This window comes from Bordetella sputigena, from assembly GCF_965137885.1.
Taxonomy (GTDB): Bacteria; Pseudomonadota; Gammaproteobacteria; order Burkholderiales; family Burkholderiaceae_B; genus Bordetella_C; species Bordetella_C sputigena.
Genome location: NZ_CBCSCA010000001.1, coordinates 505,189 through 561,934, shown reverse-complemented (window position 1 = coordinate 561,934; position 56,746 = coordinate 505,189). Strand labels below are relative to the sequence as shown.

Annotated in this window: 51 protein-coding genes and 1 pseudogene (2 of these 52 running past the window's edge); 21 read left to right on the top strand and 31 right to left on the bottom strand. The window is 66.1% G+C overall.

What is annotated here, in order from left to right:
* A protein-coding gene (locus ACNA0R_RS02645; RefSeq protein WP_415824328.1) for a LysR family transcriptional regulator crosses the window boundary here: on the bottom strand, nucleotides 1–132 show its beginning. The gene continues 759 nt to the left of window position 1, outside the view; only the first 132 of its 891 coding nucleotides appear in the window; it begins with the start codon at nucleotides 130–132; its stop codon lies beyond the left edge, outside the window.
* A gap of 115 nt (nucleotides 133–247) precedes the next feature.
* Between ACNA0R_RS02645 and ACNA0R_RS02640 the strand changes: the two genes are divergently transcribed.
* The 4 genes and pseudogenes from ACNA0R_RS02640 (at nucleotide 248) to ACNA0R_RS02625 (ending at nucleotide 3,378) form a co-directional block, all read left to right on the top strand.
* On the top strand, nucleotides 248–679 hold the full coding sequence (locus ACNA0R_RS02640) for a VOC family protein (protein WP_415824327.1): 432 nt from the start codon (nucleotides 248–250) through the stop codon (nucleotides 677–679).
* A 12-nt stretch (nucleotides 680–691) separates the two neighbouring features.
* A pseudogene (gene pxpB, locus ACNA0R_RS02635) lies at nucleotides 692–1,453 on the top strand (5-oxoprolinase subunit PxpB); the annotation flags it as partial.
* A gap of 86 nt (nucleotides 1,454–1,539) precedes the next feature.
* Entirely contained in the window at nucleotides 1,540–2,586 is a 1,047-nt protein-coding gene (locus ACNA0R_RS02630) for a 5-oxoprolinase subunit C family protein (protein ID WP_415824326.1), read from the top strand.
* A 12-nt stretch (nucleotides 2,587–2,598) separates the two neighbouring features.
* On the top strand, nucleotides 2,599–3,378 hold the full coding sequence (locus ACNA0R_RS02625) for a LamB/YcsF family protein (RefSeq protein WP_415824325.1): 780 nt from the start codon (nucleotides 2,599–2,601) through the stop codon (nucleotides 3,376–3,378).
* A 40-nt stretch (nucleotides 3,379–3,418) separates the two neighbouring features.
* On the opposite strand, the gene ACNA0R_RS02620 is transcribed toward ACNA0R_RS02625, so the two are convergent.
* The 3 genes from ACNA0R_RS02620 to ACNA0R_RS02610 form a co-directional block, all read right to left on the bottom strand.
* On the bottom strand, nucleotides 3,419–4,135 hold the full coding sequence (locus ACNA0R_RS02620) for a GntR family transcriptional regulator (protein ID WP_415824324.1): 717 nt from the start codon (nucleotides 4,133–4,135) through the stop codon (nucleotides 3,419–3,421).
* A gap of 113 nt (nucleotides 4,136–4,248) precedes the next feature.
* The gene (locus ACNA0R_RS02615; protein WP_415824323.1) at nucleotides 4,249–8,211 is read right to left on the bottom strand and encodes a DUF3683 domain-containing protein; all 3,963 of its coding nucleotides are present in this window, start codon (nucleotides 8,209–8,211) and stop codon (nucleotides 4,249–4,251) included.
* A gap of 128 nt (nucleotides 8,212–8,339) precedes the next feature.
* Nucleotides 8,340–8,870, bottom strand: coding sequence for a YqaA family protein (locus ACNA0R_RS02610; RefSeq protein WP_415824322.1), 531 nt, complete (start codon nucleotides 8,868–8,870; stop codon nucleotides 8,340–8,342).
* Between the two features lie 71 nt (nucleotides 8,871–8,941).
* On the opposite strand from ACNA0R_RS02610, the gene ilvA reads away from it, so the two are divergent.
* From ilvA to ACNA0R_RS02580, 6 genes are all read left to right on the top strand, one after another.
* The gene (ilvA, locus tag ACNA0R_RS02605; protein ID WP_415824321.1) at nucleotides 8,942–10,450 is read left to right on the top strand and encodes a threonine ammonia-lyase, biosynthetic; all 1,509 of its coding nucleotides are present in this window, start codon (nucleotides 8,942–8,944) and stop codon (nucleotides 10,448–10,450) included.
* A gap of 84 nt (nucleotides 10,451–10,534) precedes the next feature.
* Nucleotides 10,535–11,431 carry a LysR family transcriptional regulator gene (locus ACNA0R_RS02600; RefSeq protein WP_415824320.1) on the top strand — a complete coding sequence of 299 codons (897 nt, stop codon included), beginning with the start codon at nucleotides 10,535–10,537 and terminating at the stop codon, nucleotides 11,429–11,431.
* Nucleotides 11,432–11,647: 216 nt separating this feature from the next.
* Nucleotides 11,648–12,034 (top strand): cupin domain-containing protein, encoded by a 387-nt coding sequence (locus ACNA0R_RS02595; protein WP_415824319.1) that lies wholly within the window; start codon nucleotides 11,648–11,650, stop codon nucleotides 12,032–12,034.
* A 109-nt stretch (nucleotides 12,035–12,143) separates the two neighbouring features.
* Nucleotides 12,144–13,148 (top strand): Bug family tripartite tricarboxylate transporter substrate binding protein, encoded by a 1,005-nt coding sequence (locus ACNA0R_RS02590; protein WP_415824318.1) that lies wholly within the window; start codon nucleotides 12,144–12,146, stop codon nucleotides 13,146–13,148.
* The gene (locus ACNA0R_RS02585; protein ID WP_415824317.1) at nucleotides 13,145–14,386 is read left to right on the top strand and encodes a CaiB/BaiF CoA transferase family protein; all 1,242 of its coding nucleotides are present in this window, start codon (nucleotides 13,145–13,147) and stop codon (nucleotides 14,384–14,386) included. Before ACNA0R_RS02590 ends, ACNA0R_RS02585 begins: the two co-directional genes overlap by 4 nt.
* Nucleotides 14,386–15,552 carry an acyl-CoA dehydrogenase family protein gene (locus ACNA0R_RS02580; protein WP_415824316.1) on the top strand — a complete coding sequence of 389 codons (1,167 nt, stop codon included), beginning with the start codon at nucleotides 14,386–14,388 and terminating at the stop codon, nucleotides 15,550–15,552. Before ACNA0R_RS02585 ends, ACNA0R_RS02580 begins: the two co-directional genes overlap by 1 nt.
* 1 nt (nucleotide 15,553) lies before the next feature.
* Here the strand turns inward: ACNA0R_RS02580 and ACNA0R_RS02575 are convergent, their stop codons facing one another.
* The 3 genes from ACNA0R_RS02575 to ACNA0R_RS02565 are packed head-to-tail and all read right to left on the bottom strand — an operon-like array spanning nucleotide 15,554 to nucleotide 17,917.
* Nucleotides 15,554–16,294 (bottom strand): IclR family transcriptional regulator, encoded by a 741-nt coding sequence (locus ACNA0R_RS02575; protein ID WP_415824315.1) that lies wholly within the window; start codon nucleotides 16,292–16,294, stop codon nucleotides 15,554–15,556.
* A 27-nt stretch (nucleotides 16,295–16,321) separates the two neighbouring features.
* The gene (locus tag ACNA0R_RS02570) at nucleotides 16,322–16,873 is read right to left on the bottom strand and encodes an adenine phosphoribosyltransferase (RefSeq protein ID WP_415824314.1); all 552 of its coding nucleotides are present in this window, start codon (nucleotides 16,871–16,873) and stop codon (nucleotides 16,322–16,324) included.
* Between the two features lie 54 nt (nucleotides 16,874–16,927).
* The gene (locus tag ACNA0R_RS02565) at nucleotides 16,928–17,917 is read right to left on the bottom strand and encodes a LysR family transcriptional regulator (RefSeq protein WP_415824313.1); all 990 of its coding nucleotides are present in this window, start codon (nucleotides 17,915–17,917) and stop codon (nucleotides 16,928–16,930) included.
* A gap of 291 nt (nucleotides 17,918–18,208) precedes the next feature.
* Here ACNA0R_RS02565 and ACNA0R_RS02560 point away from each other — a divergent pair, with 291 nt between their 5' ends.
* The 7 genes from ACNA0R_RS02560 to ACNA0R_RS02530 all read left to right on the top strand — a co-directional run bounded on the left by ACNA0R_RS02560 (nucleotide 18,209) and on the right by ACNA0R_RS02530 (nucleotide 25,514).
* Nucleotides 18,209–19,222, top strand: a complete 1,014-nt coding sequence (locus ACNA0R_RS02560) for a M14 family metallopeptidase (protein WP_415824312.1) — start codon at nucleotides 18,209–18,211, stop codon at nucleotides 19,220–19,222.
* A gap of 160 nt (nucleotides 19,223–19,382) precedes the next feature.
* Nucleotides 19,383–20,360 (top strand): ABC transporter permease, encoded by a 978-nt coding sequence (locus ACNA0R_RS02555; protein WP_415824311.1) that lies wholly within the window; start codon nucleotides 19,383–19,385, stop codon nucleotides 20,358–20,360.
* Between the two features lie 51 nt (nucleotides 20,361–20,411).
* A complete protein-coding gene (locus ACNA0R_RS02550; RefSeq protein WP_415824310.1) occupies nucleotides 20,412–21,329 on the top strand; it encodes an ABC transporter permease in 918 nt (305 codons plus the stop codon).
* On the top strand, nucleotides 21,326–22,324 hold the full coding sequence (locus ACNA0R_RS02545; protein ID WP_415824309.1) for an ABC transporter ATP-binding protein: 999 nt from the start codon (nucleotides 21,326–21,328) through the stop codon (nucleotides 22,322–22,324). The genes ACNA0R_RS02550 and ACNA0R_RS02545 overlap by 4 nt, the downstream gene beginning before the upstream one ends.
* The gene (locus ACNA0R_RS02540; RefSeq protein WP_415824308.1) at nucleotides 22,321–23,331 is read left to right on the top strand and encodes an ABC transporter ATP-binding protein; all 1,011 of its coding nucleotides are present in this window, start codon (nucleotides 22,321–22,323) and stop codon (nucleotides 23,329–23,331) included. Before ACNA0R_RS02545 ends, ACNA0R_RS02540 begins: the two co-directional genes overlap by 4 nt.
* A gap of 44 nt (nucleotides 23,332–23,375) precedes the next feature.
* Nucleotides 23,376–24,272 carry an alpha/beta hydrolase gene (locus ACNA0R_RS02535; RefSeq protein WP_415824307.1) on the top strand — a complete coding sequence of 299 codons (897 nt, stop codon included), beginning with the start codon at nucleotides 23,376–23,378 and terminating at the stop codon, nucleotides 24,270–24,272.
* Nucleotides 24,273–24,365: 93 nt separating this feature from the next.
* Complete coding sequence (locus ACNA0R_RS02530) at nucleotides 24,366–25,514, top strand: M20 family metallopeptidase (protein ID WP_415824306.1); 1,149 nt, start codon at nucleotides 24,366–24,368, stop codon at nucleotides 25,512–25,514.
* Nucleotides 25,515–25,680: 166 nt separating this feature from the next.
* Here ACNA0R_RS02530 and ACNA0R_RS02525 read toward each other — a convergent pair whose 3' ends face one another.
* From ACNA0R_RS02525 to ACNA0R_RS02420, 22 genes are all read right to left on the bottom strand, one after another.
* The gene (locus tag ACNA0R_RS02525; protein ID WP_415824305.1) at nucleotides 25,681–27,192 is read right to left on the bottom strand and encodes a carboxylesterase/lipase family protein; all 1,512 of its coding nucleotides are present in this window, start codon (nucleotides 27,190–27,192) and stop codon (nucleotides 25,681–25,683) included.
* Between the two features lie 26 nt (nucleotides 27,193–27,218).
* Nucleotides 27,219–28,001, bottom strand: a complete 783-nt coding sequence (locus ACNA0R_RS02520) for an ABC transporter permease (protein WP_415824304.1) — start codon at nucleotides 27,999–28,001, stop codon at nucleotides 27,219–27,221.
* Nucleotides 27,991–28,782 carry an ABC transporter permease gene (locus tag ACNA0R_RS02515; protein ID WP_415824303.1) on the bottom strand — a complete coding sequence of 264 codons (792 nt, stop codon included), beginning with the start codon at nucleotides 28,780–28,782 and terminating at the stop codon, nucleotides 27,991–27,993. The genes ACNA0R_RS02520 and ACNA0R_RS02515 overlap by 11 nt, the downstream gene beginning before the upstream one ends.
* 11 nt (nucleotides 28,783–28,793) lie before the next feature.
* Entirely contained in the window at nucleotides 28,794–29,786 is a 993-nt protein-coding gene (locus ACNA0R_RS02510; protein ID WP_415824302.1) for an ABC transporter substrate-binding protein, read from the bottom strand.
* A gap of 10 nt (nucleotides 29,787–29,796) precedes the next feature.
* A complete protein-coding gene (locus ACNA0R_RS02505) occupies nucleotides 29,797–30,633 on the bottom strand; it encodes an ABC transporter ATP-binding protein (RefSeq protein ID WP_415824301.1) in 837 nt (278 codons plus the stop codon).
* A gap of 205 nt (nucleotides 30,634–30,838) precedes the next feature.
* A complete protein-coding gene (locus ACNA0R_RS02500) occupies nucleotides 30,839–32,038 on the bottom strand; it encodes a DUF5621 domain-containing protein (protein ID WP_415824300.1) in 1,200 nt (399 codons plus the stop codon).
* Nucleotides 32,039–32,293: 255 nt separating this feature from the next.
* Nucleotides 32,294–34,393: a UvrD-helicase domain-containing protein gene (locus ACNA0R_RS02495; RefSeq protein ID WP_415824299.1), complete on the bottom strand. Its 2,100-nt coding sequence runs from the start codon at nucleotides 34,391–34,393 to the stop codon at nucleotides 32,294–32,296.
* A gap of 6 nt (nucleotides 34,394–34,399) precedes the next feature.
* On the bottom strand, nucleotides 34,400–36,529 hold the full coding sequence (locus tag ACNA0R_RS02490) for a primosomal protein N' (RefSeq protein WP_415824298.1): 2,130 nt from the start codon (nucleotides 36,527–36,529) through the stop codon (nucleotides 34,400–34,402).
* Nucleotides 36,530–36,931: 402 nt separating this feature from the next.
* Entirely contained in the window at nucleotides 36,932–38,008 is a 1,077-nt protein-coding gene (hemE, locus tag ACNA0R_RS02485; protein WP_415824297.1) for a uroporphyrinogen decarboxylase, read from the bottom strand.
* Nucleotides 38,009–38,057: 49 nt separating this feature from the next.
* Entirely contained in the window at nucleotides 38,058–39,008 is a 951-nt protein-coding gene (locus tag ACNA0R_RS02480) for a hypothetical protein (protein ID WP_415824295.1), read from the bottom strand.
* Nucleotides 39,009–39,142: 134 nt separating this feature from the next.
* Nucleotides 39,143–40,312 carry a PepSY-associated TM helix domain-containing protein gene (locus tag ACNA0R_RS02475; protein WP_415824294.1) on the bottom strand — a complete coding sequence of 390 codons (1,170 nt, stop codon included), beginning with the start codon at nucleotides 40,310–40,312 and terminating at the stop codon, nucleotides 39,143–39,145.
* A 290-nt stretch (nucleotides 40,313–40,602) separates the two neighbouring features.
* Nucleotides 40,603–41,028, bottom strand: coding sequence for a F0F1 ATP synthase subunit epsilon (locus ACNA0R_RS02470; protein ID WP_415824293.1), 426 nt, complete (start codon nucleotides 41,026–41,028; stop codon nucleotides 40,603–40,605).
* A 9-nt stretch (nucleotides 41,029–41,037) separates the two neighbouring features.
* Nucleotides 41,038–42,438 (bottom strand): F0F1 ATP synthase subunit beta, encoded by a 1,401-nt coding sequence (atpD, locus tag ACNA0R_RS02465; protein ID WP_415824292.1) that lies wholly within the window; start codon nucleotides 42,436–42,438, stop codon nucleotides 41,038–41,040.
* Nucleotides 42,439–42,514: 76 nt separating this feature from the next.
* Nucleotides 42,515–43,414, bottom strand: a complete 900-nt coding sequence (atpG, locus tag ACNA0R_RS02460) for a F0F1 ATP synthase subunit gamma (protein WP_415824291.1) — start codon at nucleotides 43,412–43,414, stop codon at nucleotides 42,515–42,517.
* Between the two features lie 106 nt (nucleotides 43,415–43,520).
* Complete coding sequence (gene atpA, locus ACNA0R_RS02455; protein WP_415824290.1) at nucleotides 43,521–45,062, bottom strand: F0F1 ATP synthase subunit alpha; 1,542 nt, start codon at nucleotides 45,060–45,062, stop codon at nucleotides 43,521–43,523.
* Nucleotides 45,063–45,103: 41 nt separating this feature from the next.
* Nucleotides 45,104–45,643, bottom strand: coding sequence for a F0F1 ATP synthase subunit delta (locus ACNA0R_RS02450; RefSeq protein ID WP_415824289.1), 540 nt, complete (start codon nucleotides 45,641–45,643; stop codon nucleotides 45,104–45,106).
* 12 nt (nucleotides 45,644–45,655) lie between these two features.
* Complete coding sequence (locus ACNA0R_RS02445; RefSeq protein WP_415824288.1) at nucleotides 45,656–46,126, bottom strand: F0F1 ATP synthase subunit B; 471 nt, start codon at nucleotides 46,124–46,126, stop codon at nucleotides 45,656–45,658.
* A 187-nt stretch (nucleotides 46,127–46,313) separates the two neighbouring features.
* Nucleotides 46,314–46,556: a F0F1 ATP synthase subunit C gene (atpE, locus tag ACNA0R_RS02440; protein ID WP_003815363.1), complete on the bottom strand. Its 243-nt coding sequence runs from the start codon at nucleotides 46,554–46,556 to the stop codon at nucleotides 46,314–46,316.
* 109 nt (nucleotides 46,557–46,665) lie between these two features.
* Nucleotides 46,666–47,547, bottom strand: a complete 882-nt coding sequence (gene atpB / locus ACNA0R_RS02435) for a F0F1 ATP synthase subunit A (protein WP_094849320.1) — start codon at nucleotides 47,545–47,547, stop codon at nucleotides 46,666–46,668.
* A gap of 65 nt (nucleotides 47,548–47,612) precedes the next feature.
* Complete coding sequence (locus tag ACNA0R_RS02430; protein ID WP_415824286.1) at nucleotides 47,613–48,074, bottom strand: ATP synthase subunit I; 462 nt, start codon at nucleotides 48,072–48,074, stop codon at nucleotides 47,613–47,615.
* A gap of 216 nt (nucleotides 48,075–48,290) precedes the next feature.
* Nucleotides 48,291–49,847, bottom strand: a complete 1,557-nt coding sequence (locus ACNA0R_RS02425) for a DUF1254 domain-containing protein (protein ID WP_415824285.1) — start codon at nucleotides 49,845–49,847, stop codon at nucleotides 48,291–48,293.
* Nucleotides 49,848–50,010: 163 nt separating this feature from the next.
* A complete protein-coding gene (locus ACNA0R_RS02420; RefSeq protein ID WP_415824284.1) occupies nucleotides 50,011–50,787 on the bottom strand; it encodes an enoyl-CoA hydratase in 777 nt (258 codons plus the stop codon).
* 128 nt (nucleotides 50,788–50,915) lie between these two features.
* On the opposite strand from ACNA0R_RS02420, the gene ACNA0R_RS02415 reads away from it, so the two are divergent.
* On the top strand, nucleotides 50,916–52,682 hold the full coding sequence (locus ACNA0R_RS02415; RefSeq protein WP_415824283.1) for a M61 family metallopeptidase: 1,767 nt from the start codon (nucleotides 50,916–50,918) through the stop codon (nucleotides 52,680–52,682).
* Nucleotides 52,682–53,809, top strand: coding sequence for a tRNA 2-selenouridine(34) synthase MnmH (gene mnmH, locus ACNA0R_RS02410; RefSeq protein WP_415824282.1), 1,128 nt, complete (start codon nucleotides 52,682–52,684; stop codon nucleotides 53,807–53,809). The genes ACNA0R_RS02415 and mnmH overlap by 1 nt, the downstream gene beginning before the upstream one ends.
* A 78-nt stretch (nucleotides 53,810–53,887) precedes the next feature.
* On the opposite strand, the gene ACNA0R_RS02405 is transcribed toward mnmH, so the two are convergent.
* On the bottom strand, nucleotides 53,888–54,787 hold the full coding sequence (locus ACNA0R_RS02405) for an NAD(P)/FAD-dependent oxidoreductase (RefSeq protein WP_415824281.1): 900 nt from the start codon (nucleotides 54,785–54,787) through the stop codon (nucleotides 53,888–53,890).
* 165 nt (nucleotides 54,788–54,952) lie between these two features.
* Between ACNA0R_RS02405 and folB the strand changes: the two genes are divergently transcribed.
* Both folB and ttcA read left to right on the top strand, forming a co-directional pair.
* A complete protein-coding gene (gene folB / locus ACNA0R_RS02400) occupies nucleotides 54,953–55,312 on the top strand; it encodes a dihydroneopterin aldolase (RefSeq protein WP_415824280.1) in 360 nt (119 codons plus the stop codon).
* 69 nt (nucleotides 55,313–55,381) lie between these two features.
* Nucleotides 55,382–56,386 carry a tRNA 2-thiocytidine(32) synthetase TtcA gene (gene ttcA, locus ACNA0R_RS02395; protein ID WP_415824279.1) on the top strand — a complete coding sequence of 335 codons (1,005 nt, stop codon included), beginning with the start codon at nucleotides 55,382–55,384 and terminating at the stop codon, nucleotides 56,384–56,386.
* 17 nt (nucleotides 56,387–56,403) lie between these two features.
* Here the strand turns inward: ttcA and ACNA0R_RS02390 are convergent, their stop codons facing one another.
* Nucleotides 56,404–56,746, bottom strand: the 3' portion of a protein-coding gene (locus tag ACNA0R_RS02390) for a UbiX family flavin prenyltransferase (protein ID WP_415824468.1). Its footprint extends 221 nt past the window's final position; only the last 343 of its 564 coding nucleotides appear in the window; the start codon falls outside the window, past its right edge — the gene reads right to left on this strand; it ends in the stop codon at nucleotides 56,404–56,406.

Here is a 56,746-nt window from a genome sequence, read left to right as displayed (position 1 = left end):
CACGCCCAGGAATTCCTCCAGCCGGCGGATCTGCGCGCTGACCGCCGACTGGGTCAGGCCCAGTTTCCGGCCGGCGCCGGTGAAGGTGCCGTCGCGGGCAACGGCGACGAAGGTCTGGAATTCGGTCAGCATGGCGCTATGCGAGCATTCATAAAATTGTGGCTTAGTCTCAAAAAATATCGTTTTTCAATCAAAAAAACAATTCATAAACTAGCGGTTCGTTTTCACTACCTCTGGAGTCGTCCGTATGAGTGCGCAAGCCGCCATGCCCCCTTTTCATCTGGCCTTCCCGGTTCGGGACATCGCCGAAGCGCGCCGCTTCTATGGCGAGCTGCTGGGCTGTCCGGAAGGGCGCAGCGCGCCGGAATGGGTGGACTTCAATTTCTATGGGCACCAGATCGTCGCCCACCTGGCGCCGGACGAATGCGGCCACAAGCAGACCAGCGCGGTCGACGACCACGACGTGCCGGTGCGCCATTTCGGCGCCGTGCTGTCCATGGAGCAATGGCAGGCCATGGCCGACAAGCTGACCGCGGTCGGCACCAAGTTCGTGATCGAGCCGTATATCCGCTTCAAGGGCGAGGTCGGCGAACAGGCCACGATGTTCTTCCTGGATCCGTCCGGCAATGCGCTGGAATTCAAGGCCTTCAAGAACATGGATTCGCTGTTCGCCAAGTAGGCGCGGCGGGACGTGAGCGCAGCGCCTGAACGGCCGGCGCCCTGGCATATCCATGCGCAGGGCGATCGCTGTCTGCTGATCGTTTTGGGCGACGCCATCGATGCGGCGGTCGGGCGGCGCTGCCTGGCCGTCGCGCGTTTGTTGCGCGATGCCGCCCTGCCGGGCGTCACCGACGTCGTGCCGTCCTTCGTGGCCGTGGCGGTGCATTACGCGCCGCTGCCTGGGCGGGAAGGCGGTGGCCATGGCAGCCCCATCCAGGGCGGCACGATCCAGGCCGGCCCGACCTTCGCCACGCTGGCTGAGCGTATCGAGCAACTGCTGGCCCGCGGCATTCCCGATGCCGACAGCGCCGCGCGCGATATCGACATCCCGGTCTGCTACGGCGGGGAACATGGTCCCGATCTGCAGGACGTCGCGCATGCCGCCGGCATCACGGCGGATGAAGTCGTCGCCTTGCACTCGCGGCCGGGCAGCATGGTGTTCATGCTGGGCTTCGCGCCCGGCCACCCTTACATCGGCGTACACGACGCCCGGCTGGACCTGCCGCGGCGCGCATCGCCGCGCACCGCCGTGCCGCAGGGCTCGGTCGCCATCGCCAACCGGCAAACCGTCATCTACCCCAGCCGCCTGCCCGGCGGATGGAACATCATCGGCGCCACGCCCTTGAAACTGTTCGATCCGGCGCGCGAACCCGCCTCCCTGCTGCAACCCGGCGATCGCGTCCGCTTCGTGCCTATCGACGCGGCCACGTTCGCGCGCATGCGGCTGGAACAGGAGGAAGTCGCGCGGCGCCCGGAAGGCGCACCCTTCCCCGCGCCCGGCCCGGGTGCCGCGAGCGCGGATTCTGGCCGGGGAAGCCAGTGACCATCTCCGTACTGAAACCGGGCCTGCTGTCGTCCTTCCAGGACCTGGGCCGACTGGGCTATCAGCACCAGGGCATCCCGGCGGCGGGCGCCATGGATCCGCGTGCGCACCGGCTGGCCAGCCTGCTGGCGGGCAACGACCCGGCGCGCACGGCCTCGCTGGAAATCACTTTGCGTGGACCGACGCTGCGCTTCGACCGCGCCGCCTGCTTCGCGCTGGGCGGAGCGTCGCTGGGCGCCACGCTGAACGGCAAACCCTTGCCGACCAACCGCCCGCTGCTGGCCCGCGCCGGCGACACCCTGGCCTTCGAAGCGCCACCCGGCGCGCCGGCACAAGCACTACCGGCCGGGGCGTCGCCAGGCCTGCGCGCCTATCTGGCGGTCCACGGCGGCTTCGCCCTGCCCCGCATCATGGGCAGCGAAAGCACCTATCTGCGCAGCGGTTTCGGCGGCTATGAAGGCCGCGCCCTGGCCAAGGGCGATACGGTAGGGCTGCGCGCAGGCCTGCGCACCGACCGATTGGACGAGCTGGAAGACGCCCTGTGGGAAACACGGCTGTACCTGCCGTCGACACTGGCCGCACAGGCCCGCGGCACGGTGCGGGCGATGCCCGGACGGCAATGGCGCGACTTCACCGAGGCCGCGCGCGACGCCTTCGCCGGCGATGCTTTCCTGGTGACGCCGCAGTCCGAGCGCATGGGCTACCGGCTCAGCGGCCCGGCGCTGGCCATGGCCGCGCCGCGCCAGATGCTGTCGGAGGCCACCTGCTTCGGCACGGTACAAGTGCCGGCCGACGGCGCGCCCATCGTATTGATGGCCGACCGCCAGACCACCGGCGGCTATCCGAAGATCGCCCAGGTCGCCAGCGTCGATCTGCCGCTCTTGGCACAGACGGCGCCAGGTAGCACCATACGCTTTGAAATGATTTCCCTGGAGGACGCGCAGCGGCTGGATGGCGAGCGGGAAACCGCCTTCGACCGCCTGGCCGCGGCATTGGCGCCTCTGCGCGCGCTGTATGCGCGCCACACTGCCGAATTGAACTGACGGAGCACCGCCATGGGTTTATCCATCGATCTGAATTGCGACATGGGCGAAAGCTACGGCGCCTGGAAAATGGGCAACGACGAAGACGTACTGGAGTACGTGTCGTCGGCCAACATCGCCTGTGGCTTCCATGGCGGCGACCCGGGCACGATGCGCCGCACCGTGGCGGCCGCCCTGGCGCGCGGCGTGGCGCTGGGCGCCCATCCCAGCCTGCCCGACCTGGCCGGCTTCGGCCGCCGCGTCATGCAGGTCAGTCCGTCAGAGGCTTATGACTTCATGGTCTGTCAGATCGGCGCGCTGGCCGGCGTGGCCGCTTCCCAGGGCGCGCGGCTGCATCACGTGAAGGTACACGGCGCGCTGTACAACATGGCGGCCAAGGATCGGGCGCTGGCGGACGCGCTCTGCCGCGCGATACGCGACGTGGACACGAACCTGGTGCTTTATGGCCTGGCGGGCACCGAGCACATCCGCGCGGCGGAGGCGCTCGGCGTGCCGGTGGCACAGGAAGTCTTCGCCGACCGCTCCTACCAGGACGACGGCTCGCTGACGCCGCGCAGCCATGCCGGCGCGATGATCACCGAGGTCGACAAGGCGATCGACCAGGTGCTGCGCATGGTGCAGGAAGGCAAGGTCCGCGCCGTCAGCGGCAAGGATGTGCCGGTGCGGGCGGACACCCTGTGCATACACGGCGATCAGCCCAACGCGGTGGTGTTCGCCAGCGGGATACGCCGGGCGCTGGAAAAAGCCGGCATCGCGGTAAAGACGGTGGCTTCGCCGCGCAAGCAGGCCTGAGCCGGCCGCGCCTGAGCCGGCCGCGCCCAGGCCGGCGGACTCAGGCGGACGATTCCGCCGCGCCGCGCGTATCCACTTCGTCGGCATAAGCCCGCAACACCAGCGGCAGTATCCATTCGGCGCATTCGCGCCGTAACGCCGCGGCGCGGGCAAAATCCCGCTGCGCCAGCGCATCCAGCACGTGGCCCACATAGCAGGCGGACGCGCTGACATCGTAAAACCCGCGGCGGAACAGGTTGTAGCGCAACGGTTCGCAGCGCTCGTTCAAGCGATGCACGGCTTCGCGCAGCGGCTGATTGTCGATGAAATCGACGATCGCCAGAAAGGCGCCGCGCACCGTGGACAGATAGCTGAGCACGGCGCGGTCCGGGTCGCTGCCTTGCAGCCTTTCAAGCGCTTCGCGCAGCCGCGTCAGCAAGGGCCGCAGGTCCTCGCGGTCGGCCAGCTCCTTGATCGCGTAGGCTTCCAGCTCAGCCCGCAGCAGGTAAAGCTGGCGGATTTCCCGTTCGCTGTACAACACCACGCGAAAGCCACGCCGCTGGGCATGCGTCGCGAGCCCGCTCAATTCGAGCAACCGCAACGCCTCGCGGATGGGACTGCGGCTGGTGCCGAAACGCCGTTCAAGCTCCTGTTCACGCAGCGGTTGGCCGGGCGCCAGGGTCCCGTCGATGATCATCTGACGGAGTTGCTCGTACAGCATGTACGGGATGGTGGCTGGCGCCTTGACGTCCATATCTGGTTCCTGAAAGGCGATCATGTGGCATGCTTGTGGCATATAACACAATGATACAACCGGATAGGAAACGACACGAAAGTGGAGTCATTATTCAAAAACGCCGCGGCCCGCGCCGCGGCGTCCCGACCCCGCTGCTACACCAGGACCCGCTCGATGCCGCCGGCGTTGGCCTGCTTCACATAGTTCTGCATCCAGTCCGCGCCCAGGATATGGCGCGCCATTTCCACGACGATGTAGTCCGCCTCCATCGCGGTATCGCCCTTGTAGCGCGATAGGCCTTGCAGGCAGGACGGGCACGAGGTCAGTACCTTGATGTCGCCGTCGTAGCCATCGGCCCTGACCGCCGTGTTGCCCTTGCGCAATTCCTCTTCCTTGCGGAAGCGGACCTGGGTGGAGACATCCGGCCGCGTGACGGCCAAGGTGCCGGACTCGCCGCAGCAGCGCTCGGTCTTGATGGTGGCATCGCCGACCAGCGACTTCACCGTCTTCATCGGATCCTGCAGCTTCATCGGGGTGTGGCAGGGGTCGTGGTACATGTAGCGCACGCCCTGCACGCCATCCAGCTTGATGCCTTTTTCGAGCAGATATTCGTGGATATCCACCAGCCGGCAGCCGGGGAATATCTTGTCGAATTCATAGCCGGCCAACTGGTCGTAGCAGGTGCCGCAGCTGACCACGACCGTCTTGATATCCAGGTAGTTCAGCGTGTTGGCGACGCGGTGGAACAGCACGCGGTTGTCCGTAATGATCTGTTCCGCCTTGTCGTTCATGCCGTTGCCGCGCTGCGGATAGCCGCAGCACAGATAACCCGGCGGCAGCACCGTCTGCACGCCCGCATGCCACAGCATGGCCTGGGTGGCCAGGCCCACCTGCGAGAACAGGCGTTCCGAACCGCAGCCTGGGAAATAGAACACGGCTTCGGTATCCGCCGACGTCGAACGCGGGTCGCGGATGATCGGAACGTAGTTGGCGTCCTCGATATCCAGCAGCTTGCGCGCGGTCTGCTTGGGCAGGCCGCCGGGCATTTTCTTGTTGATGAAGTGCACCACCTGCTCGTGCATCGGCGCCTTGCCCACGGTCGCGGGCGGATGGCGGGTCTGCTTGCGCGCCAGGCCCGCCAGCAGTTCGTTGGCCGCGCGCTGGACCTTGTATCCGACGCCCACCATGGCCTTGCGCGTGGCGTTGATGGTGGCCGGATCCTTGGCGTTCAGGAAGAACATCGCCGCCGCCGTGCCGGGATTGAAGGACTTGCGGCCCATGCGGCGCAGCAACGCGCGCATATTCATCGACACATCGCCGAAGTCGATGTCAACCGGACAGGGGTTGTAGCACTTGTGGCAAACGGTGCAATGGTCGGCCACGTCCTCGAATTCTTCCCAGTGCTTCAGGCTGACGCCACGGCGGGTCTGCTCTTCGTACAGGAAGGCTTCCACCAGCAGCGAAGTCGCCAGGATCTTGTTGCGCGGCGAATACAGCAGATTGGCGCGCGGCACGTGGGTGGCGCACACCGGCTTGCATTTGCCGCAGCGCAGACAATCCTTGATCGACGACGAAATGGCGCCGATATCGCTCTGCTGCATAATCAGCGATTCGTGGCCCATCAGGTTGAAGCTGGGCGTCCACGCATGCGTCAGGTCGGCGCCGGGCATCAGTTTGCCCGCGTTGAAGCGGCCATGCGGATCGACGCGGCGCTTGTAGTCCTGGAAGGGCTGCAGCTCTTCCTGCGTCAGGAACTCATACTTGGTCAGGCCGATGCCATGCTCGCCGGAAATCACGCCATCCAGCTCGCGGGCAATCCGCATGATGCGCGCCACCGCTTCGTGCGCTTCGCCCAGCATGCCGTAATCGTCGGAATTGACGGGGATATTGGTATGCACGTTGCCGTCGCCGGCATGCATGTGCAGCGCCACGAACACGCGGCTCTTCAGCACCCGCGCATGGATGGCGCGCATTTCGTCCAGCACTTTCTTGCAGGCCGAGCCGGAGAAAATACCCTGCAGCTGCGCCAGGACTTCGGTCTTCCAGGAAACGCGCACAGTGCGGTCCTGTACGACGTCGAACACGCGCGCGCCGGGCTGCGCGGCGATGCGGTCGGCCAGCGTGGATTGCATGTGGCTCATGCCCAGGCCGGCCAGGTCCGGCAGCGCGTGGGTCAAGGGCTTGTCCAGTTCGTTCAGCAGATACTGCCAGCGCGAGCGCGTCACGGCGAGCAGCTCTTGCGCCTGGCGCGTGCGTTCGGCCAGCACCTCGGCGCGGATTTCGGCGTCCTCCGCGTCTTCCGCCTTGCCCAGTGGCAGCGGTTGATCCAGAAAGGCTTGCAGCTCGTCCAGCAGCCGCAGCTTGTTGCGCGTGGACAGCTCGATATTGATGCGCTCGATATGGTCGGTGTATTCGCCCATGCGGCCGAGCGGAATCACCACGTCTTCGTTGATCTTGAAGGCGTTGGTATGGCGCGCGATGGCGGCGGTGCGCGAGCGGTCGGCCCAGAATTTCTTGCGCGCTTCCGCGCTGACGGCCACGAAGCCTTCGCCATGGCGGGTGTTGGCCAGGCGCACGACCTCGCTGGCGGCGGTGGCGACGGCGGATTCGTCATCGCCGACGATGTCGCCGATCAGCACCATCTTGGGCAATACGCCGCGCTTGCTCTTGGTGGCATAGCCGACGGCGCGCAGATAGCGCTCGTCCAGGTGCTCCAGGCCCGCCAGGATGGCGCCGCGTGCCTTGCCCTCGTTGTCCAGGTAGTGCTTGACCTCGATGATCGACGGAATCGCGTCGCGCGCCTGGCCGAAGAACTCCATGCACACCGTGCGCGTGTGCGCCGGCATGCGATGCAGCACCCAGCGCGCGGAGGTGATCAGGCCGTCGCAGCCTTCCTTCTGCACGCCGGGCAGGCCCGCCAGGAATTTGTCGGTGACGTCCTTGCCCAGGCCTTCCTTGCGGAAGCGGCGGCCTTCGATTTCCAGGATTTCGCTGCGCAGCGGCGTTTCGCCGGGCTTGCCGCGGCCGTCGAACCACTGCAGTTCGAAGCGCGCGACATCGACATCGTGGATCTTGCCGCGGTTGTGCTCCAGGCGGGTGACTTCCAGCCAGTTGCCCTCGGCATCCACCATGCGCCACCAGGCCAGGTTGTCCAGCGCGGTGCCCCAGAGCACGGCCTTCTTGCCGCCGGCGTTCATGGCGATGTTGCCGCCCACACAGGACGCTTCCGCCGACGTGGGGTCGACAGCGAACACATAGCCCGCCTGGGCCGCCGCGTCGGCCACCCGCTTGGTGACGACGCCGGCGCCGGTGAATACCGTGGCCACGGGCTCGGCGACGCCGGGCAGCTCGGTCAGTTCGACCTTGCCCAGCGTTTCGAATTTTTCGGTGTTGATGACGGCCGACTTCCAGGTCAACGGGATCGCGCCCCCGGTATAGCCGGTGCCGCCCCCGCGCGGGATGATGGTCAGCCCCAGTTCGAAACAGCCGCGCACCAGCGCCGCGATCTCGTCCTCGCTGTCCGGCGTCAGGACCACGAAGGGGTACTCGACGCGCCAGTCGGTGGCGTCGGTGACATGGGAAACGCGCGACAGGCCGTCGAACTTGATATTGTCGCGCGCGGTGACGCGGCCCAGCACCTTCTGGGTCTGGCGACGCAACTGCGCGGTCTGGTCGAACTGCGCCTCGAAGCTGGCGACGGCGGCGCGGGCGCGTTCGATCAGCTGCAGGACCTTCTCGTCGCGGTACAGGTCATGGCCTTCCTGGAAGTCGACGCGGCCGGGCTCGCGGCGCTTGTCGATCTCCCCCAGGCGGTGATGCAGCGCCTCGATGAGCAGCCGGCGGCGCTTGGGATTGTCCAGCAGGTCGTCCTGCAGATAGGGATTGCGGCGCACCACCCAGATATCGCCCAGCACCTCGTACAACATGCGCGCGGAGCGGCCCGTGCGCCGTTCGCCGCGCAGATCGGTCAGCAGTTGCCAGGCGTCCTCGCCCAACAACCGGCCCACGACTTCGCGGTCGGAAAACGATGTGTAGTTGTAGGGGATCTCACGCAGGCGGGTGCCTGGTGCCGGCGGAACCGCCGCGTTCAGTAGCTGGCTGGCGAGGGGGGCGTTCATGGAAGCGAAGGGTTGCCCTTAAAAAAATATTTTACGCCATGGGAGGGAACCGCTCGGGAATAACCCCAGGAAGGGTTGGAGCGACGCATGGCTGACGCGGGACTGAAACAGGCCCCGGCACGGCGGTTTCAAGCGTGCGGAAACATCCAGATCAGGCTGCCCGTCATGACGAGATAGCGCAGGAATTTACCGATCGCCATATAGATCGCGCAAGGCCAGAAGGCCAGGCGCAGCCAGCCCGCCACGGCGCACAGCGGGTCACCGACCGCCGGCACCCAGGACAGCAGCAGGGCCGGCGGCCCCATGCGATGCAGCCAGTCCTGGGCCTTGCGGTGCCAGCGCCCGTGACCGGCGTGGGTGCGCGCCTCGTGGGCGCGATGCGGGTGTTTTTCCTTCCAGCGTTCGGCGGCGCGCCAGGCGCCCCAACCCATGGCGTAGCTGATCGCACCGCCCACGGTGTTGCCGGCGGTGGCGACCAGGACGGCCGGCCAGAACATGTCGGGCATGAGTTTGACGTAGCCGAACACCGCGGGCTCGGAGCCCAGGGGCAGCAGCGTCGCGGAAACCAGGCTGACGATGAAAATGGCGCTCAGGCCCACGTTGGGCAGGGCCAGCGCGGCCAAAAGCCAATTCACGGCGGACGTCAGGGCGGCTTCCATGCCGCGCAGTGTAGCCGGCCGCGGCGTCCGTGGTAATCTGCCCGACGCTTTCAATCCCGCGCCCGCTGTCCATGTCCACCGACTATCTGAAACGCATCCTGACTTCGAAAGTCTACGACGTCGCCGTCGAGTCTCCGCTGGAACCAGCCACCCTGCTGTCCCAGCGAATTTCGAACACGGTGCTGCTCAAGCGCGAGGACACGCAGCCGGTCTTCAGCTTCAAGCTGCGCGGCGCGTACAACAAGATGGCCAATATGGCCCCCGCGGCGCTGGCGCGCGGCGTCATCGCCGCGTCGGCCGGCAACCACGCCCAGGGCGTCGCCCTGTCGGCGCGCCGGCTGGGCTGCCGCGCCGTCATCGTCATGCCGACGACCACGCCCGACGTCAAGGTGGACGCGGTCCGCCGCCTGGGCGGCGAAGTCGTCCTGGCGGGCGAAAGCTTTTCCGATGCCTACACCCACGCCAAGGAACTGGAAAAGAAGGAAAAGCTGACCTTCGTCCATCCCTTCGACGATCCGGACGTCATCGCCGGCCAGGGCACGGTGGGCATGGAAATCCTCCGCCAGCACCCCGGCCAGCTCGATGCGGTGTTCGTCGCCATCGGCGGCGGTGGCCTGATCGCCGGCGTCGGCGCCTATATCAAGCAATTGCGCCCCGACGTGAAAATCATCGGCGTACAGACCGAAGACTCCGACGCCATGCTGCGCAGCGTGCGCGCCGGCCGCCGCGTGGTGCTGAATGACGTCGGGCTGTTTTCCGACGGCACGGCCGTCAAGCAGGTCGGGGCCGAAACCTTCAAGCTGGTGCGCAAGTACGTCGACGACTTCGTCGTCGTCGATACGGACGCCATCTGCGCGGCGATCAAGGACGTGTTCCAGGATACGCGCAGCGTACTGGAGCCGGCCGGCGCCATGGCCGTGGCCGGCGCCAAGCAGTACCTGGCCCAGCAGAAATGGAAGAACAAGACCGTGGCGGCGATCGCCTGCGGCGCCAACATGAACTTCGATCGGCTGCGCTTCGTCGCCGAACGCGCCGAAGTGGGCGAAATGCGCGAGGCGGTCTTCGTGGTCTCCATGCCGGAGCAGCGCGGCAGCTTCCGCAAGTTCTGCGAACTGGTGGGCAACCGCAGCGTCACGGAATTCAATTACCGCATTTCCGACGCCGTACGCGCGCACGTCTTCGTGGGTGTGCAGGTGACCTCGCCCGCCGAGCCGGAAAAGCTGGCCGCCAATTTCCGCCGTCACGGCTTCGACACGCTGGACCTGACGCACGACGAAATGGCCAAGACCCACTTGCGCCATATGGTGGGCGGCCGTTCGGCGCTGGCGCACGACGAATTGCTGTATCGCTTCGAGTTCCCCGAACGCCCCGGCGCGCTGATGCGTTTCCTGAGCGCTATGAATCCCAGCTGGAACATCAGCCTGTTCCACTATCGCAACCAGGGCGCCGACTACGGACGCATCCTGGTCGGCATCCAGGTGCCGCCGTCGGATAAAAAGCAGTTCAAGCAATTCATCGCCGAACTGGCGTATCCGTGCTGGAACGAGACTGAAAATCCGGCATATAAACTGATACTGTGACCCGGGCGCAGGCGTGGCGGGCCGGCCTGGTAAAGGGGGCCGGCAAGCGCGCGGATCGCGGGACATAACAGCGGAAGACGCCGGATGGACATCCAGCTCAACGACATCGCCTTGTTCGTCGAAGTGGCCAAGCGCAAGAACTTCAGCCATGCGGCTGAAGCGCTGGGCATTCCGTCGGCCACGCTGTCCAAGCGGGTCACCGAGCTGGAGCACCGCATCGGCATGCAATTGCTGACCCGCACCACGCGCCGGATCGACCTGACGGAAGCCGGCGCGCTGTATTTCGAGCGCTGCCGCCACATCATCGAAGAAGCCCGCGTCGCCCACGAACAGCTGCAGGATATGGCGGCCCTGCCCCGCGGCCGCCTGCGCGTTTCCATGGTTCCCAGCCTGGCCGCGCTGGTGCTGCCCGTGGTGATGCGCGAGTTCACCGACCAGTATCCCGACATCGAATGCGAGTTCGACGTGACGGAACGCCAGCTCGATCCGATCAGCAATCCCTACGACCTGGTGCTGCGCATGGGGCAGCAGCCGGATTCCAGCCTGATTTCGCGCCAACTGATGCTGATGGACCATCGGCTGTATGCGTCGCGCGCGTATCTGGAGCGCCACGGGCACCCGCTGACGCCGGCTGACCTGAGCCATCACGATTGCCTGCGCTTTCCGGGCGGCGACGGCAACGCATCGCAGTGGATGCTGCATTCCGGCAACCGCGTCGAACGCGTATCGGTGTTCGGCCGGCTGATCGCCAACAACGTCGGCATGCTGGGGCGGCTGGCGGCGCGCGACATGGGCATCGTGCCGCTGCCCGTTTTCGATGCCATGGAGAAGGCCATCTCCCAAATCGGGCTGGTGCGGGTACTCCCGGACTGGAGCCTGACGCCCATGCCGCTGTTCGCCCTGCTGCCATCGCGCACCGTGCCGGCGAAAACGCGCGCCTTCCTGGATTTCATCCAGCCGCGCCTGCACGACCGGCGCTGATTCCCCTCCTGTCTTGCGCTGGCCGCCACCCGGCTCCGGGCGGAGGTCGGCTTGCGCCCTTCCGCAGCCGTCCACGGCCCCGGCGGGCGCCCCCGCCGGGACGATCGTCCGAGCGGGCGCCCCCGCCGTCGCGGCCCCTCCACCGATTTGGTCCTTGACTCCGTTTTTCATGGTTGTGAAAATAGATTCACGTACAGAAAAACGGAGACAAGCAATATGACCGCAGCAACGCCCTCCTGGCTGGTCCGCGAGGCCGAGGTGCCCGGCTATCATCCCGCCAACCACCTGGGAACGACCAACCGGCGCCTGATCGGCCCGCAAAACGTCGGCGCCCGCAGTGTCGAGGTGATCCTGGGCGTCATCGAAAAAGGCAAGGGCGCCCTGCCCCATGCCCATCCCGGCATCGAGCAGGTCTGCTATCTGTTGTCCGGTACGGCGCGCGCCGAGGTGGACGGCGTGGCCGCGGATATGCAGGCCGGCGATTGCTGCTACTTCCCCCCCGACATTCCCCATGTTTTCACCGTCACCAGTGACGAGCCCGCCCGTTTGCTGGTGATCTACACCCCGCCCTACGAAGAGAACCCGGACCGCGTGATCCGCTGACGGCGGCAGCCATGCCCAAGCCGCCCATCGCGCGCCTGACACGTGCGATCCGGCGAACGAGTCCGGCGAAGAAACCCGGCATACAAAACAGAACCAGGAGACAAGCACCATGACGCACCTATCCTTCATCGCGCCCCTGGCGCGACGCGCCACGGCCACCGCGGCCGCCGCCCTATGCCTGGCCGGGGCCAGCCTGCTCGCCCCGGGCCAGGCCGCGGCCGCCTATCCGGACAAGCCCATCACGCTGGTGGTCCCCTTCCCGGCCGGATCCGGCACCGATGCCGTCGGCCGCATCTTCGCCACCGAACTGGGCCGCATCCTGAACGGCCAGGTCGTGGTGGAGAACAAGCCCGGCGGCAACGCCACGATCGCGGCCTCCTATGTGGCGCGCGCCAAGCCGGACGGATACACGCTATTCGTCACCACCAATACCTCCCATTCGGCCGCGCCTTACCTGATGAAAAACGTCCCTTACGATCCGGTCAAGGACTTCACGCCGATCGCGCGCGGCGGCAACCTGCCCTTCATCCTGGTGGTCAACCCCAAGCTGCCGGTCAAATCGGTGCGGGAACTGGTCGCCTACGCCAAGGCTCATCCCGGCAAGCTGACCTACGCCAGCGGCAACAGCACGGGCATCGTCGCGGGCGCCACCCTGGCCAGCCGCGCCGGCATCGACATCGTGCACATTCCCTACAAGGGCACGCCGCAGGCCATCACGGACGTGGTGGGCGGCCAGGTGGACATGATGTTCACCGACGTGGCGTCCGGCCTGCCCTTCGTGCAGTCGGGCAAGATGCGCGCGCTGGCCGTATCGACCGCGGCCCGCAGCAGCGTGGTGCCCGACATCCCATCGATGGAAGACTCCGGCATCCCGGACTTCGACATCAATTCCTGGAACGGCTATTTCGGCCCGGCCGGCATGCCGCCCGACGTGGTGCATACGTTGAACGCGGCCATCAATAAGATCGTCGCCGATCCCCAGGTGCGCAAGCAGCTGGCCGGGCTGGGCTTCGATGCCTTCAGCGGCACGCCGGAGGACTTTTCCGCCTTCGTGGCCCAGCAGTTGAAGCTATGGGGCAAATTGATCAAGGACGCGGGGATCCAGCAGGAATGACGAAAGACGCAGCAGCCGCACCCGGGAAGCACGCCGCCGCCGGCCCGCTGGCCGGGGTGCGCATCCTGGACCTGACCGCGGTGGTGATGGGACCGTATGCCACGCAGGTGCTGGCCGACCTGGGCGCGGACGTCATCAAGGTGGAATCCCCGGCCGGCGACAACATGCGCGCGGTCGGCCCGATGCGCAATCCCGGCATGGGCCATCTCTACCTGCACCTGAACCGCAACAAGCGGTCGATCGTGCTGGACCTGAAGCAGCCGGCCGCGCGCGATGCCTGCCTGGCGCTGGCCGCCGATTGCGACGCGGTGCTGTACAACATCCGGCCCCAGGCCATGGCCCGGCTGGGGCTGGACTATGCCGCCTTCGCGGCGCGCCAGCCGCGCATCGTCTACGCCGGCGCCTACGGCTATGCGGAGGGCGGCCCTTATGCCGGCCGCCCGGCCTACGACGACCTGATCCAGGGGCAGACCGGCATTGCCGACCTGTACCGCCGCCAGAGCCAGGACGAGCCGCGCTATGCGCCGCTGACACTGGCGGACCGCGCCGTCGGCCTGCACGTGGCGATCGCGCTGCTGGCCGCGGTGGTGCACGCGCGCGCCTCCGGGCAGGGACAAAGCGTGGAGGTCCCCATGTTCGAAGGCATGGCGCATATGGTGCTGGGCGACCACCTGGGCGGCTGGACTTTCGATCCGCCGCTGGGCGACACCGGCTATGCGCGCCTGCTGGCGCCGCACCGCAAACCCTACGCCACGCGCGACGGCCACGTCTGCCTGCTGATCTACAACGACAAGCACTGGCGCAATTTCTTCGATGCCATCGGCCAGCCGGAAATGGCGGCGGACCCGCGTTTCGCCACCCATACCGCGCGCGCCGCGCATATCGGCGAAGTCTATGCCTACGTCGCCCAGGTCATGCTGACCCGCGATACCCAGGACTGGCTGGCCCTGCTGGCCGCCGCCGACATACCGGCTTCGCGGCTGTACGGCATCGAAGACCTGGTGGCCGACCCGCACCTGCGGGCCACCGGCTTCATCCGCGCCATCGACCATCCCACCGAAGGGCGCCTGCGCACACCCGCGCCGCTGGGCCGCTTCGACCGCACGCCGACGGAACTGCGCCGGCCGGCCCCCCGACTGGGCGAACACAGCATCGAAGTCCTGCGCGAAGCGGGCTTCGCCGAATCGGCCATCCAGGCCTTGCTGGACGCCCAGGCCACCCACGACGGAACACGCTGATGGACTTTAGCTTCACGCCCGATCAACTGGCCATCCGCGACGCGGTCGAACAGGTCTGCGCGCGCTATCCCGACGACTACTGGCTGGAGCGCGACCGCGACGGCGGTTTCCCGCATGATTTCCATGCGGACCTGGCGCGCGACGGCTGGCTGGGCATCGCCATGCCGCCGGAATACGGCGGGGCCGGACTGGGGATGACCGAAGCCGCGCTGATGATGCAGACCATCGCCGCATCCGGCGCGGGCTTCGCCGGCGCGTCGGCCGTGCACATGAACATCTTCGGCCTGAATCCGGTGGTCGTATTCGGCGATGATGCGCAGCGCGCCCGCTGGCTGCCGGAGCTGATCGCCGGCCGCCACAAAGCCTGTTTCGCCGTCACCGAACCCGACGCGGGCCTGGACACCACGCGGCTGAAAACGCGCGCCGTGCGCGAAGGCGACCACTACGTGGTGCACGGACGCAAGATCTGGATCTCCACCGCCCAGGTCGCGCACAAGATGCTGCTGCTGGCGCGCACCACGCCCCTGTCGGAGGTCGCGAAACCCACGCAGGGGCTATCGCTGTTCTACACCGACCTGGACCGTGAACGCGTGGAAGTGCGAGAGATCGACAAGATGGGGCGCAAGGCGGTCGACTCCAACATGCTGTTCATCGACGGCCTGCGCATCCCCGTGGCCGACCGCATCGGCGAGGAAGGCCGCGGCTTCGAATACATCCTGCACGGCCTGAACCCGGAACGCATCCTGATCGCCGCCGAAGCCGTGGGCATCGGCCGCGCGGCCTTGTCGCGCGCGGTCCGCTATGCCAACGAACGGACGGTGTTCGGCCGTCCCATCGGCCAGAACCAGGGCGTGCAGCATCCGCTGGCGCAGGCCTGGATGCAGCTGGAAGCCGCCGATCTGATGGTATTCAAGGCCGCGTCACTGTATGACGCCGGGCAGCCCTGCGCGCCGTATGCCAACTCCGCCAAATACCTGGCCGCGGAAGCCGGCCACAACGCCTGCCAGACCGCGGTGCTGACGCTGGGCGGCATGGGCTACGCCAAGGAATACCACGTCGAACGCCTGCTGCGCGAAAGCTATATCCCGCGCATCGCGCCGGTCAGCCCGCAGCTGATCCTGTGCTTTATCGCGGAAAAAGTGCTGGGACTGCCGAAGTCCTACTGAATCAGATGGCGCTCTGCTCCAGCGCCGCGCAGGCGGCGCGCAGGATCCGCGCGTAGGCGTCCTGGTTGGGCTCGATGCGATACACCGGCGCGCCCACGGAAATGGCGTAGTGTTCGCCGCCCAGCGCCAGCGGCCAGGCGATCGCGCCGACCTCCGCCAGCGATTCGCCCAGGTTGCGAAACCAGCCGCGCTGCCGCGATGCGGCGATTTCCGCCAGGACTGCTTCCGGGTCCACCAGCGTCCTGTCGTTGTAGCGGGTCAAGGGCCCGCGCCGCAGCAGCTCCAGCTGTTTGGCCGGCGGCAGCGTGGACAACAAGGCCTTGCCCAGCGAATTGGCATGCAGCTCGCGGAATTCTCCGGCGACGGGCGCGTAGCGGATGGTGTGGGGGGAATCCAGCACCTCCAGGTAGACCACGCGATGCTCGGGCGTGAGCTTGGCGAACACCACGGTTTCCTGCGTGGCCTCGCGCAGCTCCAGCAGGCTGGGATACACGCGATCGCGCACCGGATCGTTGCGGGCGATCTGCTGCGCCATGGCCAGCAGCCGGCTGGTCGGGTAGTACCCGTTGCGGCGGCCGACCTCGTACAGATAGCCCAATTCCGCCAAGGTGCGGATCAGCGCCAGGCAGCTGGAAACCGGTACCTGCAGCAGGCGCGCCAGCTCCGAAAGCGCCAGCGGGCGCTTTTCGCGGGCAAAGACTTCGATGATTTCGATGACCCGCAGGGCCGTCTTGACGCTCATTGCGCTGCCGCCCGCCGCCAATGAGCCCTAGGCCGCTTCGTTCTCGAACCGGCAGACGGAGTACAGCGGCGTGCCCGTTTCCGCCACCGCCGCCGCGCCGTTCAGGAAAGGCAGGTCGATGATGGTGGCCGCCTCGACCACGTTGGCGCCCAACCGCTGCAACAGCTTGATCGCGGCGATCATGGTGCCGCCCGTGGCGATCAGGTCGTCGACCAGCAGCACGCGCTGGCCGGGGCGCACCGCGTCGGCATGCATCTCCACCGTCGCGTTGGCGTACTCCATCGCATAGGACTCCGCCACCGTGCGATACGGCAGCTTGCCCTGCTTGCGCACCGGCACGAAGCCCAGATTGAGTTCATAGGCCAGCACGCTGCCGATGATGAAGCCGCGCGCGTCGACGCCGGCCACCAGGTCCAGCCGCTGCCGCATATAGCGGTAGACGAACAGATCGATCAGGACGCGAAAGGTGCGCGGGTCCTGCAGCACCGGCGTGATGTCCCGGAACACCACTCCTGGCCTGGGCCAGTCCGGCACGCTGCGTATGGTGCGCCGGACGAGTTCGGCGTAGTCGGTTTGCATGATGGCGTCCGCCCTGGGGAGTGTGGGCCAAAACTATAACCCGCGCGGGGGGGTTCAAGCCAACGCCGGGCTCTTGCGCACGGACGATCCCAGCCGCCGGCGCGGCTTGCCGAGCGCGCGCGCCGGGCCCCGCGGTTCGGCCCCGATGTCGTCGATGCCGGCCAGCGATGCGGCGATATGGTTGATGAACTCCTCTACCATGCCAGGCAGCAGCCGGCCTTCCATGGTCTGCACCTGCAGGCGGCGCGCCGCCATTTCCGGATGCGCCAGCGGCCGTGCCACCAGGCCGCCGCGCTGCAGCGCCGATACGGCGGGCAGGTAAGGCCCGAGCATCACCCGATCCGAGTTGCGCACGAAGGACATCAAGGCCGCCGACAGGTTGCTGGTGAAGGTGGGTTCGAAGCGCAAGCCGTTCTGGCGCCAGCAGCGCTCCAGCAGCTTGCGCGAGGACGAGGCGGAATCGGCGCTGGCCAGCGGATACGGCAGCAGTTGATGCGGGGCGACGCGCGCCTGGCGCGCCAGCGGATGGGCGCGGCACATCACCGCATACACGGGCGCCGGCACGGAATGGCGCGTCACGGTCCCGACGCTTGGCTCGGCGCCGAAAGTCACGGCCAGATCGGCGTGGCCTTCCGCGACGCGGCGCACTGCATCGGCTTGCGGACAGACGTGCAGGCTGAACCGCGCGTGCGGGTGGCGCGCGCAGAAGGCCGACATCAATTCCGGCAGGAAATGATGGGATGGGCCGTCCGATGCAACGACACGAATGGTGCCGCTGGGCGCGCCCTTCAGGTCGCTGATATCCTGCAGCACGGCGTCCGCTTCCAGCAGCGTGCGGCGCGCGTGAACCAGCAGCAGCTCGCCGGCTTCGCTCAGCACCATGCCGCGCGCGACGCGCTTGAACAGCGGCGCGCCGACCTCGGCTTCCAGCTTGGCGATCTGCCGGCTGATGGCCGAGACGGCGACGTACAGACGCTCCGAGGCGGCGCTCAGGCTGCCCGCGGCGGCGACTTCGGCAAAATACTTCAGGGCGACACCGTGCATGGCCCCCTCCGAGGCAATGGGAGATTTGCCTTTTCGGCAATACAAGGACGAAATATTCTAATAGCCCTCGGCGGCGCACGCCCCTTAGAATCCTTACAAAAAGCCGGCAGGATAGCGGGCGCAAGCCGTGCCGGCGGGCTGCGGATACGCGGCCCGCGTTACTTCATCGTTACTCCTCACCGGCTGATTGCGTCGCCCGCTTCTGCTTTGCTCTGGATCATGGCATCACAGAATCCTCCATCCGATCCGCCGTCCGACTCCGGAAGGCGCCGCCCGCCCCTCGTATTCCCCATGCTGCCGAACCTGAACCGCGCGCCTGGCGCGTCGCTGCCCGACAAGGCGGCCCTGCCCGTCCGCCCCTTCGAACTGCCCTGCCCCGACCTGAATGTGGAGCGCGCGGGCAACACGGGAACCGAAGGCATCTGGCATTTCGAGTCGGGCCTGCCTGGCCCCAGCGTCATGCTGACCGCGCTGATACATGGCAACGAATTGTGCGGCGCCTGGGCCCTGAAGGCCGTGCTGGCGCATGGCGTGCGGCCGCGCCTAGGGGCCTTGACGCTGGCGTTCTGCAATCTGGCCGCCTTCGACCGCTTCGACGCGCGCAACTATGCCGCGTCCCGCTACGTCGACGAAGACCTGAACCGCGTCTGGAGCGACGACAAGCTGGCGGACGACAGCACGCAGGAACGGCGCCGCGCGGCCGTCATCCTGCCCTGGCTGAAGAAAGCGGACTGGCTGCTGGATATCCATTCCATGAGCAATTCCGTGGTGCCGCTGCAGTTGGCCGGCATGCAGCAGCGCAATATCGACCTGGCGCTGACCCTGGGCAATCCGGCCAAGATCATCTCCGATGCCGGCCACGCGGCCGGCGTGCGCATGCGCGACTACGGCCGGTTCGGCGAAGAGGGCGACAACGGCACACGTTCCCTGCTGATCGAATGCGGCTTCCATGGCGCGCTGGCCGCGCGCGAGGTCGCGATAGACCAGACCGCGCGCTTCCTGGTGGCATCCGGCATCGTCGAATCCACCGACCTGCCGGGCGCCTGGTTCGCCCCCACGGCGCCCAGCCAGGAGGCCTTGCGCGTCACCCACGCCATCGCCGCGAAAAGCGCCGACTTCCGGTTCGCGCAGCCCTGGAAAGGCCTGGAAAAACTGGCCAAGGCAGGCACCGTCATCGGCTGGTCGGAAGGCGAACCGGTGGTCACGCCCTACGACGACTGCGTGCTGATCATGCCTTCGCTCGCCAATGTGCGCGCCGGTGTTACGGTGGTTCGCCTCGCCAGGCCGCTTGCGCAACAAAGCTGACGGCCGCCGCGCAGTGCTTTCCGGGATCCCCGGCATGCTCCCCGATGCCTGCGATCCCGTTACCACGCTTTACCCGGCTACCCCGCGCGCGCCGGCCGCAGTAAAGTAGCGGCCAAGCGCTTGCGCGACATCCAAAAGACATCATCCGGGGAATTGCCGCGTGGCATTGTTCATCCTGCGCCGGCTCATCCAGAGCCTGTTCGTACTCATCGCCGTATCCATCGTTGTTTTCTTCGCCGTCTATGCGATCGGCGATCCGATCGAACTCCTGGTCAGTCCCGAAGCCAGCCTGGCCGACCGCCAGCAGATGATCGCGCGCCTGGGCCTGGACCTGCCGGTGTGGCAGCAGTACGCCGGTTTCGTATGGCGTGCCCTGCACGGCGACATGGGCACCTCTTTCGTGCAGGGTGTCCCGGCGATTTCGCTGATCCTGCAGCGGCTGCCCGCCACCTTCGAGCTGGTGGTGGCCGCCATGCTGCTGACCTGTCTGATCGGCATTCCGCTGGGCCTGCTGGCCGGACTGCGCCGCGATACGGCGCTGGGGCGGGGCATCCTGGCCACGTCGGTGCTGGGCTTTTCCCTGCCGGCCTTCTGGCTGGGCATGATGCTGATATTGATGTTCGCGGTATGGCTGGGATGGCTGCCCGCTTCCGGCCGCGGCGAAACGGTCAGCGTGTTCGGCATTCCGTTTTCCTTTCTGACGCGCGATGGGCTCGCCCACATGGCGATGCCCGCCCTCAATCTGGCGCTGGCCAATGTGGCGCTGGTGCTGCGCATGACCGCCTCGGGCGTCGCCGAAGCGGAAAGCCAGGAATACGTGAAGTTCGCGCGCGCCAAGGGCATACGGCCGGCCCGCATCGTCGGCCGCCACATCCTGCGCAACATCCTGATCCCGGTGGTGACCGTGGTGGGCATGGAGTTCGGCCACCTGATCGCCTATTCGACCATCACCGAAACCGTTTTCGCCTGGCCGGGCATGGGCAAGCTGCTGATCGATAGCGTGTACCAGCTGGATCGGCCGGTGGTGGTGGCCTACGTCATGTTCGTAACCTTTCTGTTCGTGCTGATTAATCTGGTCGTCGACATCCTGTACGCCGCGCTCGATCCGCGCGTACAGCTGGCCGCGCCGGCGCATTGACCTTTAACCCGCACCTGCACCCCATACTCGCACCGACACATTCCGCCCGCCATGCCCGATTCCGTTTCCACCGGCCGCACGCGCACCGTCCAGCCCCTGGCCGATACGCCCAGGCGCTCGGCCATACTGCGTAGACTGCACGGCCGGCCCACCGCGCGCGGCACGCTGATCGTGCTGACGCTGCTGGCGCTGGTCATCCTGATCGCGCCTTTCTTCGCGCCGCAGAATCCCTACGACCTGTCCAATCTGAGCATCATGGACGGCCGCCTGCCGCCGCGTTCCGCGTCCATGGACGGCCACATGTACTGGCTGGGAACGGACGACCAGGGGCGCGACATGCTCAGCGCCATCCTGTACGGCATCCGCATCAGCCTGTTGGTCGGCCTGTCGGCCGTGGCCATCGCCACGGCGCTGGGCAGCGCCGTGGGCCTGCTGGCCGCTTATGCGGGCGGCCGCATCGATGCGATGCTGATGCGCCTGGTCGATTTCGTGCTGGGCTTTCCTTCCATTCTGGTGGCCCTGGTGCTGCTGGCGGTGCTGGGACGCGGGGTCGATAAAGTGATCCTGGCCCTGGTGCTGGTGCAGTGGGCCAACTATGCCCGCATCATGCGCGGCCGCGCATTGCAGGAACGGCGCAAGGAATACGTCGAAGCCGCCATCAACCTGGGCTTTCCGGCATGGCGCATCATGCTGGTCCATCTGCTGCCCAACTGCATCAGCCCCGTGCTGGTGTACGCCACGGTGCAGATCGCCCATGCGATCGCGCTGGAAGCGACGCTGTCCTTCCTGGGCGTGGGCGTGCCCATTACCGAGCCTTCGCTGGGGCTGCTGATCGCCAACGGCTTCCAGTATCTGCTGTCCGGCGATTACTGGATCAGCCTGTTCCCCGGCCTGGCCCTGCTGTTTCTTATCCTGACCATCAACATCCTGGGCGATCGCCTTCGGGAAAGCCTGGATCCGCGCCGATGAGCGAGCTTCTGTTGGACGTGCGCGGCTTGCGCACCGCGTTTCATACCACCGCCGGCGCCTGGCCGGCCGTCGACGGCGTGGACTTGACGCTGCGCCGCGGCGAAATCCTGGGGCTGGTGGGGGAATCCGGCTCCGGCAAATCCGTGACCGGCTTTTCGCTGATGGGCCTGATCGACCCGCCCGGCGAGATCGTCGCGGGCGAGGTCCGCTTCAAGGGCGAAGACCTGCGCAAGCTGAGCGAAGAAGGCATGCGCCGCCTGCGCGGCAACCGCATCGCGATGATCTTCCAGGATCCGCTGATGACGCTGAATCCGGTGCTGCGCATCGGCGAGCAGATGGCCGAGACCATACTGACCCACGAAAACGTCAGCCGCGCCGAAGCCATGTCGCGCTGCGCGGAAGCCTTGGCCATGGTGGGTATTCCTTCGCCGAAGGCGCGCCTGCGCAGCTTTCCACACGAGTTTTCCGGCGGCATGCGGCAGCGCGTGGCGATCGCCATCGCCTTGTTGAACAACCCCGACCTGATCATCGCCGACGAACCGACCACGGCGCTGGACGTGACGATCCAGGGCCAAATCCTTTACCGCATGCAGGAAATCTGTCGTACCCGCAATACCGCGCTGATCTGGATTACCCACGACCTGGGCGTGGTGGCCGAACTGGCTGATCGCATCGCCGTGATGTACGCCGGCCGCATCGTCGAAACCGGCCCGGTGAACGAGGTCCTGGACGCGCCGCGCCATCCCTATACGCAAGGCCTGCTGCGTTCGATGCCCGGCACCGCCCAGCCGGGCACGCGCTTGCGGCAGATCGACGGCATGGCGCCCAGCCTGGCGGCGCGCCCTTCCGGCTGTCCCTTCCGCCCGCGCTGCGGCAATGCGGTCACGCGCTGTACGGAGCAATTCCCCGGCGTCACCCGCGAAGGCCCGCCCGGGCCGGCGGGGCGCAGCTTCCATTGCTATGTGCCGGTGAATGTTGCGGGGAGCCACCAATGAATGCGCCGGTCATTGAACTACGCGACATCCACAAACGCTTCGAACAACGCCCCGACCTGGCGCAGCGCCTGCTGGCGCTGACCGGCCGCCGCATCGACCGCGCGGTAGTGCATGCCGTCAACGGCGTGAACCTGACGATCGCGGCCGGCGAAGTGGTCGGCCTGGTCGGCGAATCCGGCTGCGGCAAGTCCACGCTGGGACGCGTGGTCGCGGGCCTCTACGAACCCAGCCAGGGCGAGCTCCGCTACAACGACCAGCCGGTCAGCCAATTGCGCGGACGCGAACGGCTGGACTACGTGCTGGGCGTGCAGATGGTGTTCCAGGATCCGCAGGCCTCGTTGAACCCGCGCCATCGCGTCCGGCAGATCCTGGGCGAAGCGCTCAAGGTGCACAAGCTGGCCCCGCCCAACGAAATCCCCGCGCGCGTGGACAGCGCGCTGGCCGACGTCGGCCTGGGCACCGATTACCGCGACCGCTTCCCGCACCAGATCTCCGGCGGCCAACGCCAGCGCATCGGCATCGCCCGCGCCCTGATGGTGCAGCCGTCCTTCCTGGTCTGCGACGAACCGGTCGCCGCCCTGGACGTGTCCATCCAGGCCCAGGTCATCAACCTGTTCATGGACCTGCGCGAGCGCAATAATTTCACCTATCTGTTCATCAGCCACGACCTGGGCGTGGTGCGACACATCTCCGACCGCGTCGCCATCATGTACCTGGGCCGCATCGTCGAAACCGCCCCCGCCGCGGAAATCTTCGCGCGCGCCAACCATCCCTATACCCAGGCACTGTTGGCCGAAGTGCCCGACGTCAAACGCCGCGGACGCAAATTCACGCCCATCCAGGGCGAAATCCCGTCGCCCCTGGCGCCGCCGCCGGGCTGTACCTTTCATCCGCGCTGCCCGCACGCCATGCCGCGTTGCCGCGAGCAGGTGCCGCCGCTGGAAGAGATCGCGCCCGGGCACTGGTCGGCCTGCCATCTGAACGATCAGGGCGCGGGCACCGCCTGACGCCGGGGCGCGCACCTATCCGGATAACGACTTCGCAGAGCATCATGGAAACCTCCAACGCCGAACGCATCAGCCTGGACCTGAACCACGCGGGCCGCAATGCCATTCCGTATATCGACGAAGACCGCAACAGCGACCGCCCCTTCACGCTGAACACCTACCGCCCCTACGGCTACACGCCGGACCGGCCGGTGGTGTTCGTCCAGCACGGCGTGCTGCGCAACGGCGACGACTACCGCGACTTCTGGGTCCCGGCCGCCGACAAGCACAAGCTGCTGATCGTCGCGCCGACCTTCTCCAATGAGATCTGGCCCGGCGTGGAAAGCTACAACAACGGCCGGGTCTTCACGCCCAGCGGCAACGTGCGGCCGGTATCGGCGTGGACCTATGTGCTGGTGGAGCGCATCTTCAACGACCTGCGCACCGCCGGCGTCACCGAGGTCGAACAGGCGTATCTGTTCGGCCATTCCGCCGGCGGGCAGTTCGTGCATCGTCTCATGAGCAGCCAATCGCATGCGCCCTTCAAGGCGGTGACGATAGGCAATCCCGGCTGGTACACGCTGCCGACCTTCGATCACGCTTATCCGGAAGGCCTGGATGGCGTCGGGCTGACGCAGGACCATCTGGTCCGCCTGCTCGGCTATCCCATGACCATCCTGGCGGGCGACCAGGATATCGTCACCGACGACCCCAACCTGCCGTCCGAGCCCGCGGCCAAGCGCCAGGGGCCGCATCGCTATGCGCGGGCGCATAACTATTTCGAGGCCGGCAAGCGCGAGGCCACGCGCCTGGGCGTGCCCTTCAACTGGACCCTGCAATCCGTGCCCGGCATCGGCCACGACGGCAAGGCCATGTCCGCCGTCTGCGCCAGCCTGTGGTTCGAAGGCCGCATGCCGGATGACGCGGAGATGGCCAGGCTGGCCGGCAAGACGGTCGCCTGATCGACGTCACGATATAGAACAACATGGTGATGTGCTGGCGGGCATCCGCCGCGCAACAACGTCATGCATCGCGTAGCTTAGAAAGGAACAATCATGTCAGCTCAACCCAATGTCTCCGCCCTGCCGACATCGGCCGCCATCGCCGCCGGCCTGCGCCCGTGGATCGAATGCGAATCGCCGACCAGCTCACCGGCGGGCGTTGCCGCGATGGCGCGGCTGGTGCAGGCCGAAGCCCAGGCCGCCGGCCTGCGCACGGAGCTGAAGTCCCTGGGGGACAGCACCGGCCCGCTGCTGGTCGTCACCAACCGCGCGGCCGACGACACACGCCCGGGCATCCTGATCCTGGCCCACATGGACACCGTCCATCCCGTCGGCACGCTGCTGGAAACGCCCTACCGCATCGAAGGCGACAAACTCTACGGCCCCGGCTGCTATGACATGAAGGCCGGCATCTATATGGCCTTGCTGGCCATGGGCCGCCTGGCCACGCCCGGCTCGACCCGCCTGCCCATCGACATGGTGCTGGTGCCCGACGAAGAAACCGGCAGCCACGCATCGCGCGCCGCCATCGAGGCCTACGCCCGCAACGCCCGCTACGGCCTGGTGTGCGAACCGGCGCGCGCCAACGGCGGCAAATGCGTCACCGCCCGCAAGGGGACTGGCATGGTGCGGCTCAGCGTCAAAGGCCAGGCCGCGCACGCCGGCGTGTCCCACGAAAAAGGCCGCAGCGCCATCCGCGAGATGGCGCACCAGATCCTGGCCATGGAAAGCATCACCGACTACGAGCGCGGGGTCACCGTCAGCGTCGGCACCATCGAAGGCGGCACGGCGACCAATACCGTCCCCGCCCTGTGCCGCTGCATCGTCGACTTCCGCGTGCCCGACATGCCGGCCGCCGAAGACACGCTCAAGCGCCTGCGCGGTCTGCAGCCGGTGGGCCAGGACGTCACCCTGGACCTCGACGTCGAACTGAACCGCCCGCCGATGGTGAAGACCGAAGCGACATCCCAGTTGCTGGGCAAGGCCCGCCTGTTCGCCACCGCCGCCGGCTTCACGCTCGACGACGCGCCCATGACGGGCGGCGGCAGCGACGCCAACTTCACCTCCGCCATGGGCGTGCCCACGCTCGACGGCCTGGGCGCCGATGGGGACGGCGCGCACACGCTGCACGAACACATCCTGGTCAGCACGCTGGCCGCGCGCACGCAGTTCTGGTATTTGCTGTTGAAGGATCTGGAGTAGCGGCGCCCGCGCCAAACGAGGCGGCCCGCTACATGGGCGGGCCGTATGTCCAACCTGGGGACATCACCGGTAATAAAGCCGGGAGAGGTATGGCCAGGGCAGCGCCGCAAGTCTAGCAGGCGAGACCGGCAACCGGATCATTTGGCGCGATGCAGATCGTCCAGCATTAAACGCTCGGCCAGGGCAGCCGATACGACAACCCCGCCAGATCATTCACCGGTCCGATCACGGTATCGAACCGCATCGTCGTGCGCTGCGCCTCGTCATACGGCGCCCAGCACGGCAGGCCGGCATGGTTGGGATCGCCGCTGCGGGCGAATGCAAGCCAGGCCTGATGCATGGCATTGGCGATGCCCTGGAATTCCGTCTCGTCGCAGCCTTTCAGCATGGGCGAGTCGCGCCAGTTGTCGCGGTTGTTGAAGACGAAGGGAATTTCCAGGCAGTGGCAGGACTTGAATCCCGGCGCCGGCGATTGCCAGTCGAACTGATAGACGTAAGCCGGACGTCCCGCCCTGGCCTGGCCTTCGGCCAATCGCAAACTACCCATGCGGAAAACCTGATCCGTCGTCAGGTCGCCCAGCATGACGGCCGGCGTGGGCACCGCGCGCAGGCGGCGGAATTCGTCGTAGTACTCCTGGTAATGCGGGCCGCAGAGACGCTCGAACACTTGCCTGGCCGTGGCCTCGTCGGCATTCAGCACCGCCTGGTCGACGCAATGGAAGGCGGCCATTTCCTCGCGCGTCGTGCCCACGATCACATCGACGTCCGCCCCGGCGCCGGCCTGCAAGCGTTCGACGATATTGCCCTCGATGATGCGCCCGTCACGCACGGGCGAAAACGGCAGCGACAGCACGGCAAAGCCCGCCAGGCTGCGCGCCAGCTCGCCCTGCGCGGCCAGCAGCTTCTGCACCGGCGCCTGCTTCAGCGCCGCTTCATCGCCCGGCTCTATGCCGACGAAATGCGCATAGCGCGCGCCCAGTTCCGCCGCTTCGGCCGCGCCCCGCGATGGGCGCCCCATGCCGGGGCTTTGCAGGATGGCGCGGCGGAACAGGCCCTTGGCTTGCGGCATGGTCATCATGGCGGCGATCGAACCGCCGCCCGCGGATTGCCCCACCACCGTCACGTTATCCGGATCGCCGCCGAATGCCGCGATGTTGTCGCGTATCCAGCGCAGGGCCTGCATCTGGTCCAGCAAGCCCATATTGCCTTCGCTGACACCGGGCAGGTACAGGAACCCCAGCGCGCCCAGGCGATAGTTCACCGACACGAAGACCACATCGCCATTGGCCGCGAAGCGATCGCCCGCGTACCAGTCCAGCGATCCCGCGCCGCTGGAATAGGCCCCGCCATGCAGCCACACCATCACCGGCCGGCCGCGCGCGTCCGGATTGGGCGTCCACAGTGTCAGCGTCAGGCAGTCCTCGCCTTGCGGCCGCTCGAAGTCGCCCATGATGTGCGCCAGCCGCGAACGCCCCTGCGGCGCGATGGGCCCGTCTTCCAGCGCGTCGCGCACGCCGCTCCAGGCGGCATGATCGCGCGGCGGCTCGAAGCGCAGCTCACCCACGGGGGGCGCCGCATAAGGAATGCCGCGAAACACCGCGACACCGTTTTCCACGCGGCCGCGCAGCTTGCCGGCGCGAGTGGCGACTTCCGGCATGGATGGTCTTGCGTCGTTCATGAAGGTCTCCCGATCCGGCCTCGCGCCTATCGCGCGGCAAAGCGGCGTTCCAGCGGCAGGATCACCAGCCGTTCCCCCGCGACGAAAAGCAACACGATGGCGAAGCAGGTCGCCAGGAAAGTCACGCTGTCCGCGGTGGTCTGCGCCCGCAGCATCAGATACCCCAGCCCGCTGGGCGCGCCCACCAGCTCCGACACCAACGCGATCTTCCACCCTATGCCATAAGCGATGCGGATGGCGGACATCAGGTAAGGCGCCAGCAGCGGCAAGGTAATGCGCCACCACACCCGAATCCGATGACGCGTGAAACTGCGGCCCATCTCCATCAGCTCGCGATCGATGGCGCGCAGGCCCTCGCTGACGTTCACCAGGCAGAAAGGAATCAGGATCGCCACCTCCACGAAGATGACGCTGAAGTTGCCCGCATCGAACCATACGGCCGCCAGGATGGCCCAGCCTATGGAAGGAAAGGAATTCAGCACCGGCTTGATTCTTTCCTGGACGATAGTCTCCCAGGCCGGCGCGCCGTACGCCAGAAAGGCCAGTGCGCTGCCGATCACGCCGGCGATCAGCACGGATGTCACCACGCGCAGGGTGGATATCGCGGTATGACCCAGGAAGTCCGGATTCACGAACAAGTCCACCAGGCGCCGTCCGACGGCCAGCGGCCCGGGCAGCACGAATTCCGGCAGGCCGCGCGCCATCAGCCACCATCCGGCCAACAAGGCCGCGATCAGGCCCTCGCCCAGCAGGCGGGCTTTCCAATCAGGCGCATCCGCGGCGCGCGTGGACGAAGAACTATTGCGCATAGTGTCGGGACAAGCGGTTCTGCAGCGGCGAAAACACCAGGCGATCGGTGCCGTACACGAACAGGACGATCAGCACGATGGCCACGAAAATCGTAGTCGTGTCGAAATCCTGCCGCGCCATATTGATCACATAGCCCAGGCCCGAATTGCCGCCAAAAAGCTCGGCGGTCAGGGTCACCTTCCAGGCCACGCCGAACATGATGCGCAGCGTGGCGAACACGAAGGGATAGAGCAGCGGCACGATGACCAGGCGGAACTGGCGGCCGCGTGCCCGCGTGTAGCTGCGCGACATCTCCAGCAACTCGCCGTCCAGGTTATTCAGTCCCGCCCAGAGATTGACCAACGCGAAAGGCACCAGCACCGCGCTGATGGCGAAGATCACCGCGCCGGAATTGATGCCGAACCACATCACCGCCAGCAGCGTCCAGCCCACGCCGGGAAACGCATTCAGCAGGGGCGCCAGCCTGTGCTGAATGGCGAAACGCCAGACGGGAAAGTAGTACGGCAACAGCGCCAGCAGCGCGCCGATGACAAAAGAAAGCGCGATCGCTCCCAGCACGTGCCCGATGGACACCGCCAGGTGCAACAGCTGATGCGGGTTGCCCAGGAAGCGGTACAGACCGACCGCGACCTCGCCCGGTCCCGGTAGCAGAAAGGGCGGCAGGACCCAGGACGCGGCTTCCCACACCGCCAGGAAGACCAGCGTGAAGGCATGCGCGGCCCAGCGCCGCCGTGGCGCCGAAGCCGGCATCGCACCGCGCGCGCTGATCGTCGAAGGCATCGGGCAGGGCCTCAGGCGCGCGGCGCCTTGTCCCACACCAACGTGCGGATATCCGGGAAGGACTTGATCACGCCCAGGTCGCGCGCCTGTTCGTAGAACAAGGTGATGGCCTGCGCATGTTCGTCGCTGAAATAGCCGGGGACCTCGGAATTCTTCGTGAACCACCATTCGAAGAAATCCGGCTCCAGGCCGCTCTCCTTGCCGACCGCCCCGAACACCTCGGCCTTGTTGGCCATGGCGTACTTCAGCGATTCGCGGAAGACGCGGCAGAACTCGACGTAGGCCTCCGGCTGCTTGGACAGGCGCTCCGGATAGGCGATATTGACGGCGCTGACGAAGCGCGTCTTGAAGATTTCGTTGTTGTCGCGCGCCGTCTCCGCGATCAGGCGATAGTCGCCGGACTTCAACGCGCGATAGGCCTGGCTGTGGATCAGGGTGGCGGCGTCCAGCTTGCCGGACGCCAGCGCGCCGGGCAGATTGGGCGCCTGGATCTCCACCTGGCTGACGTCGCCGCCTTCCAGCGCCATATTCAGGCCGTACTTCTTCGTCAGCGCGATGCGGATCTGCGTATAGCCCGTGGACCGCAAGCCATAGGAACCCAGGGTCTTGCCCTTCAGGTCCTGCGGCGTTTTCAGCGCGCTATCGCGCGGTACCCATACGCCGGCGCCTTCGCCGGCGGGCGCGGCGCGCAGGGATGTGGCGAGCACGCTGACCGACAGGCCGCGCTGCACGGCCGCCGGCAGGCTGACCACCGCGGCCATGATGACGTCATACTGCTTGGCCGAGGTGGCCTGGATCAGCTGCGGAATCGCCAGCGCGCGCGCCTGCACGTCGATGGTGGAAGATGCCACCTTGCCGTTGCGCATCGCCCAGGTGACCACGTCATAGGCGGGATCCAGCAGATATGCATAGGTGATGACGGGACGCTGCTGCGCCAGGACGGGCGCGGCGATGCCGTAGAGCGCGGGAAGCGCGGCCAGTTTCAGGACACTGCGACGATGCATGAGTAGGCTCCTAGGACACCGCGGCCTGGTCGCCGAGCGGCGTCGACTCCATGGCGCGGAACAGGCTCACCAGGCGATCGCGGTGCCCTGCCAGCACGGCGTCGTCCAGCCGGCGCGGCCGCGGCGTGGCGATCGTCACGGTTTCCAGCACGGTGGTCGGTTTGCCGGAAAACAGGACGATGCGGTCGGCCAGCTGCAAGGCTTCGTCGATATCGTGCGTCACGAAAACGACGGTCTTGCCGGTACGCTGCCAGATCTGTTCGATCTCGGCGCGCATGCGCTGGCGGGTATTGGGATCGAGCGCGGAAAACGGCTCGTCCATGAATATGATTTGCGGATCCACCGCCAGGGCGCGCGCGATCGCGACGCGCTGCCGCTCGCCACCGGACAGCGCGGACGGGTATTTTTGCGCGTCGGCCGCCAGCCCCACCATGGCCAGCAAATCCATGGCGCGGTCGCGGCGGCGGTTTTTCTCCTGCTTGTCCGGCTTGCCGAAGCGCAGCTCCGACGCCAGCAGGATGTTGTCCAACGCGTTGCGCCAGGACACCAGCCGCGGCGACTGGAACACGAAAGCGATCTCGGCCCATGCCTGGCTGGGCGGCAGCCCGGCCACGCTGACCTGGCCGCCGGCGATCGGAAGCAGGCCCCCCATGACGCGCAGCGAGGTCGATTTGCCGCAGCCGGACGGGCCCAGTATGCACACGAATTCGCCACGGCTTACCTGGAAGCTCAGCTTGTCGTAGATGCGCTGGCCGCCCAATGCGACGTCGACGCGATCGAACACGATGATGGGGTCCTGCGCGGCCCCATCACGGGTAGACAAAGTGGCGGAAACGTCGTTGGGCACGGAGCAATCGGGCAAATAGGCTTGGTATCCGCTTGGATACAAAACGCGCGCCCCGCACCTTACCAGGGATGCCGGCGGCACGCCAGGGTGTTCCCCCTAAGGCGGTAGGCGGGCGCGAGCAGCCCGCAGCCCGGTAGGCCATCGCTTGCGCGATGTCGCCGACCGTCGCGGCCCGCCGCCGGCGGCCGGGCCATCACCGCCGGTTTCAGATATAGAAACCCATCCGCGACATACTGGCCGCCAGCTGGTCGTGCGTAATCTGCACGGTCTGCCGGCCCGCGCCGCGCGGAACCAGCGGCGCGCCGCCCGCTTTGTCGGGCTGGAAGCCGATATCGACCAGCGTGCGGTGCAGGCCGGAATAGAACTCCGTCTTCTTGAAATCGCGGCTCACCGCCGTCTTATCGGTATCGCGGTTCTCGAATACCCAGCGGTACAAATACGGCAAGGTGCGTTTGAACACCCGGCGATGGTGTTCGTTGATGAAAAAGTCGGCGTACTTCACATACTGATTGATGCGATGGGCCAGGAAATCGCGCGTGTAGCCGCCCCCCATAAGCAAGGCGGAACCGAAGCCCGGACTGGTTTTCCTGTAATCCGCCATTTTGATGCGCATGTTGGCGTACAGATTGCATTGCGTCAGCCCGTCATAATCCGGCGAGGGCGGCGCGGTGAACCGGGTGCCGAATTTTTCCAGGAATTTCCAGGCCAGGAACCACGTCATCTGCGCGGCTTCGCCCAGGTTCCTGGTCACGTTCTTGTCCAGTCCGACCTGCCCCGAATGGTTGCCGGGAAACGGCATGAAAATGGCATTGGTGCCACGGTTCGTGAACTTGACCCGTTTCGCATCCTGCGGCTTGAAGAAACCGCGGGTCTCGTGCATGGACAGGACGGCGCAGTAGTTCTTGACGTTGCCGCGTATGGTGCTGGCGTCCACCGCGCTTTTATTGCCGATGCCGGCGACCGGATCGACCGCGAATATGTTGACGGCGATCTGCGGAAAGAATTCCCGCAGCTTGTACGCCAGCTTCGTGCAGGTCACCGCGCCGCGGCTCCACCCCAGCATATTGACCGTACGCGGCAGCGGATTCAATCCGGCGATAGTGGCCACGGCATGCATGACGTTGTCGTCCCATCCCGCGCCGGTTGCCATCCCCATGTACTGGCAATTGATGGCGGTATCGCCCAGCTCTTTGTTGCCGAAGAAGGACTTCTTCTGCTTGTCGCGCGTAAAGGGATTGAACTGGCCGGGCATGACGGTGGAAGTCGGTGCGCTGCCAGGGCCATCGCATATCAGGAAATCGCTATATTCGGCGCCGGCGGCAAGGCGGCCGAACTCCGCGACGATTTCTCCCTTGTCGTCCCGGCTGGCGCTAGTACCGTGGTTGAAAACCGTGAACACTGTCATTGGAGTCTCGCTGCGACATTCAAAGCGGCGCAGATTAGTGGCTTTGCAACTACCCCCTAACGAGAAAATCCTGACCCTGCCGGGCCGCATCCGGCGGCGAAACGCCGACAAGCGCGCGTAATGGAAAACCGGCGCTACATGCGCGTATCGCGAAGGCCGGATTATTCGTTACCGGCGCCGCGAACGCCCGGTCCGGCAGTGTAGGAATCCATGCCGCCGATGGCGCACATCGACGCATTCAATGCGACGATCGCTTTACCGTCCGGATTCATGCCCCGCGCCGCCCTTGTTGAGCAGCGCTTTCAACATGCCCAGGCGTTCCTTGGGACTCAAGGCGCGGGTCGCCTCGTCTTCCGGAAAGCGCGCATCGCCCAGCCCCATTTCCTCGATGAAGCGCGACGGTTCGCGCACCAGGTCTTCACGGGCGCGGCGGCGCTTCTTGCACCAGCTCAGGGTCAGGCTGCGCTGCGCGCGCGTGATGCCGACGTACATCAGGCGACGTTCTTCTTCGATGCGGGTGGCCAGCGATTCGGCGGCGCGCGCCGGATCGCCTTCCTCATCGTCCTTGCCCAGATGGGGCAGCAGGCCTTCTTCAACGCCGACCATATAGACGTGCGGATACTCCAGGCCCTTGGACGCATGCAGGGTGGATAGCTTGACGGCGTCGGGTTCTTCTTCTTCGCCGCGTTCCAGCATCGTCACCAGGGCCACGTGCTGGACCAGCTCGAACAGCGTCATGCCGTCTTCGTCGGCCTTGCGCTTGAGCCAGCCGGTCAATTCCAGCACGTTCTGCCAGCGGGTCTGCGCCGGCTTTTCGTCGAACATATCGTACAGATAGCGTTCGTACTGGATGGCGCCCAGCAGATCGTCCAACAGCACGCCGGCCGGTTCGGCGTGCCGGGGGGCCGGGGATGCCGGCTTGTCGCCATCGGGCGCGCCGCGTCCCGCCCGCCACTGCATGCGTTGGATGAACTCGGCGAAGGTGCGCAGCGATTCCAGCTGGCGCTGCTGCAGCAGCGTGTCCACGCCATGCTCGAACACGGCGGCGAACAGCGGGATCTGCCGTTCCGCCGCATACTGGCCCAGGGTCTGCAAGGTGCCCTGCCCTATCCCGCGCTTGGGCGTCGTCGCCGCGCGGATAAAGGCGGGATCGTCCTCGTCGTTGGCGATCAGCCGCAGATAGGCCAGCACATCGCGCACTTCCGCCTTGTCGAAAAAGCTTTGGCCGCCGGCGATGGTGTACGGAATCTTCAGATTGCGCAGCGCCTGTTCCAGGATGCGCGACTGATGGTTGCTGCGATACAGGATGGCGTAGTCCTTCCATTGGCCCTGTCGTTCGAAGCGCGCCGCGGATATCCGCATGGCGATGGCTTCCGCTTCGGCTTCTTCGCCGTCCATGGGCGTGACCACGATAGGCTCGCCGACACCCAGGTCCGACCACAGCTTTTTTTCGAACAGCTTGGGATTTTTCTGGATGACCTGGTTGGCGGCCGCCAGGATGCGCTGTACGGAGCGGTAGTTCTGCTCCAGCTTGATCAGCTTCAGATTGGGATAGTCGGTCGTCAGCTTGGCCAGGTTTTCGATGGTGGCGCCACGCCACGCATAGATGGCCTGGTCATCGTCGCCCACCGCGGTGAACATGGCGCGGTCGCCGGTCAGCAGCTGCACCAGGCGGTATTGGCATACGTTGGTGTCCTGGTACTCGTCCACCAGCAGGTAGCGGACGCGGTTCTGCCAACGCGTGCGTACTTCTTCATTCTGTTCGAGCAGCAACGCGGGTATGCGGATCAGGTCGTCGAAGTCCACCGCCTGGTAGGCGGCCAGGGTGGCGGCGTAGCTGCGGTAGACGCGGGCCGATTCGACCTCCGCCTTGGTGGAGGCGACCGCGGCGGCGCCGTCCGGATCCAGCAAGGCGTTCTTCCACAGCGAAATCGTGCTCTGCACGGTGCGCAGCCAGCCGCGATCGGTGGTGGCCAGCAGCTCCTGGATGATGCCCATGGCGTCGTCGGAATCCAGGATGGAAAACTGGGGCTTCAGGCCGGCATGGCGAGCCTCTTCCCGCAGGAAGCGCACCCCCAGGGCGTGGAAGGTGCTGATGGTCAGGCCCTTGGCGAGCTTGCGATCGACCAGCGCCTTGACGCGTTCTTCCATCTCGCGCGCGGCCTTGTTGGTGAAGGTCAGCGCGACGATATTGCGGCCCATGTAGCCGCACTCGCGCAGCAGGTAGGCGATCTTCTGCGTGATGACGCGGGTCTTGCCGCTGCCCGCGCCGGCCAGCACCAGGCAGGGGCCGCCCAGATACAGGATGGCTTCGCGTTGTGGCGGATTCAGCCCGGCGGGCAGGGACTCGGACATGGGAGGTCAGATTTCCAGGGGGTCGACTTCCAGCTGCCAGCGTACGCGGGACGCGGCGGGCAACTGCGGCAGCATCGCGGACCATACGGCCAGGAAGCCTTGCAGCGCGGGACGGCTGGCGCTTTCCACCAGCAACTGCGCGCGCTCCATATTCGCGATGCGCACGACCCGCAATGGAACCGGATCGTAGCGCGTAACGGCGTCGGCCGTGGGAAAACAATCCGCCAGCTCGCCGTCCGGCAGATCGCGCGCGGCCTGCAGGAACTCCAGCGCCTGGGCCAGTTCGCGGGCTTCAGCCGTCAGCAAGGCCTGATGCGCGAAAGGCGGCAGGCCGGTGCTTTCGCGTTCCGCCAGCGCCGGCCCGGCGAACCCGACGTAATCGTGGCGCAGCAGCGCCTGGTAGACGGGCTGCTCGGGATAGCCGGTCTGGATCAGGACCTCGCCTCCTTCTGTATGGCGGCCGGCGCGGCCGGCCACCTGCATGAGCTGCGCGAACAGCCTTTCCGGCGCGCGGAAATCGTGGGCGAAGAGCATGGCGTCCGCGTTCAGCACGCCGACCAGCCCCAGGCGCGCGAAATCATGTCCCTTCGCCACCATCTGCGTGCCGACCAGGATGTCGACTTCGCCCGCATGCACGCTGGCGAATAGTGTCTGCGCGCTGCCCTTGCGGCGCGTGCTGTCCGCATCGATGCGCAGGATTCTGGCTTCCGGAAACAGCTGGGACAGATGTTCTTCGACGCGCTGCGTGCCGCGGCCCATGGGCTGCAGATCCTGGTCGCCGCATTCCGGGCAGGCGCGCGGCACCCGGGCCTGATAGCCGCAGTGGTGGCATTGCAGGATGTGGCCGCCCGGCCCCGGACCGCGATGCAGTACGGTAAAGGCGGTGCAGCGAGGGCAATTGCTGACCCAGGCGCAGGACGCGCAATGCAATACCGGCGCATAGCCCCGCCGGTTCAGAAAGACCAGCGACTGCTCCCCCCGCTCCAGGCGCTTGCCGATGGCATCGACCAGTTGCGGCGACATGCCCTGTTTCATGGGCAGGCGGCGCGTATCCACCAGGCGCACCTTGGGCAATTCGCTGGCCTTGGCGCGCGCCGACAAGGTCAGGCGCAGATAGCGGCCCCGCTCCGCCTGCTGCCAGGTTTCCAGCGAGGGCGTGGCTGAGCCGAGCAGCACCGGGATGTCGAGGTCGCGCGCGCGCCATACGGCCAGGTCGCGCGCCGAATAGCGCAGACCATCCTGCTGCTTGTATGACGCGTCATGCTCTTCGTCCACGACGATCAGGCCCAGCTCCGGCAAGGGCGCGAAGATGGACATGCGGGTTCCCAGCAGCACCCGCGCCTGGCCGCGCTGGGCGCGTACCCAGGACTCCAGGCGTTCGCCGTCGGACAGGCCGCTGTGCAGCACGGCGAGCGCGCCCGGCCCGGCGACGGCGTCCAGGCGGCCGCGCAGGGCGGCTTCCAGCTGCGGGGTCAGGTTGATTTCGGGCACCATCAGCAGCACCTGCCGGCCCTGCGTCAGGACGTCGCGCGCCGCGCGGAGATAGACCTCCGTCTTGCCGCTGCCGGTAACGCCGTGCAGCAGCACGGGCTTGAATCCGCGCAGGGCGCGGATGGCGTCGACGGCGGCTTGCTGTTCGTCGTTCAGGGTCGGCTCGGCCGACAAGGCCGGAGCGTCCTCCTGGGGCGCCGGCGCCTTGGCGCGCGCCTTGGCCAGCTTGGCATCCAATCGCGCGACGGGGCCGGCGCCGGAACGCTTGCCTTCGTACGCGGACGGCTTGCGCAGCGGGGGCGGCAAGGCGGGCAGCATGACCTCGCCCAAGGGCCGTTGGTAGTACGCCGCGGCGAAACGCGCCAGGCGCAGCCAATCCGGGCCGAACGGGGGCAAGTCGTCCAGTACGCGCTCCACGGGCTTGATGTAGGCCGTGTCTATGGAAGGCTGATCGGGCGATTCCGTCACGACGCCGACCAGGCGGCGACGGCCGAACGGCACGATGACCCGCGTGCCCGGATCCAGGGCGACGGAGTGGCTGTAGTCGAAGGGCCCCTGCAGCGGCACGTCCAGCGCGACGCGCACCCAGGCGACGGCCGGCGTCGCGGAGGTGCCGGCCGGTGTACCGGCACTGGTTTCAGTCATCGCCATCCGTCAAAAGCATGAGCTGACCGCTCGTCCTATTTAAAGTGAATTCTTGAAGTTCCCGCTAAACGACTGTGCCGCCTGCAAATGAAAATGCGGCCGGAGCGCTCTGTGGATAACTTTGGGGAAAAGGTCGGGGTTTTTGGAATCACTCACCCCTACCACAACAACGCCCATCTGATAAGAGCCCTGGAAAAATAGTTTTCTCTCGCGAAATCAATGACTTGGACGGCAATCCGGTACAGCACATACAAGTACCCCGTGTCAAGCGTCTTTGCTTCGTTGCTGTGCACAAGTCGGCAAAATGGGGGCACTTCTGGTGCTGACTGACAGGGCAAATGTCAAGATACGCCCAGCCAAGCCAGCCGGCCGGGAGGCAGCCGGCGACCCGAAAATGCGGTTTCAAGCGGCGTGAAAGGCGCGGCTGTAGGTATGTACCTCATCCACCAACTCGGCTACGGCGTCCGGCGGAGTGAACTGGGAAATCCCATGGCCCAGGTTGAACACGTGGCCACCCGTGCCGACCATGCCGAAATCATCGATGATGCGGCGAGCCTGGGCCCGTATCGCCGGGCCGCCGGCAAAAAGCGCCATGGGGTCCAGATTGCCCTGCAGCGCCACGGCGTCGCCGACGCGAGCCCGCGCCCGGCGCAGATTCACGGTCCAATCCACACCGACCGCATCCGCCCCACAGGCGGCGATGTCCTCCAGCCACAGCCCGCCGCCCTTGGTAAACACGATGGCCGGGACCGCCCGTCCGTCCTGCTGCCGCGTCAGCCCCGCCATCACCTGCCGGGTGTATGCCAGGGAATATTCCTGGAACAAGCCGTCGGCCAGCACGCCGCCCCAGCTGTCAAACAGCATCACGGCCTGGACGCCGGCGGCGATCTGCGCGTTCAGGTACTCGGTGGTCGCGCGCGCATTGATCGCCAGGATCCGGTGCATCAGGTCCGGACGCCCGTATGCCATGCTCTTGATCAACCGGTAATCGTCGCTGCCTTTGCCTTCGACCATATAACAGGCGATGGTCCAGGGGCTGCCGGCGAAACCGATCAGCGGCACCCGCCCCCGCAGCTCGCGGCGGATCAGACTCACCGCGTCGAACACGTAGCGCAATTTCTCCATATCCGGCGGCACCAGCGCGTCGACGTCGGCTTCGGTACGCACCGGACGGTCGAAATGCGGCCCTTCGCCGGCGCGGAAGTCCAGCCCCAGCCCCATCGCGTCGGGCACGGTCAGGATGTCGGAGAACAGGATCGCGGCGTCCAGGGGAAAGCGCTCCAGGGGCTGCAGGGTGACCTCGGCCGCGTACGCGGGATTCTGCGCCAGGCCCAGAAAGGACCCCGCGCGTGCGCGCGTGGCGTTGTATTCGGGCAGGTAGCGTCCGGCCTGGCGCATCAGCCAGACGGGCGTGTACGGCACGGGCTGGCGCAGCAAAGCACGCAGGAATACATCGTTTTGCAAAGCGACGGCTGACACGGCTTTCCTTGAAAAATCCAAGCTGTCGATTTTACCCGGCGGGCTTCCATCAGTCCGACTGCTCTTTTCCGGGCAGCCGGGGGCGGTATGGCGCGGCATCGATATGGTGCTTGCGCATCAGTGCCCAGAAAGCGCGTCGATGCTTGGCCGAGGCACGCGCGGCGCGCGCCACATTGCCGGCGTGGCGGGACAGGGCCGTGCGCACGTAGTCGCGTTCGAAGCTATCCACCACGCGCGACTTGGCCAGACGGAAGGGCTCGTCCGGATGAACGCGGGGCGCGGCCTGGATGGCCAGCAGGCCGCTGTCCAGCGCCTCGCGCGACAGGCGCGGCCGCGCATCGCCCCCCAAGGGGCCGGCGCCCTGGGCCCAGGCCTGACCCATGCCCTGAGCCATGCCCTGGCCCATGCCATGACCGGCGTCGTGACGTGGCTCGGAAGGACAGACGTCGGCATACGGCGCCACGGGCTCCCTCACCTCCTTGGACGGAGCGGGCCAGGCCAAGGATGCCCCTGTGCCGGCTGGCGCCCCCGAGGCGGAGCGCGGGCCGCCCCGATCGCCGGCGACACGGTCCACGCGAACGCGCAATTCTTCCGGACACAGTGGATCGCGCACGAAGTCCTTCATGCCCAATGCCAGCAGGTCCTGCACGGCGGCGGCCTTCAGGCCGCGCGCCAGGCCGATCAGCGGTGTCTGCACGCCGCCGCCGGCGCAGGACAGCGCCGTACGCGTCCACCCCAGCGTATCGGGCGTCACCGGGAGCAGACAGGCGTCGAAGCGGCGCAAGGACATGGCCAGCCGTGCCAGGGAATGCGCGGCCGCCTGCGCGCCGCGACAGGCGACGGCGATGCCGTTGTCGCCGACGACCAGCGCGCCGTCATCCAGCGTCACGGCGTGCAGCCGTACCCGGGTCGTCTGCCCGGCATGCCGTTGCATCCAGGCATCCATCCAGCCGGCGTGCGCCGGCACCATGAGCACGCCGCAGTCTAGCGTCTCGCGCATTGCCACTCCTTCGCATCTATCGAAGCAGCAAGCCTAAATAGCGCGCCGGACAGCGGCAATTCGCAAAGTCCACACTGCGGCTTATACGTAAGGGGCAACCCGAAGGGGGAACCCGAAAGCCAGGACCCAAATGCTCAAGCCTTGGCGCCCTGCGCAAGGGCCTTGTGCCGCGCCTCCAGTTCCGCGATCCGGGCGGCAGCCGATTTGCGGCGCGCGATCCACAGATAGAGCCCGCTGCCCAGCACGATGATGGTGATCAGGTCCAGCACGGCCCAGATGATCTTGAGCGGGATACCGGCGTAATCGCCGAAGTGCAGCGGCCGCGACACTTCCAGCGCGCGCAGATACCAGGGCATCTCGACCTGCATGCCCAAATCGCCGGTGCGCGCATCCAGCAGTACCGGGCTGAACAGGCGCGAGGTCAGCGCCGTATCGCCATTGAGCCACACCACGTAGTGATACGGGCTGCCATAGGGATTGCCGGGGAAAGTGATGGTATTGACGGTCATCCCGGGTTGCGCCTTGCGGGCGGCGTCGTAGGCCGCATCGACGGAGCTGAGCTCGGCCAGCCGCGGCGCCGGTTTGCCCTTGTACGGTGCCAGCAGCGCCTGCATCGCCGTGCCCTGCCAGTACTTGAACATCGGCGTGGACAGCTCATTGATGACGCCGGTGAAGCCGACGACGAAGGCCCACGCCAGCGTCACCACGCCCAGCAGGTTGTGCAGGTCCAGCCATTTGATGCGCGTCGAACGCTCGCCACGCACACTGCCGAAGGGGATCTTCTTCATGTAAGGCCCGTACAGCACCACGCCGGATACCACCGCGACGCAGAACAACAGGCCCATGAAACCCAGGAAAAGCTCGCCCGGCAATCCGGCGAACAAGTCCACATGCAGGTGCAGCATGATCTCCATGAACCCATGGCCCTCCTGCTCCGCGGGCGGGAAATGCTTCAGCATCTCTCCGGTATGGGCGTCGAAGCGCAGCCGGTGCGCCAGGTCCTGGTTGCCAGGCTGGGGATTCATCCCTATCAACACCTGCGGATCATCGTCATCGATATACACGTACTCGATGGCTTCGTTCGGATACAGGCGCTTGCCGTGGGCGATCATCGCGTCCAGGCTGGCGCGCTGCGTACCCGGCGCGACCTCGGCATAAGGCTTGGCGTCATCCAGCCAATGATCGATTTCGTGCGTGAAGATCAGGGGCAGCCCGGTCAGGCACAGCAGCAAGAGAAAAACGGTGCAGACCAGGCTGCTCCATTTATGTATTTCGAACCAAGTCTTGAGGGACAGTTTCCCCATGCTGTCGAACTCCAGGACGGCACTCGCGTCGCGCTATTAATAATAAGAATCTATCTCACTATTGTACCTATTTGAAGAGATTCGGGCGCTTGCGACGGCGGCCGAGGCAGCGATGTTCGCGCATCTGCCGGACATGCCGACGCGGCACGCCGGCGATCCGGCACGCCGCGGACGCAAAAAAGCCAGGCAAGAGCCTGGCTTTTTTGGAGATACCACTCGGCACGCGCCCGAGGCCGGGTAGCGATGCCGGGACGCGATGGCGGGACGCGATGGCGGTGAGCTTGCCCGGCTCAATGCCCGCGGTTGGGCGCCCGCAAGCGACGCGCCGCGACAGCCTGCGCCGCCAGCATGGCGAGCTCGGCTTCCACCACGGCGATATCGGCCTTGTCCTTGGCGTTGCGCAGGGCTTCTTCCGCCTTCTGGCGGGCGGCCTCGGCCTTGGCTTCGTCCAGGTCGGCGGCACGGATGGCCGTGTCGGCCAGCACGGTGACGCTGCCCGGCTGCACTTCCAGAATGCCGCCGGCGACAAAGACGTTCTCTTCGCTGTTGTCCTCGCGGACGATCTTCAGGGTACCCGGGCGGATACGCGAGATCAGCGGGGTGTGGCCGGGCAGGATGCCCAGTTCGCCCGATTCGCCAGGCAGCACCACGAACTTCGCCTCACCGGTGAAGATCGCGGCTTCCGCGCTGACGACGTCGACATGCAGGGTAGCCATACCGGATCCTTATTGCAGTTTCTTGGCCTTCTCGAAGGCCTCGTCGATGGTGCCGACCATGTAGAACGCCTGCTCGGGCAGCGCGTCGCATTCGCCGTCCACGATCATCTTGAAGCCGCGGATGGTTTCGGCCAGCGGCACGTACTTGCCAGGCGAGCCGGTGAACACTTCGGCCACGTGGAAGGGCTGCGACAGGAAGCGCTGGATCTTCCGGGCGCGCGCCACGGCCAGCTTGTCTTCCGGCGACAGTTCGTCCATGCCCAGAATCGCGATGATGTCGCGCAGTTCCTTGTAGCGCTGCAGCGTCTGCTGCACGCCGCGGGCCACCGCGTAGTGCTCTTCGCCGACCACCTGGGGATCCAGCTGGCGGCTGGTGGAGTCCAGCGGATCCACGGCGGGGTAGATACCCAGCGCGGCGATGTCACGCGACAGCACGACGGTCGAATCCAAATGCTGGAAGGTCGTGGCGGGCGACGGGTCGGTCAAGTCATCCGCCGGCACGTACACGGCCTGGATAGACGTAATCGAGCCGGTCTTAGTGGACGTGATGCGTTCCTGCAGCTTGCCCATTTCCTCGGCCAGCGTCGGCTGGTAGCCCACGGCGGACGGCATACGGCCCAGCAGCGCCGACACTTCGGTACCGGCCAGCGTGTAGCGGTAGATGTTGTCGACGAAGAACAGGATGTCGCGGCCTTCGTCGCGGAACTTCTCGGCCATGGTCAGGCCGGTCAGCGCCACGCGCAGACGGTTGCCCGGGGGCTCGTTCATCTGGCCGAACACCATCGCGACCTTGTCCAGCACGTTCGACTCTTCCATTTCATGGTAGAAGTCGTTGCCTTCGCGGGTACGCTCGCCCACGCCGGCAAACACAGACAGACCGCTGTGCTGCTTGGCGATGTTGTTGATGAGCTCCATCATGTTCACGGTCTTGCCCACGCCGGCGCCGCCGAACAGGCCCACCTTGCCGCCCTTGGCGAACGGGCAGACCAGGTCGATAACCTTGATGCCGGTTTCGAGCAGTTCCACCGAAGGCGACAGCTCGTCGAAGCGGGGCGCGTTCTGGTGAATGGCACGTTTTTCTTCGTGCTGGACGGGGCCGGCTTCGTCGATGGGACGACCCAGCACGTCCATGATGCGGCCCAGCGTGCCCGTACCGACCGGCACGGAGATGGGCGCGCCGGTTGCGGCGACGTTCATGCCGCGGCGCAGGCCGTCGCTGGAACCCAGCGCGATCGTGCGCACCACGCCGTCGCCCAGCTGTTGCTGGACTTCGAAGGTCAGGCCTTTCTCGGCGAAGGCGTTGCCTTCGTCGGCCAAGGTAAGCGCTTCGTAGATCTTCGGCATTTTTTCGCGGGGGAACTGAATATCCACCACGGCGCCGATGCACTGAACGATGGTTCCGTTGCTCATGTCGATTCCTTTGATAACTCTATGTCCTGTCAGGATGTCGCGTCCGCGGACGCCGGTGACGATGTCGAACCGGGCGTCAAACGGCGGCGGCGCCCCCCACGATTTCCGAAATTTCCTTGGTGATCGCGGCCTGGCGGGTCTTGTTGTAGACCAGTTGCAGATCGCCGATCACTTTCTTGGCGTTGTCCGAAGCGGCCTTCATGGCCACCATGCGGGCGGATTGTTCCGAAGCCATGTTTTCCGCGACAGCCTGGAACAGCACGCCTTCGACATAACGTTGCAGCAGATCGTCGATCACCGTGCGGGCATCCGGCTCGTAGATGTAGTCCCAGCTGTACTCGGTCTTCAGCGACGCGGTGGTCTCGCCCGCATGGAAGGGATCTTCCAGGTCGCCGCTGGGCAGCGGCAGCAGACGGGTGAACACCGGCTCCTGCTTCATCGTGTTGACGAAACGGGTGGTCGCGACATACAGCTCGTCGATACGACCGTCCAGATAGGCGTCCAGCTGCACCTTGATGGCGCCCAGCAGGCGATCCAGGTGAGGCTGGTCGCCCAGGCCGACTTCCTGCGACACCAGGTTGGCGCTGATGCGGGTCAGCAGGCCCACGCCCTTGTTGCCCAGGGCCGTGAACTGCACCTTGACGCCGCGCTCCTGGAATTCCTTGAGCTTGGCCAGCGTGACGCGCGACACATTGGTATTCAGGCCGCCGCACAAGCCCTTGTCGGTGGTCACCAGCACCACGCCGACCGCCTTGACCTGGTCGCGCTCGACCAGATAGGGGTGGCTGTATTCCGGATTGGCCTGCATCAGGTGCGACGCGATGGCGCGCACCTTGGTGGCGTAGGGACGACCGGCGCGCATCCGTTCCTGCGCCTTGCGCATCTTGGACGCGGCGACCATTTCCATCGCCTTGGTGATCTTGCGCGTGTTTTGCACGCTCTTGATCTTGGTACGGATTTCCTTGATTCCGGGCATTGCGCTTTCCTGGTGAGACGGTCGGCGAAGGCAGCGTCCGCTGCTCCCGCCTGGTCGGCCGGCCGCGGCGCAAAGCGCCCGCCGGCCTCGTCACAGTCAAAATGTCTTAAAAAGCACCGTGCTTCTTGAACTCCTGGATTTCCGCGGCCAAGACGGCTTCGTCATCCTTGGAGAGTTCCTTGGTATCTTCGATGCGCTGGATCAGCTCGGGCATCTTGGACTTCAGGTGGTCCTTCAGCGCCTTTTCGAAGCCCAGCACCTGCGACACTTCGACGTCATCCAGATAGCCGTTGTTCACGGCATACAGGCTGATCGCCAGTTCCCAGACCTGCAGCGGCTGATACTGCGGCTGCTTCAGCAGTTCCACCACGCGCTTGCCGCGCTCCAGCTGGCGACGGGTGGCGTCGTCCAGGTCGGAAGCGAACTGCGCGAAGGCGGCCAGTTCACGATACTGCGCCAGGTCGGTACGGATACCGCCGGACAGCTTCTTGATGACCTTGGTCTGCGCGGCGCCACCGACTCGCGACACCGAGATACCCGCGTTGATGGCGGGACGCACGCCGGCGTTGAACAGGTCGGTTTCCAGGAAGATCTGGCCGTCGGTGATCGAGATCACGTTGGTCGGCACGAAGGCCGACACGTCGCCCGCCTGCGTTTCGATGATGGGCAGCGCGGTCAGCGAACCGGTCTTGCCCTTCACGGCGCCGTTGGTGAACTTCTCGACGTACTCTTCGTTGACGCGAGCGGCACGCTCCAGCAGGCGCGAGTGCAGGTAGAACACGTCGCCCGGGTAGGCTTCGCGGCCCGGCGGACGGCGCAGCAGCAGCGAAACCTGGCGGTAGGCCCAGGCTTGCTTGGTCAGATCGTCATAAATGATCAGGGCGTCTTCGCCGCGGTCGCGGAAGTATTCGCCCATGGTGCAGCCGGCATACGGGGCCAGATACTGCATGGCCGCGGAATCCGAAGCCGAGGCGGCGACGACGATGGTGTATTCCATCGCGCCGTGCTCTTCCAGCTTGCGCACCACGTTGTTGATCGTCGACGCCTTCTGGCCGATGGCGACGTACACGCAGGTGACGCCCTTGCCCTTCTGGCTGATGATGGTGTCCACCGCGACGGCGGTCTTGCCGGTCTGGCGGTCGCCGATGATCAGCTCGCGCTGGCCACGGCCGATCGGCACCATGGAGTCGATGGCCTTGACGCCGGTCTGCACGGGCTGCGACACGGAACGGCGGGCGATCACGCCCGGCGCGACCTTTTCGATCACGTCGGTTTCTTTCGTGTTCACCGGGCCGCGGCCGTCGATGGGCTCGCCCAGCGTGTTGACCACGCGGCCTTTCAGCTCGGGACCGACCGGCACTTCCAGAATGCGGCCGGTCGTCTTGACCTGGTCGCCTTCCGACACGCCGGTGTAGTCGCCCAGAATCACGGCGCCGACGGAGTCGCGCTCGAGGTTCAGGGCCAGGCCGAAAGTGTTGTTGGGGAATTCGAGCATTTCGCCCTGCATCACATCGGACAAGCCGTGGATGCGGGTAATACCGTCAGTCACGGAAACGACCGTGCCCTGGGTACGGATATCGGTCGAAGCGCCCAGGCCCTCGATGCGGCTCTTGAGCAGTTCGCTGATCTCGGAGGGATTGAGTTGCATGTTCAGACTCCTGGAATCCTGTTAGTCGCCTGGCTAAGGGCTTATGCCGCCAGCGTGTCGCGCATGCGGGCCAATTGGGCTTGCACGGATGTATCGAGTACCTGGTCACCGACGGCCACGCGGACGCCCCCGATCAGGGAGGAGTCGACCGTGACTTGAGGCTTCAGCTTGAGGCCGAACTTCAATTCCAGCGCGCCGAGCAGATCCTTGACCTGTTCGGGGGTCATCTCGAAGGCGCTGGTGATATTGGCCTGGGCCGTGCCTTCGTGGCGGTTCTTCAGCGCCACGAATTGCTCGGCGATTTCCGGCAGCAACAGCAGGCGGCCGTTTTCAACCAGCAGGTTGATGAAATTGCGGGCGGCTTGCGGCACTTCGCCTTTCAGCAGGCCGGTGAAGGCCTGCGCGCGATCGGCGTCCCCGAGGCGGGGGTCCGACATGGCCTCACGGACGTCCGCGTTGGCGGCGACCTGGGCCATTTGATCCACCAGGCCGGCCCACAGGTCCAGCCCGGCCTTGTCGTCGCGCGCGGCGGCGAACAAGGCTTCGGCGTAAGGCCGGGCGACAGTCGATAGTTCAGCCATGACGTTTCCGGATTAAAGCTGGGCCTTGAGCTGGGTCAGCAGCTCGGCATGGGCGCGGGCGTCGATCTCGCGCCGCAGGATTTGCTCGGCGCCCTTGACGGCCAGCGCGGCGACTTCGTCGCGCAGGCTATCGCGCGCACGCTGCACTTCCAGCTCGGCATCCTGCTTGGCTTGCGCCAGGATGCGGGCACGCTCGGCTTCCGCTTCGCGGCGAGCCTGATCGAGCAGCTGGCTGGCCTGCTTTTCAGCTTCCACCATGCGGGCGTGGTTTTCGGACTTGGCAGAAGCCTCGATCAGACTGATGCGCGCCTGCGCCTGGGCGAGGTCGGCCTTGCCCTTTTCAGCCGCGGCCAGGCCGTCGGCGATTTTCTGGCGGCGCTCATCCATCGCCTTCGTCAGGGGAGGCCACACGAATTTCATCGTGAACCAGCCCAGAACGAAGAACACGAGCATCTGGAAAAAGATCGTCGCGTTCAGATTCACGGTCGTTTCCCTTTAACACCTTAAGGCTCCGGCGTTTCCGTGGAAACGCCGATGAGCACTCGATACTTGCCGGCGGCAAGGCCTGTATGCGCGGCATGCGGCCGCATCTGTCGGGCCCGGCCCCGGCTTCTTCAACCCGCCGGACACCGACGGGCATGCGCCATCAACCGACGACTTGGCCGATGGATCAGCCAACGAAGGGGTTGGCGAAGGCGAACAGCATCGCGATACCGACGCCGATCAGGAACGCCGCGTCGATCAGGCCAGCCAGCAGGAACATCTTGGTTTGCAGGGCGTTCATCAGTTCAGGCTGACGAGCCGAAGCTTCCAGGTATTTGCCCCCCATCAGCGCGATACCGATGCAAGCGCCGATAGCGCCCAGACCGATGATGAGACCGCAGGCGAGAGCAACGAAAGCTACGTTGGTCATGACAACTCCTTGTTGAGAAATCTGAATGTCAAGAGATAGGAAGTGGTACAGCGCAATGCAAGAAGATCTTGCGTCCCGGCGCGGGCCGGAACCCGCGCCGAAAAACCGGTCAATGTCCTTCGTGAGCCTGGCCGATGTACACCAGCGTCAGCATCATGAAGATAAAGCCCTGCAGCAGCACGATCAGGATGTGGAAGATCGCCCAGATGGAACCGGCCAGCAATTGACCGATGCCCAGCCCGATGCTGGTGCCGTTGAGGCCCGTCCACGCGCCGCCCAGCAGGGCGATCAGCATGAAAATCAGTTCGCCCGCGAACATGTTGCCGAACAACCGCATGCCCAGCGATACGGACTTGGCGGCGTATTCGATGATGTTCAGCAGCAGGTTGAAGGGGAACAGCAGCACGGCGGCGAAGCCATGCGCATGGAACGGCGCGCTGACCAGATCCTTGAAGAAACCGCCCGGGTGCTTGATCTTCAGGCCGTAATAGAACATCAGCAGCAGCACGCCCAGCGACATGCCCATGGGCACATTCAGGTCGGCCGTCGGCAGGATGCGGTGGTAGTACAGCAGGTCGCCGTGGTGGGCGCCCCAGCCGGTCCAGCGCAGGACCGTGGCCAGCAGATCGACCGGAATCAGGTCGAGCGCGTTCATCATCACGATCCACAGGAACACGGTCAGCGCCAGCGGCGAGACGAAGCGGCGCGACACTTCGTTCGGCACGATCGACTTGGCCTGCTCTTCCACCATATCCACCAGCGATTCCACGAACATCTGGAAGCGGCCGGGCACGCCGGTGGTCGCGCGGCGCGCGGCGCGCCACAGGAAGAACACCACGACCAGGCCCATCAGGATGGACCAGAACAGGGAGTCGTAGTTGATGACACCGAAATTGGCGATCGCGGTCTGCTTTTCGCCAATATTGTTGAAGTGCACCAGATGGTGCTGGATGTATTCGGACTGAGGCGACACACCGCTGGCAGCAGCCATATTTCCTACCCTGTTTGCTGTCGCTGGCGCGTCACGCCAGCCATTTTGAACGATTAGTAGCGTCGCTACGACAACTTGCCGGACATCAAGAGCAGCACGTATCCCTTGAGCGTACAGATCAGGCCGATCAGCATGGCCGGCCAGACGATCCTGTCGCCCCCAAGACGCACCGCCAGCCACAACAGCAATACCGTTGCGATCAGCTTGAATGCTTCGCCCAGGAAGAAGGTGAACGGATTGGTTCGGCCCGGCCGGTGCGTGTCCAGCAGCAACCGTAGCGCAAACAAAGAGTTTGGCACCAGATACGCCCCCGCCCCCGCCAGCGCCGATATACCCGCCGCTGTCCCCGCTACTCCCCACGCGATGACTGTTGCCAGTACCGCCATGACGCACTGCGCCACCACGGCCCTGGCCAGCCCTCGGCTTGTTTTCGCACGCAACGCGGCATGCTGTTCCGCACTGAGCACCACCCTGGTCGAGCCACCTTCGGCCCCGCCCTCGGATCCATCCTTGGACAACCCGGTCACGATGCTATCCCGCAAGCGTCAAACTATTGGAGTATAGCTGGAATTCAGGTGCCCTCGCAAATCGCCAAGCCTGACAACTCGCTGAGCGGCGCCGGGAAATGCCGCCCACGCCGCGCCCGTAAACCGGCTCGCTGCCCCCAAGGGGGCTTTTTTGCCGCCGGGCCGCCCCAGGAAAAAAAAGGGGGCGGTTTCCCGCCCCCGGTCACGCTCGAGCCGTCAGTCCTGGACCGGCGGCGGCGCCCATTGCTGATCCAGGGCGATGTCGCGCGGCCAGTACAGCCGCATGTTCAGCATGAAAGGACCGCTCTCGGGCGTCGGCAGCCAGTTGGCCTGGCGCTCGCGGCTGGGCGCGCGGCGCTGGATATAGATGTCCAGCGAGCCGTCCGCGTTGTAGTGCAGCTTGTCCGTGCTGCGGATGGCATAGCGATGCGCCTGGTTCTCCACGAAGGTCTGGTTGGGACCGTACAGGTTGAGCGACCAGAACGCATGCACCGGCGGCAGCTGGCCCTTGTCGAAGTGCAGCACGTAATCGTCGTCGCCGGTCAGCAGGTCGCCGTCCGAATCGATCAGCGTCACGGGATACAGGATGTCCTCCGGCAGCCCCGCGCCCAGGCCCGCGTAGGCCACGGCGGCGCGGCGCAGGTAATTGGTGCCATAGGTGCCGATGCCGCCGAACACGGTATTCCAGCCGTTGATGCCGGTACCCAGCCGGCTGACGTAGTCGGCGATGCGGCGGCCGGCTTCCGGTCCGGCCTGGGTCAGGGCCTGCTGGACGGCGGGCTCCAGCTGCGAGAACGCCAGGGGCGCGCTGGTGCCCAGGCCGATGCGGCGCAGGCGATCCAGCATGGGGTAATCATTCGCGTGCGGCGGGTTGTTGCGCACGGCGTCGGCGAATACCCCGAAGAAGGTGGCGGCGTCCATCGCGGCGATCTGCTCGACCGGTGGCGCGGAGCTGGGCGGCACCTGCGTGGTGGGCGTATAGGCGGCCGGCGGCAGCGGCATGGGCGCCATGGGCTGGGGACCGGGGCGGTTGGGGTACATCGGCGTCAGCGATCCCGGCGACGCGGGCCGGCCCGCCATCGGGGCCGGCGCCGGCGCGACGAAAGGCGTCACGGCGAGATTGGCCTGCCATTGATTCACCGCCGGATAGTCCTGCTGGCCCAGGGCCTGCACATGGCCCACCACCCAACCGACCGACGTCGGGCTGCGCACCACGTCGACACCAGGGGGCAAGGCGCCATTCCAATAAGGCCCGACGATGGCGAAGGTCTGCGCGCCGCCACCGTTGGTGCGCGTGCCCCGCGACGCAAAGACGTCCGTCCACATGTCCAGCAGGGACAGCACGTAATAACGGTTGCCCGCATCCGGCACCCGGACAATCAAGGGGCCGTTGCTGACGTCGTACCACATGCTGGAATACAGGGTATCGGTATTGGGCCAGCGCGCGTTCGGCGTGCCGGCGTCCGGGAAGGCCGTCTTGTGCCCGAACTGATTCATGGGCGCCTTGCCTTCCGCCGGCGAGGCCACATTCGTGGTGTTGCGGCGGGTCAGCTCCATCAACACCATCGGGTAGGCATAGATATAAGCGTCGACCGCCGTATCGTGCAATTCCTGCGCGGTCATCGGCGCGAGCTGCGCCGGCGCGCCGACGGGGGTCTGCGAGACCATCCGCAGCGTGGGTTGGGGAGACTGCGCGGACGCGATGCCGCTGACGCCGAAAATGCAGGCCAGGGCGGCCAGCCGCCATTTAGCGGAATGGGAGGCAGTGGGCATGGAGGGCTCCTTTGTTGTTGCCGGACGGCGCCCGTCAGCAACCGGCGCGCCTGCTCATCCGCACCGTCTGAAAAGCCCCGCCCTCGCTCGTTGGAACCCCAAGGATAGGCGCGTGCCCTGATACATCCTCTGCAAGAGCGTATCAGAACGTAAATTCGCGCGTTCAGCGATGATGGAAATTCGGCTTACGCTTTTCCACGAAGGCCGCCATGCCCTCTTTCTGGTCCGGCGTGCCGAACAACGAATGGAAAGCGCGGCGCTCGAACAGCATGCCCTCGTTCAGCGGCGCTTCGTATGCCCGGTTCACGCACTCCTTGGCCATCATGGCGGCCTGCAGCGGCATGGCGGCGATGACGGTCGCGACCTCAATGGCCTCCTCCAGCAGCTTGTCCGCCGGCACGACGCGCGCCACGAGGCCGGCGCGCTCGGCTTCGTCCGCGCCCATCATGCGGCCGGTCAGCACCATGTCCATGGCCTTGGCCTTGCCGACCGCGCGTGGCAGGCGCTGGGTGCCGCCGGCACCGGGTATCACGCCCAGCTTGATCTCCGGCTGGCCGAACTTCGCCGTATCCGCGGCGACCAGGATGTCGCACATCATGGCCAATTCGCAGCCGCCGCCCAGCGCGTAGCCCGCCACGGCGGCGATCACCGGCTTGCGGATGCGCTTCAGGGTTTCCCAATTGCGCGTGATGTAGTCGGTGCCGTACACGTCCATGTACGACCAGTCTTTCATCGCGCCGATATCCGCGCCCGCCGCAAAGGCCTTTTCGCTGCCGGTGATGACGATGGCGCCGACGGACGCATCCTGCTCGAAGGCCAGGAGCGCCTGGCCCAGTTCATCCATCAAGGCATCATTCAAGGCATTCAGGGCCTTGGGCCGGTTCAGCGTCAATAAACCGACGCGGCCACGCGTCTCGATCAGAACCAGCGATTCACTCATGGATGTCTCCTGTGGTCAAAAATGCTCAGGCTTTCCCCGGCCTGACGGTAGAGCGGGCGCCGCGCCGCGGACGCCGGAACGGGTCTAACCATTAGAATGCGCCCATTTGATGACGCGCTATCGGAATAATGGACCCGCATCCCGTAATTTACCGCCTGCAACCCCGTGACCTGGCGGGTCATCGCTTCCATATCGTGCTTACGGTCGAGTCGCCCGACCCGGACGGCCAGTCGTTGAGCCTGCCAGCCTGGATTCCGGGCAGCTACCTGATCCGCGATTTTTCGCGCCAGATCGAGACGCTCAAGGTCTCGGCCGGCGGCCGCGCCGTGCCGGTGGCGAAGACCGACAACCATACCTGGAAAGCGGCGCCAGCGGCAGGCCCGCTGACGGTGGAATACACAGTCTATGCCTGGGACCTCTCGGTACGGGGCGCCCATCTGGACGAAACCCATGGTTTCTTCAACGGCACCAGCGTCTTCCTGTGCGTGGAGGGGCAGGCGCACCTGCCCTGCCTGGTGGACCTGCAGCCGCCGCCCGGCATCGACGACTGGAAGGTCTATACCAGCCTGCCCGAGGCCCGCGGCATCAAGGGCGCGGCGCGGCGCCATGGCTTCGGCCTGTACCGCGCCCCGGACTACGACGCGCTGATCGACCACCCGGTGGAAATGGGCACGCCGCAGGTCGCGCGCTTTACCGCGCATGGCGCCGAACATGAACTGGTGTTCACGGGCGTCGTCCCACGGCTGGACCTGGCACGCATCACGCGCGACGTCCAGCGCATCTGCGAAACGCAGATCGCTTTCTTCGAACCGCAGTCGCGCCGCGCGCCCTTCCTGGATAGCAGCGACCGCTATGTGTTCATGACGATGGTGACGGGCGACGGCTACGGCGGCCTGGAACACCGCGCGTCCACGGCGCTGATGGCCGCGCGCAAGGACCTGCCCGTCAAGGGCCAGACCGGCCAGGGCGAGGGCTACCGGGGATTTCTGGGGCTGGTCAGCCACGAGTATTTCCATACCTGGAACGTCAAGCGCATCAAGCCGGCCGCCTTCGTGCCCTACGACCTGGCGCGCCCTGCCCTGACCCGCCTGCTGTGGGTCTTCGAAGGCTTTACTTCGTACTACGACGACCTGTTCCTGCTGCGCGCCGGCACCATCACGCGGCCTGATTACCTGCGCCTGCTGGGCAAGACCATTACGTCCGTGGCGCGAACGCCGGGGCGCGCCAGGCAGTCCGTGGCGGAAAGCTCCTTCGACGCCTGGACGCGTTACTACAAGCAGGACGAAAACTCGCCCAACGCCATCGTCAGCTACTACACCAAGGGTGCCCTGGTGGCCCTGGGGCTGGACCTGACCATACGCCGCAAGAGCGGCGGCCGTCATGCGCTGGACGACGTCATGCGCCTGATGTGGCGGCGCTATGGCCGCGATTTCTATCGCGGCTCGCCGGCCGGCATTCCGGAAGATGCGCTGCCGGCGCTGGTGCGCGAGGCCACCGGCGTGGACGCGCGGGCCTACATCGCACGCTATGCCGATGGCCGCGCCGATCCGCCGCTGGCCGACTTGTTGGCCGAACACGGCATTACCCTGCAATGGAAGCCGTCCTCCAACCTGCCCAGCCTGGATGCGCGCACCCGCAAACAGGGCGACGGCGTGGCGCTGGCCAGCGTGCTGGAAGGCGGCGCGGCGCACAAGGGCGGCCTGTCGGCCGGCGATGTCCTGGTGGCCATCGACGGCCTGCGGGTGGATGCGCCGGCCGGCCTGGAAGTACTGCTGGCGCAGTACCGGCCGGGCGATACCGTCACGGTGCACGTGTTCCGCCGGGATGAACTGCGGGCATTCCGTGTGCGCCTGGCCGCCCAACCCGCCCTGGATTGCGTATTGAGCGCTGCTTGATGTCCGACACTACCGTCCGCCCGGACGCCCGTTCTTTCCGCGAACTGTTCCTTTCCGGCGTGCCGCTGCTGGACGTACGGGCGCCGGTCGAATTCGTCCGCGGCGCCTTTCCCACGGCGGTGAACATTCCACTGATGGACGACCGCGAGCGCGAGCAGGTGGGCTTGCGGTACAAGGAACAAGGCCAGCACGCCGCCATCGCCCTGGGCACGCAATTGGTGTACGGCGAGATCAAGCAGGGTCGCATCCAGGCCTGGGCCGATTTCGCCCGCGGGCACCCGCAGGGCTATCTGTATTGCTTCCGCGGCGGCCTGCGCTCGCAGATCACCCAGCAGTGGCTGCGGGAAGAAGCCGGCATCGACTATCCGCGCGTGGTCGGCGGCTATAAGGCGATGCGGACCTACCTGGCGGAGGTCATACGCGCCGCCGCTTCGGCACCCGGCCATCTGGTGCTGGGCGGCCTGACGGGCAGCGGCAAGACCGATGTGCTGCGGGATGTCGATAACGCGGTGGACCTGGAACGGCACGCCAACCATCGCGGCTCGGGCTTCGGCAAACGCGTCACGCCGCAGCCATCGCAGATCGATTTCGAACACCGCCTGGCGATCGACCTGCTGCACAAGCAGGCGCGCGGCTGGCACGCCGTGGTGCTGGAGGACGAAAGCCGGCTGATCGGCGCCAACGCGCTGCCGCTGGAGCTCCTGCACGCGATACAGTCCGCGCCGCTGGTCTGGCTGGATGCCAGCCTGGAGCAGCGCATCGACCGCATCCTGCGGGAATACGTGGTGGAGCTGCGCGCCGAATTCGCGGCCAGCCACGGCGATGCCGGCGACGCCTTGTTCAGCCAGCGCCTGCAGGATAGCCTGACGGCGATTTCACGCAGGCTGGGCGGCGAGCGCCATGCGCGGCTGATGGCGCTGATGCGCGACGCCTTGGCGCGCCAGCTGGAAACGGGCGATTGCGATGCGCACCGGTCATGGATACATGGATTGCTCAGCGAATACTACGATCCGCTTTACGCCCGGCACATGAAGGAAAAAGCGCCGCGCATCGTCTTCCGCGGCAACGCTGAAGCCGTCACCGGCTACTTGCGCGACCAGGCCGCGCGGGGGCGCTCGGTCGGTTAACGTCCTGCCGGGGCCGGCGCCGCATCCGGGGGCGTCTGCGACGCCGGGGCCGGGCCGCGCCAAGGGCGGGATCCGGGATCAGGCGGGACGCTCCAGCTCCGCCTGTATGGCCTTGGCCGCGACCACGCCATCCGCCATGGACGTCACCACGCAGGGATGCATGCGATTCGCCACCTCGCCGATGGCATAGACCCCGGCGGCGCTGGTACGCGCGGTCGCGGCGTCGGTGGTGATATAGCCGCGCGCATCGCGTTCCAACTGCAGGCCGTCGGCGAAAGCCGCCTGCGGCTCCCAGCCGTAGAACACCAGGATCAGGTCATAGCGGCGGCCATTGACGCTGCGCGCGCGCGGATCGACCACATAGTCCCCCACGTGCAGGTCCGGCGTGGCGGCCGCCGCCACCAATTGGGCCCGCGCGCGCACCGTGCGGGAATACAGATGGACTTCGCGGGCGCCGCGCTCGCGCACATAGGCGTAGTTTTCGAAGCCGTTGTCGCCGCCGCCCAGCACCGCCACCGACAGGCCGCGGTAATCCTGTTCGTGGATCGCCACGCCCGGACCGACCAGCACGCCGGGCCACTGCTGGCCCGGCTCCGCGCCCGGCAAACCGCGCGCCCGCACTCCGGTGGCAATGACCAGAAAGCGGCCATGCACCTGGGACGGCGCCCCATCCGCCGTTTCCAGCATGACGTCGAATCCGCGACCGGCGCGCGTCACCTGGCGCGCGCGATGGCAGGTCAATGCCGGCACGCGCGCCGCGGCCACGCTTTGCGCGATATTCGCGGCGACCTGCTGACCCGTGACGCCCGGCAGCACGGCGATCCAGTCATCGCGGAAAGGATTGTCATTTTCCAGGCCGCCCAGGCGCGACGCGGCCTCCACCAGCAGGGGCGACAGGCCCAGCCGCGCCAGCCAGATCGCGCAGGAGGCGCCAGCCGGGCCGCCGCCTACAATGATGGCATCCGATGTATCCCGCATTCCCAGGCGATTTCCGTTCCGATTGATCCGTGGAGATTGACCGTTCCGCGACGATTGTAGCGATAGCGCCGCCCACGCAGGGCGGACCGGAGCGCGGCATACAATGCGGCACACATCCTGAACTCCACGCCAGACCGCGTGCCGCGGACGGGCGCCTTCCGAACCATGCCTACTCGCCGTATCATCTTCTCGCGCCTCGCCCTGGATGCCCGCATCGGGATCCTGGAGCATGAACGCCGCGCCACCCAGCCGCTGCACGTCGATGCCGAAATCGACGTGGACATCACGCGCAGCGTGGACGACCACGATATCCATAGCGTGCTGGACTACCGCGCCCTGCGCGAGGCCATGGTGGAAGAATGCACGCATGCCCACGTCAACCTGATCGAAACGCTGACCGAGCGCGTGGCCGAGCGGCTGATGGCGGACTTCAAGGACATCCGCGCGGTGCGCATCCGCATCAGCAAACCCATGGCGTTTTCCGACTGCGCCGCCGTCGGCGTGGAGATCTATACCAGCCGCTGACACCGCACCGACTTCGCCGCGCGCAGCCGGCCAGCGCCGGGGCCGCGCGGCATCCGACCGCATCTCATCATGAACGCTCCCGATACCTCCGCCTTCCGTGGCCCATCCGCAGACCAGGGAACCAGCCCCTCGCCCGGCAATCGCGCCGCGCGGGAGAAGGCCCGCCTGGAAGCCAACAAACTGGCCAAGCGGCTGGCCCGCGAAACGACGCGCGCCATCTCGGACTACAACATGATAGAAGCGGGCGACCGCGTCATGGTCTGCATGTCGGGCGGCAAGGATTCCTACGGCCTGCTGGACATTCTGATGCGGCTGCGCGAACGCGCGCCCTTCCCCTTCGAGCTGATCGCGGTCAACCTGGACCAGAAGCAGCCCGGCTTTCCCGACCACATCCTGCCCGAGTACCTGAGCGGCCTGGGGGTGCCTTTCCATATCGAAACGCAGGACACCTATTCGGTGGTCACGCGGGTCATCCCGGAAGGCAAGACGATGTGCTCGCTATGCTCGCGCCTGCGGCGCGGCATCCTGTATCGGGTGGCGGGTGAACTGGGCGCCACCAAGATCGCGCTGGGACATCACCGCGACGATATCCTGGGCACCTTCTTCCTGAACCTGTTCTATGGCGGCAAGATCAAGGCGATGCCGCCGAAGTTGGTATCGGACGACGGCAAGCATACGGTGATCCGCCCGCTGGCCTACATACCGGAAGCCGATATGGCCGCCTATGCCGAACAGCGCGGCTTTCCCATCATTCCCTGTAATTTGTGCGGCTCGCAGGAAAACCTGAAGCGCAAGGAAGTCGGCCGCATGATCCAGGAGTGGGATCGCAAGCATCCGGGGCGGGCGTGGAATGTCTTCAACGCGCTGGCCAACGTGGTGCCGTCGCACCTGATGGATCGCCAGTTGTTCGACTTCGTGGGATTGCGGCCCAGCGGACTGGCCGATGCGAACGGCGATACCGCCTTCGATCAGGAAGATCCGGGCAGCCCGGAAACGGCCTGCGGCGATGACTCGGGCAAGGCGGCCGCCGACAATGCTCGCGAGCAGACCTTGAGCTTCGTGCGGTTCGAGTAGAAACCGGAACCGGGCGCTCAGCGGGCGCCTTCCCAGGTCGGTCCGGGCAGGTGTATGCCGAACAGCCCCAGCACCCGGACGATGCTCTGGTCCACCATTTCCTCGATGGAACCGGGCTGGAAATAAAAAGCCGGCAGCGGCGGAAAGATGATCCCGCCCATCTCCGTCACCGCCGTCATATTGCGCAGGTGCGCCAGGTTATAGGGCGCCTCGCGCACCATCATCACCAGGCGCCGGCGCTCTTTCAGCGTGACGTCGGCCGCGCGCGTGATGAGATTGTCGGACAGCCCATGCGCCACCGCCGCCAGCGTGCGTATGGAGCAAGGCACGATCACCATGCCCGCCGTCGGATACGCGCCG

Excerpts from the sequence above, each read along its gene's own strand:
- ACNA0R_RS02640 (WP_415824327.1), top strand. The coding sequence starts at position 248 with ATGAGTGCGCAAGCCGCCATGCCCCCTTTTCATCTGGCCTTCCCGGTT.
- ACNA0R_RS02625 (WP_415824325.1), top strand. The coding sequence starts at position 2,599 with ATGGGTTTATCCATCGATCTGAATTGCGACATGGGCGAAAGCTACGGC.
- ACNA0R_RS02620 (WP_415824324.1), bottom strand. The coding sequence starts at position 4,135 with ATGATCGCCTTTCAGGAACCAGATATGGACGTCAAGGCGCCAGCCACC.
- ACNA0R_RS02615 (WP_415824323.1), bottom strand. The coding sequence starts at position 8,211 with ATGAACGCCCCCCTCGCCAGCCAGCTACTGAACGCGGCGGTTCCGCCG.
- ACNA0R_RS02610 (WP_415824322.1), bottom strand. The coding sequence starts at position 8,870 with ATGGAAGCCGCCCTGACGTCCGCCGTGAATTGGCTTTTGGCCGCGCTG.
- ilvA (WP_415824321.1), top strand. The coding sequence starts at position 8,942 with ATGTCCACCGACTATCTGAAACGCATCCTGACTTCGAAAGTCTACGAC.
- ACNA0R_RS02600 (WP_415824320.1), top strand. The coding sequence starts at position 10,535 with ATGGACATCCAGCTCAACGACATCGCCTTGTTCGTCGAAGTGGCCAAG.
- ACNA0R_RS02595 (WP_415824319.1), top strand. The coding sequence starts at position 11,648 with ATGACCGCAGCAACGCCCTCCTGGCTGGTCCGCGAGGCCGAGGTGCCC.
- ACNA0R_RS02590 (WP_415824318.1), top strand. The coding sequence starts at position 12,144 with ATGACGCACCTATCCTTCATCGCGCCCCTGGCGCGACGCGCCACGGCC.
- ACNA0R_RS02585 (WP_415824317.1), top strand. The coding sequence starts at position 13,145 with ATGACGAAAGACGCAGCAGCCGCACCCGGGAAGCACGCCGCCGCCGGC.
- ACNA0R_RS02580 (WP_415824316.1), top strand. The coding sequence starts at position 14,386 with ATGGACTTTAGCTTCACGCCCGATCAACTGGCCATCCGCGACGCGGTC.
- ACNA0R_RS02575 (WP_415824315.1), bottom strand. The coding sequence starts at position 16,294 with ATGAGCGTCAAGACGGCCCTGCGGGTCATCGAAATCATCGAAGTCTTT.
- ACNA0R_RS02570 (WP_415824314.1), bottom strand. The coding sequence starts at position 16,873 with ATGCAAACCGACTACGCCGAACTCGTCCGGCGCACCATACGCAGCGTG.
- ACNA0R_RS02565 (WP_415824313.1), bottom strand. The coding sequence starts at position 17,917 with ATGCACGGTGTCGCCCTGAAGTATTTTGCCGAAGTCGCCGCCGCGGGC.
- ACNA0R_RS02560 (WP_415824312.1), top strand. The coding sequence starts at position 18,209 with ATGCTGCCGAACCTGAACCGCGCGCCTGGCGCGTCGCTGCCCGACAAG.
- ACNA0R_RS02550 (WP_415824310.1), top strand. The coding sequence starts at position 20,412 with ATGCCCGATTCCGTTTCCACCGGCCGCACGCGCACCGTCCAGCCCCTG.
- ACNA0R_RS02545 (WP_415824309.1), top strand. The coding sequence starts at position 21,326 with ATGAGCGAGCTTCTGTTGGACGTGCGCGGCTTGCGCACCGCGTTTCAT.
- ACNA0R_RS02540 (WP_415824308.1), top strand. The coding sequence starts at position 22,321 with ATGAATGCGCCGGTCATTGAACTACGCGACATCCACAAACGCTTCGAA.
- ACNA0R_RS02535 (WP_415824307.1), top strand. The coding sequence starts at position 23,376 with ATGGAAACCTCCAACGCCGAACGCATCAGCCTGGACCTGAACCACGCG.
- ACNA0R_RS02530 (WP_415824306.1), top strand. The coding sequence starts at position 24,366 with ATGTCAGCTCAACCCAATGTCTCCGCCCTGCCGACATCGGCCGCCATC.
- ACNA0R_RS02525 (WP_415824305.1), bottom strand. The coding sequence starts at position 27,192 with ATGAACGACGCAAGACCATCCATGCCGGAAGTCGCCACTCGCGCCGGC.
- ACNA0R_RS02520 (WP_415824304.1), bottom strand. The coding sequence starts at position 28,001 with ATGCGCAATAGTTCTTCGTCCACGCGCGCCGCGGATGCGCCTGATTGG.
- ACNA0R_RS02515 (WP_415824303.1), bottom strand. The coding sequence starts at position 28,782 with ATGCCTTCGACGATCAGCGCGCGCGGTGCGATGCCGGCTTCGGCGCCA.
- ACNA0R_RS02510 (WP_415824302.1), bottom strand. The coding sequence starts at position 29,786 with ATGCATCGTCGCAGTGTCCTGAAACTGGCCGCGCTTCCCGCGCTCTAC.
- ACNA0R_RS02500 (WP_415824300.1), bottom strand. The coding sequence starts at position 32,038 with ATGACAGTGTTCACGGTTTTCAACCACGGTACTAGCGCCAGCCGGGAC.
- ACNA0R_RS02495 (WP_415824299.1), bottom strand. The coding sequence starts at position 34,393 with ATGTCCGAGTCCCTGCCCGCCGGGCTGAATCCGCCACAACGCGAAGCC.
- ACNA0R_RS02490 (WP_415824298.1), bottom strand. The coding sequence starts at position 36,529 with ATGACTGAAACCAGTGCCGGTACACCGGCCGGCACCTCCGCGACGCCG.
- ACNA0R_RS02480 (WP_415824295.1), bottom strand. The coding sequence starts at position 39,008 with ATGCGCGAGACGCTAGACTGCGGCGTGCTCATGGTGCCGGCGCACGCC.
- ACNA0R_RS02475 (WP_415824294.1), bottom strand. The coding sequence starts at position 40,312 with ATGGGGAAACTGTCCCTCAAGACTTGGTTCGAAATACATAAATGGAGC.
- ACNA0R_RS02470 (WP_415824293.1), bottom strand. The coding sequence starts at position 41,028 with ATGGCTACCCTGCATGTCGACGTCGTCAGCGCGGAAGCCGCGATCTTC.
- atpD (WP_415824292.1), bottom strand. The coding sequence starts at position 42,438 with ATGAGCAACGGAACCATCGTTCAGTGCATCGGCGCCGTGGTGGATATT.
- atpG (WP_415824291.1), bottom strand. The coding sequence starts at position 43,414 with ATGCCCGGAATCAAGGAAATCCGTACCAAGATCAAGAGCGTGCAAAAC.
- atpA (WP_415824290.1), bottom strand. The coding sequence starts at position 45,062 with ATGCAACTCAATCCCTCCGAGATCAGCGAACTGCTCAAGAGCCGCATC.
- ACNA0R_RS02450 (WP_415824289.1), bottom strand. The coding sequence starts at position 45,643 with ATGGCTGAACTATCGACTGTCGCCCGGCCTTACGCCGAAGCCTTGTTC.
- atpE (WP_003815363.1), bottom strand. The coding sequence starts at position 46,556 with ATGACCAACGTAGCTTTCGTTGCTCTCGCCTGCGGTCTCATCATCGGT.
- atpB (WP_094849320.1), bottom strand. The coding sequence starts at position 47,547 with ATGGCTGCTGCCAGCGGTGTGTCGCCTCAGTCCGAATACATCCAGCAC.
- ACNA0R_RS02425 (WP_415824285.1), bottom strand. The coding sequence starts at position 49,847 with ATGCCCACTGCCTCCCATTCCGCTAAATGGCGGCTGGCCGCCCTGGCC.
- ACNA0R_RS02420 (WP_415824284.1), bottom strand. The coding sequence starts at position 50,787 with ATGAGTGAATCGCTGGTTCTGATCGAGACGCGTGGCCGCGTCGGTTTA.
- ACNA0R_RS02415 (WP_415824283.1), top strand. The coding sequence starts at position 50,916 with ATGGACCCGCATCCCGTAATTTACCGCCTGCAACCCCGTGACCTGGCG.
- mnmH (WP_415824282.1), top strand. The coding sequence starts at position 52,682 with ATGTCCGACACTACCGTCCGCCCGGACGCCCGTTCTTTCCGCGAACTG.
- ACNA0R_RS02405 (WP_415824281.1), bottom strand. The coding sequence starts at position 54,787 with ATGCGGGATACATCGGATGCCATCATTGTAGGCGGCGGCCCGGCTGGC.
- folB (WP_415824280.1), top strand. The coding sequence starts at position 54,953 with ATGCCTACTCGCCGTATCATCTTCTCGCGCCTCGCCCTGGATGCCCGC.
- ttcA (WP_415824279.1), top strand. The coding sequence starts at position 55,382 with ATGAACGCTCCCGATACCTCCGCCTTCCGTGGCCCATCCGCAGACCAG.